The sequence below is a fragment of the Gordonia marina genome (assembly GCF_052036135.1).
GTDB lineage: Bacteria > Actinomycetota > Actinomycetes > Mycobacteriales > Mycobacteriaceae > Gordonia.
Genome location: NZ_JBPSDN010000032.1, coordinates 1 through 51,391 on the forward strand (window position 1 = coordinate 1; position 51,391 = coordinate 51,391).

General features: G+C 68.5%; 42 protein-coding genes, 3 tRNA genes and 5 pseudogenes. 24 read left to right on the forward strand and 26 right to left on the reverse strand.

The genetic code is table 11. The features are described from left to right. Nucleotides 1–3,713: 3,713 nt before the first annotated feature. The 5 genes and pseudogenes from ACSEEN_RS16855 to rpmH form a co-directional block, all read right to left on the reverse strand. On the reverse strand, nt 3,714–4,328 hold the full coding sequence (locus ACSEEN_RS16855; RefSeq protein ID WP_247865597.1) for a Jag family protein: 615 nt from the start codon (nt 4,326–4,328) through the stop codon (nt 3,714–3,716). A 1,116-nt stretch (nt 4,329–5,444) separates the two neighbouring features. Next, nucleotides 5,445–6,359 (reverse strand): annotated as a pseudogene (gene yidC / locus ACSEEN_RS16860) (membrane protein insertase YidC); the annotation flags it as partial. Between the two features lie 3 nt (nt 6,360–6,362). Continuing rightward, the gene (yidD, locus tag ACSEEN_RS16865; protein ID WP_247865598.1) at nt 6,363–6,701 is read right to left on the reverse strand and encodes a membrane protein insertion efficiency factor YidD; all 339 of its coding nucleotides are present in this window, start codon (nt 6,699–6,701) and stop codon (nt 6,363–6,365) included. Beyond that, the gene (rnpA, locus tag ACSEEN_RS16870) at nt 6,702–7,139 is read right to left on the reverse strand and encodes a ribonuclease P protein component (protein ID WP_247865599.1); all 438 of its coding nucleotides are present in this window, start codon (nt 7,137–7,139) and stop codon (nt 6,702–6,704) included. It abuts the gene before it with no gap. A 27-nt stretch (nt 7,140–7,166) separates the two neighbouring features. Next, nucleotides 7,167–7,310: a 50S ribosomal protein L34 gene (rpmH, locus tag ACSEEN_RS16875; RefSeq protein WP_246993135.1), complete on the reverse strand. Its 144-nt coding sequence runs from the start codon at nt 7,308–7,310 to the stop codon at nt 7,167–7,169. A 358-nt stretch (nt 7,311–7,668) separates the two neighbouring features. Here rpmH and dnaA point away from each other — a divergent pair, with 358 nt between their 5' ends. The 5 genes from dnaA to ACSEEN_RS16900 all read left to right on the forward strand — a co-directional run bounded on the left by dnaA (nt 7,669) and on the right by ACSEEN_RS16900 (nt 13,656). Continuing rightward, a complete protein-coding gene (gene dnaA, locus ACSEEN_RS16880; RefSeq protein WP_247865600.1) occupies nt 7,669–9,153 on the forward strand; it encodes a chromosomal replication initiator protein DnaA in 1,485 nt (494 codons plus the stop codon). 567 nt (nt 9,154–9,720) lie between these two features. After that, entirely contained in the window at nt 9,721–10,956 is a 1,236-nt protein-coding gene (dnaN, locus tag ACSEEN_RS16885; protein WP_247865601.1) for a DNA polymerase III subunit beta, read from the forward strand. A gap of 34 nt (nt 10,957–10,990) precedes the next feature. Beyond that, the gene (gnd, locus tag ACSEEN_RS16890) at nt 10,991–11,911 is read left to right on the forward strand and encodes a phosphogluconate dehydrogenase (NAD(+)-dependent, decarboxylating) (protein WP_371308154.1); all 921 of its coding nucleotides are present in this window, start codon (nt 10,991–10,993) and stop codon (nt 11,909–11,911) included. A 15-nt stretch (nt 11,912–11,926) separates the two neighbouring features. Next, nucleotides 11,927–13,114 carry a DNA replication/repair protein RecF gene (gene recF / locus ACSEEN_RS16895; RefSeq protein WP_371308155.1) on the forward strand — a complete coding sequence of 396 codons (1,188 nt, stop codon included), beginning with the start codon at nt 11,927–11,929 and terminating at the stop codon, nt 13,112–13,114. Then, nucleotides 13,111–13,656, forward strand: coding sequence for a DUF721 family protein (locus ACSEEN_RS16900; RefSeq protein WP_247865604.1), 546 nt, complete (start codon nt 13,111–13,113; stop codon nt 13,654–13,656). The genes recF and ACSEEN_RS16900 overlap by 4 nt, the downstream gene beginning before the upstream one ends. 7 nt (nt 13,657–13,663) lie before the next feature. On the opposite strand, the gene ACSEEN_RS16905 is transcribed toward ACSEEN_RS16900, so the two are convergent. Next, on the reverse strand, nt 13,664–14,161 hold the full coding sequence (locus ACSEEN_RS16905; protein ID WP_247865605.1) for a hypothetical protein: 498 nt from the start codon (nt 14,159–14,161) through the stop codon (nt 13,664–13,666). Between the two features lie 291 nt (nt 14,162–14,452). On the opposite strand from ACSEEN_RS16905, the gene gyrB reads away from it, so the two are divergent. The 5 genes from gyrB to ACSEEN_RS16930 all read left to right on the forward strand — a co-directional run bounded on the left by gyrB (nt 14,453) and on the right by ACSEEN_RS16930 (nt 20,833). Continuing rightward, nucleotides 14,453–16,495, forward strand: coding sequence for a DNA topoisomerase (ATP-hydrolyzing) subunit B (gene gyrB / locus ACSEEN_RS16910; protein ID WP_298442679.1), 2,043 nt, complete (start codon nt 14,453–14,455; stop codon nt 16,493–16,495). A 234-nt stretch (nt 16,496–16,729) separates the two neighbouring features. Further along, nucleotides 16,730–19,228 (forward strand): DNA gyrase subunit A, encoded by a 2,499-nt coding sequence (gene gyrA, locus ACSEEN_RS16915; protein WP_247865606.1) that lies wholly within the window; start codon nt 16,730–16,732, stop codon nt 19,226–19,228. Nucleotides 19,229–19,826: 598 nt separating this feature from the next. Further along, entirely contained in the window at nt 19,827–20,408 is a 582-nt protein-coding gene (locus ACSEEN_RS16920; protein WP_440713803.1) for a DUF3566 domain-containing protein, read from the forward strand. Nucleotides 20,409–20,657: 249 nt separating this feature from the next. Further along, nucleotides 20,658–20,734 (forward strand) — tRNA-Ile (locus ACSEEN_RS16925). A gap of 26 nt (nt 20,735–20,760) precedes the next feature. Further along, nucleotides 20,761–20,833 (forward strand) — tRNA-Ala (locus tag ACSEEN_RS16930). Between the two features lie 256 nt (nt 20,834–21,089). Here the strand turns inward: ACSEEN_RS16930 and ACSEEN_RS16935 are convergent. Then, complete coding sequence (locus ACSEEN_RS16935) at nt 21,090–23,291, reverse strand: MMPL family transporter (RefSeq protein WP_440713804.1); 2,202 nt, start codon at nt 23,289–23,291, stop codon at nt 21,090–21,092. Between the two features lie 173 nt (nt 23,292–23,464). Here ACSEEN_RS16935 and ACSEEN_RS16940 point away from each other — a divergent pair, with 173 nt between their 5' ends. Both ACSEEN_RS16940 and ACSEEN_RS16945 read left to right on the forward strand, forming a co-directional pair. Next, the gene (locus ACSEEN_RS16940) at nt 23,465–24,037 is read left to right on the forward strand and encodes a MarR family winged helix-turn-helix transcriptional regulator (RefSeq protein ID WP_440713805.1); all 573 of its coding nucleotides are present in this window, start codon (nt 23,465–23,467) and stop codon (nt 24,035–24,037) included. A 269-nt stretch (nt 24,038–24,306) separates the two neighbouring features. After that, on the forward strand, nt 24,307–24,903 hold the full coding sequence (locus ACSEEN_RS16945; protein ID WP_371308160.1) for a hypothetical protein: 597 nt from the start codon (nt 24,307–24,309) through the stop codon (nt 24,901–24,903). A 42-nt stretch (nt 24,904–24,945) separates the two neighbouring features. Here ACSEEN_RS16945 and ACSEEN_RS16950 read toward each other — a convergent pair whose 3' ends face one another. The 5 genes from ACSEEN_RS16950 to ACSEEN_RS16970 all read right to left on the reverse strand — a co-directional run bounded on the left by ACSEEN_RS16950 (nt 24,946) and on the right by ACSEEN_RS16970 (nt 29,267). Then, nucleotides 24,946–25,650, reverse strand: a complete 705-nt coding sequence (locus ACSEEN_RS16950) for a cutinase family protein (protein WP_298443395.1) — start codon at nt 25,648–25,650, stop codon at nt 24,946–24,948. Next, nucleotides 25,647–26,822, reverse strand: a complete 1,176-nt coding sequence (locus ACSEEN_RS16955) for an alpha/beta hydrolase (protein ID WP_247865612.1) — start codon at nt 26,820–26,822, stop codon at nt 25,647–25,649. The genes ACSEEN_RS16950 and ACSEEN_RS16955 overlap by 4 nt, the downstream gene beginning before the upstream one ends. A 60-nt stretch (nt 26,823–26,882) precedes the next feature. Continuing rightward, nucleotides 26,883–27,599, reverse strand: a complete 717-nt coding sequence (locus ACSEEN_RS16960; protein ID WP_247865613.1) for a cutinase family protein — start codon at nt 27,597–27,599, stop codon at nt 26,883–26,885. A gap of 37 nt (nt 27,600–27,636) precedes the next feature. Next, complete coding sequence (locus ACSEEN_RS16965; protein ID WP_440713806.1) at nt 27,637–28,068, reverse strand: DUF4190 domain-containing protein; 432 nt, start codon at nt 28,066–28,068, stop codon at nt 27,637–27,639. Nucleotides 28,069–29,132: 1,064 nt separating this feature from the next. After that, nucleotides 29,133–29,267, reverse strand: a complete 135-nt coding sequence (locus tag ACSEEN_RS16970; RefSeq protein ID WP_298443385.1) for a hypothetical protein — start codon at nt 29,265–29,267, stop codon at nt 29,133–29,135. Nucleotides 29,268–29,333: 66 nt separating this feature from the next. Here ACSEEN_RS16970 and ACSEEN_RS16975 point away from each other — a divergent pair, with 66 nt between their 5' ends. Together ACSEEN_RS16975 and ACSEEN_RS16980 are read left to right on the forward strand one after the other, a co-directional pair. Next, nucleotides 29,334–29,861 carry a peptidylprolyl isomerase gene (locus ACSEEN_RS16975; protein WP_247865615.1) on the forward strand — a complete coding sequence of 176 codons (528 nt, stop codon included), beginning with the start codon at nt 29,334–29,336 and terminating at the stop codon, nt 29,859–29,861. 128 nt (nt 29,862–29,989) lie between these two features. After that, nucleotides 29,990–30,748 (forward strand): rhomboid family intramembrane serine protease, encoded by a 759-nt coding sequence (locus ACSEEN_RS16980; protein WP_247865616.1) that lies wholly within the window; start codon nt 29,990–29,992, stop codon nt 30,746–30,748. Between the two features lie 4 nt (nt 30,749–30,752). Here the strand turns inward: ACSEEN_RS16980 and ACSEEN_RS16985 are convergent, their stop codons facing one another. Together ACSEEN_RS16985 and crgA are read right to left on the reverse strand one after the other, a co-directional pair. After that, nucleotides 30,753–31,238 (reverse strand): PH domain-containing protein, encoded by a 486-nt coding sequence (locus ACSEEN_RS16985; protein WP_440713807.1) that lies wholly within the window; start codon nt 31,236–31,238, stop codon nt 30,753–30,755. Between the two features lie 73 nt (nt 31,239–31,311). Next, on the reverse strand, nt 31,312–31,608 hold the full coding sequence (gene crgA / locus ACSEEN_RS16990) for a cell division protein CrgA (RefSeq protein ID WP_247865618.1): 297 nt from the start codon (nt 31,606–31,608) through the stop codon (nt 31,312–31,314). Nucleotides 31,609–31,662: 54 nt separating this feature from the next. Between crgA and ACSEEN_RS16995 the strand changes: the two genes are divergently transcribed. After that, nucleotides 31,663–32,319, forward strand: coding sequence for an aminodeoxychorismate/anthranilate synthase component II (locus tag ACSEEN_RS16995; RefSeq protein WP_298443373.1), 657 nt, complete (start codon nt 31,663–31,665; stop codon nt 32,317–32,319). Nucleotides 32,320–32,645: 326 nt separating this feature from the next. On the opposite strand, the gene pknB is transcribed toward ACSEEN_RS16995, so the two are convergent. The 7 genes from pknB to ACSEEN_RS17030 all read right to left on the reverse strand — a co-directional run bounded on the left by pknB (nt 32,646) and on the right by ACSEEN_RS17030 (nt 42,097). Next, on the reverse strand, nt 32,646–34,538 hold the full coding sequence (gene pknB, locus ACSEEN_RS17000; RefSeq protein WP_247865620.1) for a Stk1 family PASTA domain-containing Ser/Thr kinase: 1,893 nt from the start codon (nt 34,536–34,538) through the stop codon (nt 32,646–32,648). 3 nt (nt 34,539–34,541) lie between these two features. After that, the gene (locus tag ACSEEN_RS17005; protein ID WP_440713808.1) at nt 34,542–35,879 is read right to left on the reverse strand and encodes a serine/threonine-protein kinase; all 1,338 of its coding nucleotides are present in this window, start codon (nt 35,877–35,879) and stop codon (nt 34,542–34,544) included. Next, nucleotides 35,879–37,363: a penicillin-binding transpeptidase domain-containing protein gene (locus ACSEEN_RS17010; protein WP_247865622.1), complete on the reverse strand. Its 1,485-nt coding sequence runs from the start codon at nt 37,361–37,363 to the stop codon at nt 35,879–35,881. The genes ACSEEN_RS17005 and ACSEEN_RS17010 overlap by 1 nt, the downstream gene beginning before the upstream one ends. Further along, nucleotides 37,360–38,751: an FtsW/RodA/SpoVE family cell cycle protein gene (locus ACSEEN_RS17015; RefSeq protein WP_371308170.1), complete on the reverse strand. Its 1,392-nt coding sequence runs from the start codon at nt 38,749–38,751 to the stop codon at nt 37,360–37,362. The genes ACSEEN_RS17010 and ACSEEN_RS17015 overlap by 4 nt, the downstream gene beginning before the upstream one ends. Beyond that, on the reverse strand, nt 38,751–40,211 hold the full coding sequence (locus ACSEEN_RS17020; protein ID WP_440713809.1) for a PP2C family protein-serine/threonine phosphatase: 1,461 nt from the start codon (nt 40,209–40,211) through the stop codon (nt 38,751–38,753). The genes ACSEEN_RS17015 and ACSEEN_RS17020 overlap by 1 nt, the downstream gene beginning before the upstream one ends. Then, nucleotides 40,208–40,669: an FHA domain-containing protein FhaB/FipA gene (locus tag ACSEEN_RS17025; protein WP_247865625.1), complete on the reverse strand. Its 462-nt coding sequence runs from the start codon at nt 40,667–40,669 to the stop codon at nt 40,208–40,210. The genes ACSEEN_RS17020 and ACSEEN_RS17025 overlap by 4 nt, the downstream gene beginning before the upstream one ends. A 120-nt stretch (nt 40,670–40,789) precedes the next feature. Next, the gene (locus ACSEEN_RS17030) at nt 40,790–42,097 is read right to left on the reverse strand and encodes an FHA domain-containing protein (protein WP_440713810.1); all 1,308 of its coding nucleotides are present in this window, start codon (nt 42,095–42,097) and stop codon (nt 40,790–40,792) included. A gap of 258 nt (nt 42,098–42,355) precedes the next feature. On the opposite strand from ACSEEN_RS17030, the gene ACSEEN_RS17035 reads away from it, so the two are divergent. From ACSEEN_RS17035 to ACSEEN_RS17045, 3 genes are all read left to right on the forward strand, one after another. After that, nucleotides 42,356–42,441 (forward strand) — tRNA-Leu (locus tag ACSEEN_RS17035). A gap of 189 nt (nt 42,442–42,630) precedes the next feature. Further along, nucleotides 42,631–43,191 carry a TetR/AcrR family transcriptional regulator gene (locus tag ACSEEN_RS17040; RefSeq protein ID WP_371308172.1) on the forward strand — a complete coding sequence of 187 codons (561 nt, stop codon included), beginning with the start codon at nt 42,631–42,633 and terminating at the stop codon, nt 43,189–43,191. A 52-nt stretch (nt 43,192–43,243) separates the two neighbouring features. Beyond that, on the forward strand, nt 43,244–43,531 hold the full coding sequence (locus ACSEEN_RS17045) for a YciI family protein (RefSeq protein ID WP_371308173.1): 288 nt from the start codon (nt 43,244–43,246) through the stop codon (nt 43,529–43,531). Nucleotides 43,532–43,558: 27 nt separating this feature from the next. Here the strand turns inward: ACSEEN_RS17045 and ACSEEN_RS17050 are convergent, their stop codons facing one another. Continuing rightward, a complete protein-coding gene (locus tag ACSEEN_RS17050) occupies nt 43,559–44,332 on the reverse strand; it encodes a hypothetical protein (protein WP_440713811.1) in 774 nt (257 codons plus the stop codon). Nucleotides 44,333–44,341: 9 nt separating this feature from the next. Continuing rightward, nucleotides 44,342–44,914, reverse strand: a complete 573-nt coding sequence (locus tag ACSEEN_RS17055) for a TetR/AcrR family transcriptional regulator (protein WP_440713812.1) — start codon at nt 44,912–44,914, stop codon at nt 44,342–44,344. A 49-nt stretch (nt 44,915–44,963) separates the two neighbouring features. On the opposite strand from ACSEEN_RS17055, the gene ACSEEN_RS17060 reads away from it, so the two are divergent. From ACSEEN_RS17060 to ACSEEN_RS17085, 6 genes and pseudogenes are all read left to right on the forward strand, one after another. Beyond that, complete coding sequence (locus ACSEEN_RS17060) at nt 44,964–45,782, forward strand: acyl-CoA thioesterase (protein WP_440713813.1); 819 nt, start codon at nt 44,964–44,966, stop codon at nt 45,780–45,782. Between the two features lie 128 nt (nt 45,783–45,910). Next, a complete protein-coding gene (locus ACSEEN_RS17065) occupies nt 45,911–47,377 on the forward strand; it encodes a class I adenylate-forming enzyme family protein (protein WP_440713814.1) in 1,467 nt (488 codons plus the stop codon). A gap of 46 nt (nt 47,378–47,423) precedes the next feature. After that, nucleotides 47,424–47,780 (forward strand): annotated as a pseudogene (locus ACSEEN_RS17070) (DUF3556 domain-containing protein); the annotation flags it as partial. After that, a pseudogene (locus ACSEEN_RS17075) lies at nt 47,780–47,935 on the forward strand (FAD-dependent oxidoreductase); the annotation flags it as partial. The pseudogenes ACSEEN_RS17070 and ACSEEN_RS17075, both read left to right, overlap by 1 nt. Continuing rightward, entirely contained in the window at nt 47,932–49,200 is a 1,269-nt protein-coding gene (locus tag ACSEEN_RS17080; RefSeq protein WP_440713815.1) for a PucR family transcriptional regulator, read from the forward strand. The pseudogene ACSEEN_RS17075 and the gene ACSEEN_RS17080, both read left to right, overlap by 4 nt. A 56-nt stretch (nt 49,201–49,256) precedes the next feature. Further along, the gene (locus ACSEEN_RS17085) at nt 49,257–50,009 is read left to right on the forward strand and encodes a hypothetical protein (protein ID WP_440713816.1); all 753 of its coding nucleotides are present in this window, start codon (nt 49,257–49,259) and stop codon (nt 50,007–50,009) included. A 3-nt stretch (nt 50,010–50,012) separates the two neighbouring features. On the opposite strand, the gene ACSEEN_RS17090 is transcribed toward ACSEEN_RS17085, so the two are convergent. From ACSEEN_RS17090 to ACSEEN_RS17100, 3 genes and pseudogenes are all read right to left on the reverse strand, one after another. Continuing rightward, on the reverse strand, nt 50,013–50,861 hold the full coding sequence (locus tag ACSEEN_RS17090; protein ID WP_247865653.1) for a transglutaminase family protein: 849 nt from the start codon (nt 50,859–50,861) through the stop codon (nt 50,013–50,015). Continuing rightward, a pseudogene (locus ACSEEN_RS17095) lies at nt 50,858–51,262 on the reverse strand (alpha-E domain-containing protein); the annotation flags it as partial. The pseudogene ACSEEN_RS17095 and the gene ACSEEN_RS17090, both read right to left, overlap by 4 nt. Before the next feature lie 9 nt (nt 51,263–51,271). Continuing rightward, nucleotides 51,272–51,391 (reverse strand): annotated as a pseudogene (locus ACSEEN_RS17100) (IS30 family transposase); the annotation flags it as partial.

Consider the following 51,391-nt stretch of genomic DNA (forward strand, 5'->3'; position numbering starts at 1 on the left):
TGACCCTGACCACCGACACAAACACCGACTCGACGACGGAGGTGACCACCGATGACCTGATGCAAATACCAGCCTGACCACCACCGAAGGATCAACAACGAGTTACACCACTACTTGGGGCTTGACCCGACATCGAGACCCCACAACGACTCGAGCAGGGCTGGGTATCCCCCGTCGAGTCACCTGGAGTGATCCCACCACCACCGAACAGCTTCGAGACCGCGCGGCGGTACGAGCGGAGCGGTGCCCGTGAAGACACGGGCGACGTCGAGGCCCGCGGCAGCTGAGCGAATCCGAGACCGGGATAGCCGGTCAACCCCGACACCCGCAGCAACCCAGCGAAGTCCGGGTCCTTGACGGCCGAGCGAAGTCCGAACCTCACCACAGCCGAGCGAAGCGAACTGCTCGCGACGACAGGTCGGAGTCGGGCCACGCGTGAGTATCGAGCGCAGTCCGGACCCACGGCGGTCGGGCGACGCGGACTATCACGGACGGATCAGACTCTAGACACCGTGAGCACTACACAGAGTCCGGACCCACGATGGTCGAACGAAGCCGACTACTCATGTCGGTAGATCCGAACTGAGAGTCCGTGACCGTCGAGCGAAGTCGAAGCCCCGCGACCGTCAGGCGCTCTAGACCTCCCGACCATCGAGCGCTCGAGACCATCGACCGGAATCGAGACACACTACCTCGACGAGAATCGAAGGCCTGCGTCAGCCGATCGACGCCGCGACCCACGACGGTCGAGCGGAATTGAACTCCACAGCCGCTACCCAGAGTCGAAACTCCACGGCGCGGGAGCGGACTCGAGAGCAGCAACGCGTTCCACGTGAAACACGCGTGGACCCGTTGCAGATGAGTCACCGGGGAGCGAGGTGCCCTCCACCCTTCGACGCCATCCAAGACTCCGCCCAGTGGACCAGCACCCGGGTGGCCGTCATCGAGTAGCACGAAGGGAAGTAGGTCGACGACGAAACTCCTACCGACCGAGTCGAGGGCACCAGGCCCATCACACTCGACAGGCTCAGAGTTCCGAAGCTTGCCAGGGGTCGAGACGCCTCGACGACCTCATCGATCCGGGACCATCGACGGATCCGCGTTTCACGTGGAACGTAGAACGCCAACTCATCGAAGGACGGCCGAGCCAGGGGAGTGGTCTCGCCCCTCGACTCCGTTCGGGACTCCGCGCCGTGCAACCAACACCAGTCGGGCCTTCATCGAAGACGACAACGCGCACCAGTCGGACCGTCGCAGTCCATCGCGACCAGAGCGCCACCGTGTGCGACCGAAGATCGAGACATCATCACGAGCGAACGGAGCCGAGCCTCCGCAACACCGGTAACGATATGACGGGCGGCCGTCGCGGGACAGTCCTCACGGACACCGCCTCGAGCGAAGTCGAGTAAATCGGCAACACGCGAGTTCTACGTGAAACACACGCGGTCATCTCCAACCGGAGACGCAGACAGGAGTTCTGTCCGGACTCCTGAGTTCTGTCTCGATGAGTGACTTCCGGAGTCGGTAGTTCGTCTGCCGCAGGGGTGCGGCCCGCAGCCACACGAAGCCGCGAGAAAGGCTGCTTCAACTCAGCTCGGCTATCGCCTCGCCGGTGGTCCCTCAGCGAAGTCGAAAGACGCCACCGGCGGACACCGGAGTGCCTCCAGCACGCCGGCTCACCCTCGATCGCAAACGCCGGGACTCACTCATCTAGAGCGCGCCGCTCCGCTCGACCCACATACGGACGAACAGTAGCCGAGTGACCCGGAACTAGTTCGCGTAGACGAGTCGCCACCCCCTGACTCAACGGGGCACCGTCGCGACAGTCGCTCGACGGCCCGCCGGCCAAGGGCAGTGGCCTCGATCCTTCCGCTCCGGCGGACAACCGCTACCCGTCTCGATTGAACGAAGCCCCGGGGCGGTCGAGCGGAGTCGAGACCACCAATGAGACCCGGGATCCATGTGCACCGCAACCCGGCATCGAGCGAACAGCCCACCAGCTAAACGGGGAGTGCCGTCGACCCTCTGCACCGGCGGGCACCCATTAGCCATCCGGACTGACCAAGGCACCGTCATCGACGAAACCGAAGAGCGAACACTATGACGGTCGTGCGGAATCGAGATCACCAACGGCACCGGGTTCCGATGGAACGCGAACCGCTCATCAAGGGAGGGGCCACCAGTCGATGAGGGAGTGGTGGCGAACGTCCACTCAGAAGACAACCGCTACTCATCCCGAGCGAACGAAACACAGTCACCACGGGCACCGAAGATCGAACCCGCGACGGTCAAGCGAAGTCGAGACCACCGAGAGCACCGAAGTTCACGCCGACCGGGAACGGCACACCCAGGAGAAGCTGCCAGCCAAGCGGAGTGGTCTCGATCCTCGTACTCAGACAGACGACCGTCGCCATCCCGACCGAACAAAGCACGGTCATCGCGGAAGCCGAAGACCGAAACCCCATGGCGGCCGAACGGAGTCGAAGCCACCAAGAGCACCGAAGTTCACGCCGACCGGGAACGGCACACCCGGGAGACACTGACAGCCAAGGGGAGAGGTCCCGATCCTCTGCTCAGGCAGACGACCGTCGCCCATCCCGACTGAACGAAGCACGGTTATCGCAGACACGACGGACCAAACACGATGGCATTCGAGCGAAGGCGAGACAACAACGACACCCGGATTCCATGCGGACCGGGAACGGCGCATCGAAGAGAGACCGCCGGACAGGGGAACGCTCTCGAGCCTCTGCCCAGTCAAACAGCCGTCACCCAAGCCGACCGAACGAAGCACGGTCATCGCTCACACCACAGACCAGAACCCATGACGACCGAACGAAGTCGAATGCATCAACGACACCCACATTCCACACGGACCGAGAACGGTACATCCGGCAGGCCGCCAGCCAAGGGGGAGAGGTCTCGATCTTCCACTCAGGCAGACAGCCGTCGCCCACCCCGACTGAACGAAGCACGGTCGACGCGTACACCACAGACCAGGACCCATGACGGGCGAGCAAAGTCGAAACCATCGACGACACCCAGATTCCATGCGGACCGAGAGCGATACATCGAGAAGAGACCGCCAGCAAGGGGGAGTGGTCTCGATCCTCTACTCAGGCAGACGACCGTCGCCCACCCCGACTGAACGAAACACGGTCACCGCGGACACCACAGACCAAAACCCATGACGGCCGAGCAAAGTCGAGACAACAACGCCACCCGGATTCCATGCGGACCGGGAACGGCGTATCGAAGAGAGACCACCGGCCAAAGCGAACGGTCCCAAGCCTCCGCCCAGTCAGACAGCCGTCATCCATTCCGACCGAACGAAGCGCACACACCAACGAAGCCGAAGACCGAAGCCCCCATGGCGGCCGAACGGAGTCGAGACCGCCAACGACACCCAGGTTCCACATGGAACAGAACGGCACATCGCGGGAACGCCGCCGAGCCAGGGGGAGGGGAGTGGTGCCGAACCTTCGATCCCGCGCAGGACACCCCTCCGTCGGCCACAGTCGGCGAATCGAGATCGCCGGCCAGACTCGGTTCCACGTGAAACCAGGGACGCCGTTCACTACGCCGGCCACCAGACGCCGATCGCCGCGTCCGCATCACGAACTACATCGATGTGATTCACCACTGACAGATATCTGACAAACAAGGAGGGTCCCGGCCGAAGCCGGGACCCTCCTATCGTTTGAGACCGCGTGTCAGTCCTTGATCACCACGACGCGTCGCTTGGGCTCCGCGCCCTCGCTCTCGCTGTGGACACCATCCACCGCGGCGACCGCGTCGTGCACGATCTTCCGCTCGAACGGGGTCATCGGATCCAGTTCTTCACGACCACCGTTGTCGCGGACCCGCTCGGCGACCTCGGTACCGAGGGCCGCGAGCCGCTCTCGGCGGCCGGCGCGCCACCGTGCGACGTCGAGCATCAGGCGGCTGCGATCGCCGGTCGCCTGCTGCACCGCGAGACGGGTCAGCTCCTGCAACGCATCGAGCACCTCACCCTTACGGCCGACGAGCTGATCCAGATCGTCGCCGCCGTCGATGCTCACGACCGCGCGGTCGCCGTCGACGTCCAGATCGATGTCCCCATCGAAGTCGAGAACATCGAGCAGCTGCTCAAGGTAGTCACCGGCGATCTCGCCTTCCTCGACGAGACGGTCCTCTTCGTCATTGTCCTCACCGTCGGCGTCGTCGTCCGCGACCTCCGCGACGACGTCCCCGTCAGCGACCTCCTCGGCGGCGACCTCCTCGGCCGCGTCCACGGTGGGCTCCACGACCTCGTCGTCGAGATCGGGCTGCGTGGCTTGCTCAGTCATTTCGATACCTCACTTACTTCGTCAACGTCTGGGCCGGGGGCGCGCTCAGCGTCCGCCGCGGCGATTCCTCTTGCTCTTGGGACCGGACTTGCGCGGCTGCGCCTTGGTGCCGCGCGCCTCGGGACCACGATCGTCCTTCTTCTCACTTCCGGCCGACGACGACTGCGCCGAGGCCTTCGCCACCGGGGTTCGCCGCTCGGCCTCGGCCCGAGAGGTCGGACCGTGATCGGTCACCGTGAGCACGGAGTCGGTCAGCGCCTTCTTCGCTTCATCGACCGGACCGGACGAGGCGACCTTCTTCTCATGAGCCGCCTTGGCAGTCTCGTGCCAGCTGCTCGCGACGGCGCTGCGATCGTCGTCGACGTCAGCGGTCTCACCGATCAGGGCGACGCCCTCGCGACCCTCCAGTTCACGCGTCTTCTTCTCCGACGCCGCGACGGTGGCGTGCTTCCACGCGCTGTCCGACGGTGCCGCGGCGATGAGCTTCACCTGAGCCAGCTCGGCCTTGTACCCGGCCACGTCGACCCCCGAGGACTCACCGGCCTCGGTGGCCTGCTCGATGATCCGTTCATAGATGCCAGCCGCCTGGCGGGCGTAGATGCGGGCGTCGTCGTACTTGCCGCTGCGGAACATCGCGGTGGCGACCATCCGGGCCCAGTCCGCCTTGCGGTCGCGGCCGAGTTCACTGACCGGCGCGTCCTCGTTGGCTTTCTCCCACGCCTCCTCGTATGCGGTCAGGATCGCGTTGTCCTCCCGCATGACGGTGTTCAGCCGGGCGTCGTGACCCTCGTTGAGCCACGCGACCAGCTGCTGCCGCCGCAGGGTGAGATAGGCGTCGAGAGCGGCCAGATCGGCGTCCTCGGCCGTGGCGTCCTTGCGGGCGGCGTCGGTCCACGAGAAGGCCAGCGAAGCGCGCAGGTCGGCGTCGGGGGTCAACCGCACCAGTTCGTCCGCCGCCTGCACCAGTCCGTTGCGGCCCTTGTACAGCCAGTCCGCGTTGCGCTGACCGAAGCGGGTCACCTTGGTGAACTCGCTGATCGCATCCGAGGTACGACCCTCCGCGAGTGCAGCGAAGCCCCGGTTCATCGCCTTGCCCGGCTCGAAGTTTCCGGGCAGCGGGCGCTCACCCGGCCGGGGAGCGGAGGCCTTGCGCTTCTCCTCCTTGATCGCCTTGGCGTGATCCTCTTCCTTGGCGATGCGACCGAAGACGATGTGCTGCTGCACGTAGGTCCAGCCGTTGTTCGCGACCCAGTACAGCAGGATGGCGATGGGGAAGAACGGGCCGGTCGCGAGGATGCCGAGCGGGAACACCCACACCGACAGCTTGTTCATGATCCGCGTCTGCGGGTTCTCCAGCGCTTCCGGGCTCTGCCGGGCCACCGACGCGCGCGAGTTCATGTGCGTAGCGAACGACGCGATCAGCATCAGGGGGACCACCACGGCGCCGATCTGCCAGCGGGTGAAGTCGATCGCCGCGCCCTTTTCGACGAAGGCCTGAAACTGCGCGGTCGGCTCGGTCAGGAACGACGACAGCGGCACCCCGAAGAGACGCGCGTCCAGGAAGTTCCGCACCTGCTCGGCGCTGAAGGCGTAGTTGCCGTAGCTCCGGGTCTGCTCGGCCGTCATGCCGAGCTGGCCCATGCCGGTACCCATCCGGTTGAACGACCGCAGGACGTGGAACAGACCGATGAAGACCGGGATCTGCAGCAGCATCGGGAGGCAGCCGAGGAGCGGGTTGAAGCCGTGCTCCTTCTGGAGCTTCTGCATCTCCTCGGTCATCTTCACGCGATCCTTGGCGTACTTCTTCCGGATCGCCTGCATCTGCGGGTTGATTTCCTGCATCTTCTTCGTCGTGCGGATCTGCTTGACGAAGGGCTTGTACAGGATCGCGCGGAGAGTGAAGACCAGGAAGACCACCGAGAGGGCCCACGCCACACCGTTGCCACCGGGGCTGTTCGGTGTGATCAGGTCGAATACCCAGTGCCAGACCCACATGATCCAGGAGACCGGGTAGTAGATGAAGTTGAGCACGGCTCACTGACCCCTATCTGTCAGAGCTCGCTCGCCCTCGGAGGGCGAGTCACTACGGGAAGTCATCGGGTCCCGGTCACGCCGGCGGCGCCAGGCGCCCTTCTCCGGGACCGGGTCGTATCCGGGTTTGTGCCACGGCCCGCACTTGAGCAGCCGCCACGTCGAGAGCACCGAGCCCCACACGAAACCGTGCGTCTCCAGGGCCTCGACGGCGTACGTGCTGCAGGTCGGCTCGAAGCGGCAGGTCGGCATCCGGGTGGGGGAGACCCACGTCCGGTACAGCTCGATCACAAAGATCAGAGCTTTCCGGGGAAGGGTCACAAGCCACTGCACAACACTCACTCAGCTCACCGGGACATCGGCGGCGGCATCGCTCTGCGCCGCCGCATCGAAGGCCGCCGTCACCTTGCGCTGAGCGAATCCGCGACGCAGCTGGTCCGCCAGGTCGGTTGACGAGCAGCCGGCCGCGCCCGGCCGCGCCCGCACCACCACGAACGCTTCGGGGGACGGGAGGGCGTCGCGGCTGGCCGCGAACGCATGTCGCAGACGACGGGCGACGGCGTGCCGCGTCACGGCGTTACCGACCTTCTTGGAGACGATCAGCCCGAGCCGGGGGCCGCCGAAGACGGCCACATCCGGCCGCAGCCCGGCCGGATCCGGCCAGCGAGACGGCAACGGTGCCACCGTGATCAGCAGATCACGTGCCGAAACCCGCACGCCCTGATCGAACGTGCGGGTGAAGTCGGCACTGCGCTGTAAGCGCGTCGAGTCAGCGGACACCGATCGGGCCGACTGAACTCTGGCGTCTCAGGCGGTCAGCTTGGCGCGGCCCTTGCGACGACGACCGGTGACGATCGCACGGCCGGCGCGGGTCCGCATGCGCAGACGGAAGCCGTGCACGCGGGCACGACGACGGTTGTTGGGCTGGAAAGTGCGCTTCCCCTTAGCCATGGGAACTCCTCGGTCTTAGAACAACAGGCTTCTTACCGGCCCCGCATGGATTCCGGCGGTGTTCTCCGGCTTGAACCCGGACATGCCGGGTCCCGCAGCCCATGCTCGGGCGACCTGTCGAGACTACTCAGCCCGCGTGTCCAAATCAAACGACGGCCTTCCCGTCCGCTATTCTGCCTCGCCGTCGTGCTCGGCCGCAGCCCGGTCCACGACGCTGTGGACGACGCCTGCCTCATTCATCCACAAGTGTGAACAACATTGTGGACAACTGGCCCGATGGTGCATGTTCATGGCACCCTCGAGGATCGACGTCTGTGGACGTCCGCTGTGGATCGATGAGAGAAAGAGGTGAGTCGAGGTGGCCGACGACCACGGTTCGTTCGGTGAGGTCTGGAAGACCGTCGTCGCCGAACTCACCGACGATAAGGCCCCCGATGCCAATCCGCTCTCCCGGCAGCAGAAGGCCTGGCTGAGCCTGGCGAACCCGCTCGCGATCACCTCCGGATTCGCCCTGCTCACGGCGCCGAACGCCCTGGTCCAGGAGCAGATCGAACGGAATCTGCGCGATATCATCGGCGCCGCGCTCACCCGCCATCTCGGTGAACCCGTCGAGGTCGCGGTGCGTATCGCCGAGGCACCGGACGACGCTCCGCCGCGCCCGGATCCCGCACCCGCCGAGACCGCCCCGCCGGCGCCCGCGGACCCGCCGTCGGGCACCTACGAACGGCCCGCCGAGGTCCAGGCCGGCGGCACCCGGGACTGGGCCGCGTACTTCGATGACCGGCAGACCGCCATGCCCGCGGCCGACAGCACCACCCGCCTGCACCCGAAGTACACCTTCGACACCTTCGTCATCGGCACCTCGAACCGGTTCGCGCACGCCTCGGCTGTCGCCGTCGCCGAGGCCCCGGCGCGCGCCTACAACCCGCTCTTCATCTGGGGCGAGTCCGGGCTGGGCAAGACTCACCTGCTGCACGCCGCCGGCCACTACGCCCAGCGCCTGTTCCCCGGGATGAAGGTCAAGTACGTCTCGACCGAAGAGTTCACCAACGACTTCATCAACTCGCTGCGCGACGACCGCACCATGGCCTTCAAGAGCCGATACCGCGACGTCGACATGCTCCTCGTCGACGACATCCAGTTCCTCGAGGGCCGCGAGGGCATCCAGGAGGAGTTCTTCCACACCTTCAACGTGCTGCACAACAGCAACAAGCAGATCGTCATCTCCTCCGACCGGCCGCCGCGCAAACTCGCGACCCTGGAGGACCGGCTCCGCACCCGCTTCGAGTGGGGCCTCATCACCGACGTGCAGCCACCGGACCTGGAGACGCGCATCGCGATCCTCCGCAAGAAGGCGCAGATGGATCAGCTCGACGTGTCCGACGAGGTCCTCGAGCTGATCGCCTCCCGCATCGAGCGCAACATCCGTGAACTCGAGGGCGCGCTGATCCGCGTCACCGCCTTCGCTTCGCTGCAGAACGCCGAACTCGACCTCGGTCTCGCCGAGGTGGTGCTCAAGCAGCTGATGCCCGACTCCACCAATCCCGACATCAGCGCCGCCGGCATCATCACCATCACCGCGGACTACTTCGACATCTCGATCGACGATCTCCGCGGCCCCAGCAAGGTCCGCCCCGTCGTCCGCGCACGCCAGATCTCCATGTACTTGTGCCGCGAGCTGACCGACCTGTCGCTTCCGCGCATCGGCGAGGCCTTCGACCGCGATCACACCACCGTGATGCATGCCGAGCGTCGCATCAAGGAACTGATGCGCACCAGTTCGGACGTCTACAACGACGTCCAGCAACTCACCGCACTCATCCGTCAGCGCGCCCGCGGCTGACGGCGGGGGCTCGCGGATCCCGGGCCGCGACCGGCCTCCCGCCCCCGAGTCTCAACCTCAGCGCAAGACTTGCCGCTCGCCACCGATCCCGGCGGCGGGCGGCGTTCCGGCATCGTCGTCGACGGACAAACCCCAGGTGAGTGCATCGCGAATCCCTGTGGACAGCATGGTGACAACCGGCCCCTCAGATGTGGACGGAGCCGGGACGGACGGTGGATCACCGATCGTGTCCACAGGCCCGCGAAGTTGTGCACGTGGTTAGTCCACCGAGCCTGTCGATGACGACACTCGACGCCACCTGCACCGATGCCCAGTTGTGCACAGCGTGCACAGGACTTATTACTAAGAAGTATTTCTCTTTAAAGATCTTCTTTTAGAAGTAAGCGTGTGGATACACAGTGCTCGGGCCGTTCCCGGAAGCCGGACCGGTCCCGTCGTGCACCCGGATCAGCGCCCGGGCCACACGACCACGTCCTCGGGCTCTACAGTGGGATTCGGCGATCATCCATCGCCGGGTCGGTGCGCGGGCTGCACCGGCCGGTACGTCGAGAAGGGCAATCACAGCAGATGAAGTTTCGTGTCGTGCGCGACGAGTTCTCCGAAGCCGTCGCCTGGGTCGCCCGCAGCCTCCCGTCTCGTCCGCCGGTGCCGGTCCTCGGCTGCGTGGTGCTGACCGCGACGGACGCCGGCCTGCAGGTCGCCGGCTTCGACTACGAGGTGTCGGCCACCGAGACCATCTCCGCCGAGATCGCCGAGCCCGGGACCGTGCTGGTCTCCGGCCGCCTGCTCGCCGACATCACCAAGGCCCTGCCGAACAAGCCGGTCGAGGTCACGATCGACGGCGCGCGGCTCGCGATCGCCTGCGGCAGCTCCAAGTTCTCGCTGCCGACCATGCCGGTCGAGGATTACCCCGAGCTTCCCGAGGTCCCCGAGCAGACCGGCACCGTGCCCGGCGGCCTGTTCGCCGAGGCCGTCTCGCAGGTCGCCGTCGCCGCCGGACGCGACGACACCCTGCCCATGCTCACCGGTGTGCGCGTCGAGATCGACGGCAACCGCATCGTGCTCGCCGCGACCGACCGGTTCCGCCTCGCGGTCCGGGAGATCGCCTGGGAGCCGCGCGACCCCAACGCCACCGGTGCCGCGCTCGTGCCGGCCAAGACCCTCTCCGAGGCCGCGAAGTCGGCCGGCGCCGATCACGCCGGCAGCGTCGCCCTCGCCTTCGGCTCGGGACAGGCCATCGGCGCCGAGGGCATTCTCGGCGTCACCACCGGAGCCGGTGACGACGGCTCGTCGACGCTGGTCGGCGCCAAGAAGACCACCACGCGCCTGCTCGACGCCGAGTTCCCCAAGTTCCGTCAGCTGTTCCCGGCCAGCCACACCTCGGTCGCCTCGGTCGACAGCGCCTCGCTGATCGAGGCCATCAAGCGTGTGTCCCTGGTCGCCGAGCGCGGCGCGCAGATCCGGATGGACTTCTCCGGCGACTCGGTGCTGCTCACCGCCGGTGGCGACGAGGCCGGCAAGGCCGAGGAATCGCTCGACGTCCAGTTCTACGGCGAGCCGATCCTGATCGCCTTCAACCCGAACTACCTGCTCGACGGCCTCGCCGCGATCGGTGCGAAGACGGTGCAGTTCGGCTTCACCAACCCCGAGCCGGACGGCTCGGGCGAACGCCGTGCCGCGATCCGGCCCGCCGTGCTGCGTCCCGCGTCCGAGGAAGAGCCGGTCGCCGACGAATCCGGAAGCTACCTGGCGCCCGCCAGTGAGTTCAGCTACCTGCTGATGCCGGTTCGGCTGCCGGGCTGAGCCGGCCGTCGCCCCTGTCGAGAGGAATCCGCACATGCAACTGGGACTTGTCGGTCTGGGAAAGATGGGTGCCAACATGCGCACCCGGATCAAGGCCGCCGGACACGAGGTGATCGGCTACGACCCGCGCCCGGAGGTCAGCGACGTCGCGAGCCTCGCCGAGCTGGTGGACCGTCTCGACGGTCCGCGGGTGGTCTGGCTGATGGTGCCGCACGGGGAGATCACCCGGAACGCGGTGGCCGAGCTGGCCGGTCTGCTCTCTCCGGGCGACGTCGTCGTCGACGGCGGCAATTCCCGATTCACCGACGACCAGCCGAACGCTGATCTGTTGGGCGCCAAGGGAATCGGCTACCTCGACTGCGGTGTCTCCGGTGGCGTCTGGGGTCTGGAGAACGGCTACGCGCTGATGGTCGGCGGCTCCGCGGACGACGTCGCGAAGGTCCAGCCGATCTTCGATGCGCTGCGTCCTGCCGGTCCCCGCGAGAACGGCTTCGTCCACGTCGGACCCGTCGGCGCCGGGCACTACGCGAAGATGGTGCACAACGGCATCGAGTACGGCCTGATGCAGGCCTACGCCGAGGGCTATGAGCTGCTGCAGGCCGAGCCGCTGATCGAGAACGTCACCGGCACGCTCAAGGCGTGGACCCAGGGGACGGTCGTGCGGTCGTGGCTGCTCGACCTGCTGGTCCGGGCGCTCGAGGAGGATCCCGGGCTGACCGAGATCTCCGACTACACCACCGATTCCGGTGAGGGCCGCTGGACCGTCGAGGAAGGTGTGCGCCACGCCGTTCCGCTGAACGTGATCTCGGCGGCGCTTTTCGCGCGCTTCGCCTCCCGGCAGGAGAGCTCGCCCGCGCTGAAGGCCGTGTCCGCGCTGCGGAACCAGTTCGGTGGTCACGCGATGGTCGACCAGCAGGGCCGCAGCGTCGGCGAAACCGCGACCCCGGCGGAATGATGTCGTGAGTGCCGGATGTTCGTTCGCGAACTCGCACTGAGGGACTACCGGTCGTGGGAGCACGTCGAACTCGAGTTGCAGCCCGAGCCGACGATCTTCGTGGGCCGCAACGGTTTCGGTAAGACCAACCTGCTCGAGTCCCTCTTCTACGTGGCTACTCTGCGCTCGCATCGAGTCTCCTCGGATGCGCCGCTGGTCCGCAGCGGCGCCTCGGCCGCGCGGATCGGGGCCACCGTGCAGAACGACGGCCGCGAGCTGTCGGTGGAGCTCACCGTGGTGGAGAAGGGCGCTAACAAGGCGACGGTGAACACCGCGCCGGTCCGGCGCACGCGCGAGATCCTGGGAATCCTGCGCACGGTGCTGTTCGCACCGGAAGACCTGGCGCTGGTCCGCGGCGAGCCGGGGGAGCGGCGCCGGTTCCTCGACGAGATCGTCGTGCAACTGCGGCCGATCGCCGCCGGCGCGCGGGCCGACTACGACAGGGTGTTGCGGCAGCGGTCGGCGCTGCTGAAGACCGCGGGAGCGGCGATCCGTCGTTCGTCGGCGGAGGCGGACTCGGTGATGAGCACGCTCGACGTGTGGGACGGGCAGCTCGCGCAATTCGGTGCGGAGGTCACGGCCGAGCGGCTGAGCGTCGTACGGCAGTTGAATCCTCTTGTCGCGCAGGCATATTCGTCGATTGCTCCGCATTCACGACCGGCGCAGATCGCTTACCGGTCGGCGGCGGGGCCGGACGTCGATCAGAGCCCGGGCGGCGATGAGTCCATCGCCGGAATCCGCGAGGTGCTGGCGCAGCGGCTGACCGAGGTGCGCGGCAAGGAGATCGATCGCGGACTGTGCTTGATCGGTCCGCACCGGGACGACCTGCTGCTGAATCTGGGCGAGGAACCCGCGAAGGGTTTCGCGAGCCACGGTGAGTCGTGGTCGCTGGCGCTGGCCCTGCGCCTGGCGTGCGTCGATCTGCTGCGGGCCGACGGCGTCGAACCGGTCATCATGCTCGACGACGTCTTCGCCGAACTGGACGCGGCCCGGCGCAGCAAACTGGCCGAGTTCACCGCGTCGGCCGAGCAGCTGCTGTTGACCGCCGCGGTCGGCGAGGACATCCCCGCCGCGCTGCGCGGCAGGCGGATCGCTGTCGGAGTCACCGAGGAAGATGGTCAGCGACGCTCGCAGATCATCGGTGACGAAAGGGCGGAGCAGTGACGAACGATGCGGCCGACGGCCACAGCGAAGGGTACGAACTGGCTCGCCGGGCGCTCGAGCAGGCGCGGGCGGAGGCCCGCGCGGCGGGCAAGAACGTCGGCCACGGCCGGTCCGGACCGGTCCGCTCGACCGCCCGGAAGAGTGGGGATCGTCGTCGTAAGCGCTGGTCGGGAGCGGGTCCGGACAGTCGTGACCCGCAGCCCTTCGGACGTCTGACCGGAGCCGTCGCCCGTTCTCGGGGCTGGTCGGCCAAGATCAGCGAGGGCACGGTGATCGGGCAGTGGCCGTCGATCGTCGGCGAGGAGATCTCCGCGCACGCCGAGCCGACTCACCTGTCCGAAGGTGTGCTGCACGTGCGCGCCGATTCCACCGCCTGGGCCACGCAGCTGCGTTACCTGTCGGCCCAGATCGTCGCCAAGATCTCCGCGGTGGCCGGCGACGGTGTGGTCAAGAGCCTTCGGATCAGCGGCCCGTCCGCGCCGTCGTGGCGGAAAGGCCCGCTGCACGTCTCCGGTCGCGGCCCGCGCGACACCTATGGCTGACCGGCCGTCACCACCACCAGGACCGGTTCGCCGATGACGGTGAGCTCGACGGGCGCGCCGGCTGTGGCTTGCGGGAGACTGCGATCTCGAAGGTCCCCCCGCGGTAGCCGTCCCGCCCGGTGAAATACAGCGTCTCGGTGGACTTGTCCCAGCGCACGGGGACACTGAACGCGTCGTCGTCGGAGTACTTCCAGTCGATCACCGTGTCCTTGACCTGGGCGGGGACGTTGGAGGCGACGGCGAACGCACCGCTGCCGGTGGTACTCGCCGACGGCTCGTCGCTGAATATCTGGATGCGGCCGTCGACGAACTCCCATCGTCCGCTGTGCGGGTAGACGTTGGTGACGAAGTTGCCGCCCGCCGACACGGTGACGAAATTGTCGGTGCCGTTCGAGTAGGGACCGTCGCCGAAGAACCAGGTGCCCGCGACGAATTTCCGCAGTGCCATGTTGTCCGTCGACTCGCCGCCGCAGGCCGCGACGACCGCCGCCGCCCCGCCGAGCACGGCGAATTTCTCCGATCTCCCGGCGGCTGAATCCGATGGCGCGGGCGGTGCGGACGTTATCGCTGATCACTCGTGGAAGGTAGCAATCTTCGTACTCGCGCATCCGGATTTGCCGCAGCTGGCCTCATCGGCCCGAGAGGGCGCGGAACCGGTTCCGGACACAATCTGAGGCGGATGCACCGTGATTCGCCGATCTGGGGCGCCTTCAGGCCGTGCCAAACTGTGGTTCTGCGTGACTTCGAAGTACACTGGCCGGTAACTGTTCTCTATGAGAAGGAGCGGACGCGTCTCGTGGCCGACACCAGTAAGTCTGAATCGAAGAAGCCGGCCAAGGGTAAGTCCGGGGAGTACGGCGCCGATTCCATCAGCATCCTGGAGGGCCTGGAGGCCGTCCGCAAGCGCCCGGGCATGTATATCGGTTCGACCGGTGAGCGCGGCCTGCACCATCTGATCTGGGAGGTCGTCGACAACTCCGTCGACGAGGCGATGGCCGGTTACGCGACCCGCGTCGACGTGACGATCCTGGCCGACGGCGGTATCCAGGTGGTCGACGACGGCCGCGGTATGCCGGTCGGCATGCACGCGACCGGTGTGCCCGCGGTCGAGGTCATCATGACCCAGCTGCACGCCGGCGGAAAGTTCGACTCCGATTCGTACGCGGTGTCGGGCGGTCTGCACGGTGTCGGCATCTCCGTGGTGAACGCGCTCTCGACCAAGGTCGAACTGGAGATCCAGCGCGACGGCGGGCATTTCGAGCAGGCGTACGACTACGCCAAGCCGACCCCGCTCAACCGGATCGGCGATTCGGCGAAGACCGGCACCACCGTCCGATTCTGGGCGGATCCGGAGATCTTCGAGACCACCACGTACAGCGCCGAGACCATCGCGCGGCGCCTGCAGGAGATGGCCTTCCTCAACAAGGGCCTGACCATCACCCTCACCGACGAGCGGGTCTCCGAGGCCGAGGCGGAGGTGGACGTCGAGGACGACGACGCCAGCATCAAGTCCGACGAGGAGAAGGCGACCGTCATCGCCAGGGTCCGCTCGCGGGTGTACCACTACCCCGAGGGCCTGGTCGACTTCGTCCGCCACCTCAACCGCACCAAGCACCCGATCCACAACACCGTCATCGACTTCTCCGCCAAGGGCGAGGGCCATGAGGTGGAGATCGCGATGCAGTGGAACAACGGCTACTCCGAGTCGGTCCACACCTTCGCCAACACCATCAACACCCACGAGGGCGGTACCCACGAAGAGGGCTTCCGCGCGGCGCTGACGAGCACCGTCAACAAGTACGCGCTCGACAAGAAGCTGGTGAAGGAGAAGGACGGCAAGCTCACCGGCGACGACATCCGCGAGGGTCTGGCCGCCGTCATCTCCGTCAAGGTCGCCGACCCGCAGTTCGAGGGCCAGACCAAGACCAAGCTCGGTAATACCGAGGTCAAGGGCTTCGTCCAGCGCACCTGTAACGAGGCGCTCGGTCACTGGTTCGAGGCGAACCCGGCCGAGGCCAAGATCATCATTCGCAAGGCCGCCGATTCCGCGCAGGCCCGGATGGCCGCACGACGCGCCCGCGAACTCGTCCGCCGCAAGACCGCCACCGACATCGGCGGTCTCCCCGGCAAGCTCGCCGACTGCCGCAGCAAGGACCCGCGCCTGTGCGAGGTCTACATCGTGGAGGGCGACTCGGCCGGTGGTTCGGCCAAGTCCGGCCGCGACTCGATGTACCAGGCGATCCTGCCGATCCGCGGCAAGATCATCAACGTCGAGAAGGCCCGCATCGACCGCGTTCTGAAGAACGCCGAGGTCCAGTCGATCATCACCGCGTTCGGTACGGGCATCCACGACGAGTTCGATCTCGCCAAGCTGCGCTACCACAAGATCGTGCTGATGGCCGACGCCGACGTCGACGGCCAGCACATCGCGACGCTGCTGCTCACCCTGCTGTTCCGCTTCATGCGGCCGCTGATCGAGCATGGCCACGTCTTCCTGGCGCAGCCGCCGCTTTACAAGCTGAAGTGGCAGAAGGGCGCCGAGCCGGAGTTCGCGTACAGCGACCGCGAGCGCGACGTGATGCTCGCCGCCGGCCTGGCCGCGGGCAAGAAGATCAACAAGGACGACGGCATCCAGCGCTACAAGGGCCTCGGCGAGATGAACGCCAGCGAGCTGTGGGAGACCACCATGGATCCCGCCGTGCGCATCCTCAAGCAGGTCACGCTCGACGACGCCGCCGCGGCCGACGAACTGTTCTCCATCCTGATGGGGGAGGACGTCGTCGCCCGTCGTGGTTTCATCGCGCGCAACGCCAAGGACGTCCGCTTCCTCGACGTCTGATTCGCCGGTTGAGACATGACCAGCGAGCCGGCCGAGACGCTTAGCCAGCCGGGTGAGACATGACCAGCCGGTTGAGCCAAGACCAGCCGGTTGAGCCACGACCAGCCGGTTGAGCTTGTCGAAACCCCCGACCAACGCCGCCACCTCGATGACTCGCCCGCCACGCCGTTCCCGGCCGGATAGAGAACTCTTTCCGCCGGCCGAGCCCGTCGAGAACCCCCAGAAAGTGATCCCATGAGCGACGAAACCAACGTGCCCGACGACGGGGCCGCCGTCACCCACGACCGCATCGAGCCGGTCGATCTCGGCCAGGAGATGCAGAACAGCTACATCGACTACGCGATGAGCGTGATCGTGGGCCGTGCGCTGCCCGAGGTCCGCGACGGTCTCAAGCCGGTGCATCGTCGTCTGCTGTACGCGTCGTTCGACGCCGGCTTCCGCCCGGACCGCGGCTACGTCAAGTCCGCGCGCCCGGTCTCGGAGACCATGGGTAACTACCACCCGCACGGCGACAGCTCCATCTACGACGCCCTGGTGCGGCTCGCGCAGCCATGGTCGATGCGCTACCCGCTGATCGACGGTCAAGGCAACTTCGGTTCCCGCGGCAACGACGGCGCCGCCGCCATGCGATACACCGAGGCCCGGCTCACCCCGCTGGCCATGGAGATGCTCCGCGACATCACCGAGGAGACCGTCGATTTCGTCCCGAACTACGACGGCAAGACCGATGAGCCGACGGTGCTGCCGTCACGCATCCCGAATCTGCTGATCAACGGCTCGGGCGGCATCGCGGTCGGCATGGCCACCAACATCCCGCCGCACAACCTGAACGAGGTGGCCGAGGCCGTCTTCTGGGCACTGGAGCATCCGGATGCCGGTGACGAGGAGACGCTCGCCGCGTGCATGGAGGTCGTCAAGGGTCCGGACTTCCCGACCGCCGCGCTGATCGTCGGCAGCCAGGGCATCAAGGACGCGTACATGACCGGCCGCGGCAGCATCCGCATGCGGTCGGTGGTCGACATCGAGGAGAACAAGGGCACCACCACGCTGGTGGTCACAGAACTCCCGTACCAGGTGAACCCCGACAACCTGATCCAGTCGATCGCCGAGCAGGTGGGCGACGGCAAGCTCAAGGGCATCAGCAAGATCGACGACGAGTCGTCGGACCGCGCAGGCATGCGCATCGTCATCACGCTGCGCCGCGACGCCGTCGCCCGCGTGGTGCTGAACAACCTGTACAAGCACAGCCAGCTGCAGACCAACTTCGGCGCCAACATGCTGTCGATCGTCGACGGTGTGCCGCGCACCCTGCGCCTGGACCAGATGATCCGGCTCTACGTGGCGCATCAGATCGACGTGATCGTGCGCCGGACCCGCTACCGGCTGCGCAAGGCCGAGGAGCGCGCGCACATCCTGCGCGGCCTGGTCAAGGCGCTCGACGCACTCGACGAAGTGATCGCCCTGATCCGGGCGTCGGCGACGGTCGACATCGCGCGCAGCGGCCTGATGGACCTGCTCGACGTCGACGAGATCCAGGCCGACGCGATCCTCGCGATGCAGCTGCGCCGCCTGGCCGCCCTGGAACGCCAGAAGATCATCGACGAGCTGGCCGAGATCGAGCGCGAGATCGCCGATCTGAAGGACATCCTGGAGCGCCCCGAACGGCAGCGTGCCATCGTGCGCGACGAGCTCAAGGAGGTCGTCGACAAGTACGGCGACGAGCGTCGTACCCGGATCATCGCCGCCGAGGGCGACGTGGCCGACGAGGATCTGATCGCCCGCGAGGACGTCGTCGTGACGATCACCGAGACCGGCTACGCCAAGCGCACCAAGACCGACCTCTACCGCAGCCAGAAGCGCGGCGGCAAGGGTGTTCAGGGCGCCGGGCTCAAGCAGGACGACATCGTCGCCCACTTCTTCGTCACCAGCACGCACGACTGGCTGCTGTTCTTCACCACCAAGGGCCGCGTGTACCGGGCCAAGGCCTACGAGCTGCCCGAGGCCAACCGCACCGCGCGCGGCCAGCACGTCGCCAACCTGCTGGCCTTCCAGCCGGAGGAGAAGATCGCCCAGGTGATCCGGATCAGCGGATACGACGACGCGCCGTACCTGGTGCTCGCCACCCGCAACGGTCTGGTGAAGAAGTCGGCGCTCGACGCCTTCGACTCCAACCGTTCCGGCGGCATTGCCGCGATCAACCTGCGCGGCGACGACGAACTGGTCGGCGCGCAGCTCTGCGGCCCGGACGACGACCTGCTGTTGGTCTCCAAGAAGGGCCAGTCGATCCGTTTCCACGCCGACGACGAGACGCTGCGCCCGATGGGCCGGCAGACCTCCGGCGTGCAGGGCATGCGGTTCAACACCGACGACGAGCTGCTCTCCCTCAACGTCGTGCAGGACGATACGTTCCTGCTGGTGGCTACCTCGGGCGGCTACGCCAAGCGCACCGACATCGAGGAGTACACCGCGCAGGGACGCGGCGGTAAGGGCGTGCTCACCATCCAGTACGACCCCAAGCGCGGCGAACTGGTGGGCGCGATCATCGTCGATCTCGACAGCGAGGTTTACGCGATCACCTCGGGTGGCGGCGTGATCCGCACGATGGCCAAGCAGGTCCGCAAGGCCGGTCGCCAGACCAAGGGTGTGCGCCTGATGAACCTGGGCGACGGTGACAGCCTTCTGGCGATTGCCCGGAATGCGGACGAGCCGGACCCCGACGACGCCGAGGCGTAAGCCGGGGAAACGTGGCCGCACCGATTAGGGTTGTAGCAACCCGTCCAGTGAGGATCTGTCAGTGAGCAAAGCCAACGAGCCCGAGGAAACCGCACCCGAGCGCGGCACCATGCCGACGCCCTGGCAGCGGGGCGAGACCACCTCGAATACGGGACTCACCGCGGGAGACGTGGCGAAAGCGGCGCAGCAGCTCACCGGGGACGCCACAGTCGGTCCGCCGGCGCCCGGTGTGCCCGGTGACGGCTCGTCGGGAGCGCCCACGCGGGCGGTTCCGGTGCAGAGTGGCCCCGGGGTGAAGGGGCCGTCGGGGCAGACTCCTCCGGCTCCTCCCGCTCCTCCTGTGAAGGCTCCTCCGACGCAGGCCGTTCCGGTTCCCGGTGGCGGTGCCGGTGGCCCGGGAGGCGGCAAACCGGCTCCCGGAACCGCCGGTGCGGCGGCCGCGGCCGTGAAGAGCCCGCCCGGTCCGGCTCAGGGCCCGGGTGGGCCCGGTCCGCGCCCCGGGGGACCCGGACAGCCGGGTGCGCCCGGCCCGCATGGTCCGGGGCCCGGTGGTCCGAAGGGCGGTTCCGGTCTCGGGAAGCTCGTCACCGGTACCGCGGTGACCGGTCCGGGGCCGCGCCCGGGCGTCGCCGATCCCGACTTGTCGGCTGAGCGGAGCCGAGATCACTCCGCTCCGACGGCGGCGACCACCAAGACCCCGGTCGCGCCGCCGGCGGGACCCAAGCCCGATCTGGACGCCATCCACAAGACGGGAGCCAAGGCGGACGGTGACCGTGCCGCGGTGCGGCGCATCCCGGCGTCGTCGACCATCGGCACCCCTCTCCGCGCAGCCGTGCAGGTGCGCCGGGTGGATCCGTGGTCGATCTTCAAGGTCAGCGGCGTCCTGGCGATCGCCGGCTTCCTGATCTGGATGATCGCGATCGCGGTGCTCTACGGCGTGCTCGCCGGGATGGGGGTCTGGGACCAGATCAACAGTTCCTTCGGCACCCTGGTGAGCGCCGACGGCAGCAGCAGCGGCGGCGACCTGATCAGCACCGGCCAGGTCTTCGGCTTCTCGGCGCTGTTCGGTGTCTTCGCCGCGATCGTGCTGACCGCGCTCGCGACCATCCTGGCGTACATCTACAACGTGTGCGCCGACGTGGTCGGCGGCGTCGAGGTGACCCTCGCCGATCTGGACTGACCGGCCGGGCTCGTCGAGCCCCGGCGAGGTGGCCCGTCGAGCGCCGTCTGTCTGCTCGTCGGGTCTCGTCTCTCCGCTGGTCAGGTCTCGACTGTCCGCTCGTTCAGCCCTCGCCCGTCGGCTCGTTCAGCTTCGTCTGGCTGCTCGGTGAGCCCCGTCCAGCCGCCCGTTGAGCCCCGTCGAAACGTGTCTTGACCAGTCGTTTTGTCAGTTCGCGGTGGTGTCGGGTAATGTTCCATCTCGGTTCACGGGCCTATAGCTCAGGCGGTTAGAGCGCTTCGCTGATAACGAAGAGGTCGGAGGTTCAAGTCCTCCTAGGCCCACCACGATTCCCTCCGGTTCCCGCCGGTCCGGGGCCTTAGCTCAGTTGGTAGAGCGCCGCCTTTGCAAGGCGGATGTCAGGAGTTCGAATCTCCTAGGCTCCACAACGTATGTGAACAAGCTCCCGCGACGAGTCAAGAGATGTCGTCGGTCGAGTCGGTCGGCCGCTCGGTACGTTCGAGTTCCACCGGTGTCGTCTGGTCCCGGGGCGTCGCTGCTGCCGCGGCGGGTCTGCTGTCGCTTCCCGTGGCCGACGGGGATGTCGGCGACTCAGGACAACGAACAGCCCAACCCTGCCGCGGTCGGCCTCGACGGTATGCGCAAGACCGTGACCGAAGGAGTCCACGCCTTCATGCGGGCCTATGGCGCGCGCCGAGGCTCGGTACTCAGCTTCGACGGCCACCAGATGGTGCGGCCGATGTCGTAGAAGAGGGCGGGCACCAGCAGCGCTCGTACCAGGAAGGTGTCGAGAAGCACGCCGAATGCGACGATGAACGCGATCTGCAGAAGGAACAGAATCGGGATCACCGCGAGCGCGGCGAAGGTGGCGGCGAGCACCAGACCCGCGGAGGTGATGACCCCTCCGGTCACGGCCAGCCCGCGGATCACCCCGTCACGTGTCCCGTGCACGCGTGCCTCCTCACGGATCCGGGTGGCGAGGAAGATGTTGTAGTCGATCCCGAGGGCGACGAGGAACACGAAACCGTAGAGCGGCACGGCCGGGTCCGCCCCAGGGAGATGCAGGACGTAGTCGAACACGAAGGCGGAGACGCCGAGCGCGGTCGCGAAGGAGAGCACGGTAGTGAGGACCAGGAGCACCGGCGCGACGACCGCACGCAGCAGGATCATCAAGATGAGGAGAATCACGACGAGCACGATCGGGATGATGAGGGTGCGGTCGTGTATCGAGGCATCGTTGGTGTCGACGGCGGTCGCGGTCACCCCTCCGACGAGCGCGTCGCTCCCGGTGTCCGCGAGACGTGCGCGCAGATCTCGAACCGTGTGTTCGGCCGCATCCGAATCGGCGGCGTCGGCCAGCGTGCCTTGCAGCAGCACCTGCCCGCCGACCACCGTCGGTGCCGGAGCGGAGACTCCGGGCGGTCCGATCGGGACGATTCCGTTCCTCGTGACCGCTGCGGATCCGGAGAACGAGTCCTTGCTGGCCACGGTCACATCGTCGATTCCGGGAGTGTCCAGGAGTGTGTCGGCGGTCTGCTGAAGTGTGCTCACCGTCGTCAGCACATACACCGGACTCCCTGAGCCGCCGGGAAAGTGCTTGCCGAGGGCGTCTTGGCCCGCGCGGGCCTCGGAGGCGGTCAGCACGAGATCGGACTGCGGGACACCCTCGGCGTGGAGTTGGGTCACGCCCAACGCGCCGGCGATCAGCACGAGCGATGTGCATGCCCATATCGCGCGGGGATGGCGGCGGATGAGGCGGCCGACCCTGGGCCAGATTCCCCGGGCGGGGATCCCGTCCTCGTCCGCGACGGCCTGCGGCTCGAACCGGGGGCGCTTCGGCCAGAACGCCGCGCGTCCGAAGGCGAAGAGGATCGCGGGCAGCAGCGTCAGCGCGGACAACATGGCGAAGACGATGCCGATGGACGCGACCGGGCCGAGTGTGCTGTTGGACTTCAGATCACTGAGGAGCAGGCACAGCAAGCCGACGATGACCGTCCCACCCGAGGCGAGAATCGGCTCGAACGAACCGCGCAGTGCGGCCTTGCTGGCGACCCACTTGTCCTGCTGGACGCGAAGGGCCTCGCGGTAGCGGGAGACGTAGAGCAGCGAGTAGTCGGTCGCGGCACCGATGACGAGGATGAACAGGATGCCCTGGGTCTGGCCGCTCAGCAGGATCACGCCGGCCTTGGCCAGCCACCAGACAACGAGGAGGGCGACGGTGAGCGCGAAGAGGCTCGTCGAGAGGACGGCGATCGGCAGCAGCAGCGAACGGTAGACCAGGACGAGGATGATGAATACCGCGAGGAGTGCGACGCCGAGGAGGATCCCGTCGATCCCGGAGAATGCGTCGATGAGGTCTGCGGTGAAGCCGGCCGGGCCGGTCACGTAGACGGCCGTTCCGGGGGGAGCGGTCGCATGGAGGTGCTCGCCGATCGAGCCGACCACCTCCCCGACGTCCGCATCCGCGTCGATGGGCACGATCGCCTCGAACGCACGGCCGTCTTCTGCGGGAATCAGTGGCGACAGCCCCGGCGCCACCCCGGTGAGATCGGACAGTCCGGCGATGGAACTCCGCAGTGCGGCGACCTGATCTTCGGTCGGTCTGTCGTCGCGGACCAGCACGATGATCGCCGGAATGGCATCCGAGTCGCGGAAATCGGCCAGGCGTTTCTGGACGAGTGTCGCGTCCGCGGAGGCGGGCAGGTATGCCGTCTGGTCATTCGAGGAGACCTCATCGACCCTGCCGAAATACGGGCCGCCGATCGCCGCTCCCACCAACCACGCCACGATGATGAGGGCGGGCAGGACTACCCGTACCCATCGTGAGCGGGGTCCTCCGGCGGACGAGGAGGGCGTCTCCGAGGGACGGCGATGTCCCTTCATGCCGTGACGATCCAGGGGTGGATCACGGGCGATCCGGTGGCAGAACTCTCAGTCGTCATCGGTGCCTCCCGTGCTCGATCCAGTTGATCATACGATACTGTCTCTCGAGAGATATAGTAACCCGAAGTTGATTATCTACCGATCTCCGACTGATTGGCCTTACGATGAGCCCCATGGAGGAGCGGGGCTCTCGGTCGACTCACGACCCGATCGCAGCGAGCCTGTACGACCTAGACACCGGGAATCCCATCCGCGGCGTCGTCGACGGCCTCGACCTCACGGCCGCCGACCTCGCCCAGATCACCGATCTCATGAGGGCGCTCGGCGCGCTGCGAGAAACCGAGCGGGCGATCACGGAGGCGTCCGAGAAGTACATGAAGCTCAGCGCACAGGACATGCGGGCGCTTCACTACCTGATCGTCGCGAAGGATCGCGGCGAGGTCGTGACGCCCGGCATGCTCGCCGGGTTCCTGTCGATCTCTCCGGCCTCCACCACCAAGCTGCTGAACCGCCTGGAACGCGGCGGTCATGTGGTGCGCCGCCTGCATCCCACGGATCGCCGTGCGTTCGCCATCGAGATCACGCCCGGGTCGGAACTGTCCGCCAAGAGGACCGTGGGACGGCAGCACGCGAAGCGCTTGAACGCCGCCGCCCGCTTGACGAGTGACGAGCGGGACACCGTGATCCGGTTTCTGCGTGACATGGCCCGCGAGATCTCGATCACCACTGCCGACTGGGCTGAATGACCGGCACGCACCCGGGATCGCTCCGCTGCGACCTGCCCACCGGCCACTGGCGGTGTTCTCGCGGCGCGACGACCTCGGCGACGTCATCACCCGCGAGACGGATCGTGCTTCGTTCGAGGCGCTCCCTTGCGACGCCATGTTTCATCCGATCGCAGCTTAGGCGGCGACGGCGGATCTGTCCGGGCGCGTCGAACTTCCCGGTCCGCCGAATCCCGGTGCGACATAGTGACACCTAGACACGGCGGATCGGCGAGCGCAGAGGAGAGGCCATGGGACGGGAGGCCATCGGGACGGCGACGTGGCGAGGTGCGACGGCGGAAGTGAAGGTCCTGCTCGAATCCCAGGATCTGATCCTCCGGGGCGGAATCCGGGCCCGCCTCCCCCGGGCGGGGATCAGCGACGTCGTCGCCGACGGAGAGCGCGTCCGCGTTCGGGTGAACGGTGAGCCGCTCGTTCTGATCCTGGGTGAACCGGAGGCCGGCCGGTGGGCGGAGGCGCTGCTCAAGGCGCCGCCCACCCTCGCTGAGAAGCTCGGCATCTCGGCGGCGACGCCGGCCCTGGTGCTCGGCGTCGCCGACGACGCGCTGCGGGCGGCACTCGCCGGCGCCGAGACGGAAATGGTGGGCGAGGCGTCCGCCCTCGTGGCGGTGCTGCATGACGCCACCGATCTCGATGCTGCGGTGGCCGTCGCCGAAACGGTTCCGGATCTCCCGGTGTGGTTCGTGTACCCGAAGGGCACGAGTGGCCCGATCGGCGGCGAGACGGTCCGGGCGCGTCTTCGGGAGCGGGGGTACATCGACTCCAAGACCAGCGCGGTCTCGGATCGCTTCACTGCGACGCGCTACCGGCGCCGCACTATCGGATAACCGGAACCGCGCCGCGTCGACTCGTGCACCAGCGGCGAGCCGTCAGTGGATCCGGCGGGCGACGAAGTTCGCGGCCGCGTCAGTCATGCCGTTCGTCGCGTACAGGCCGTGCACCGTGTTCGGGCGGTCGACGGGGCCGCCGTCGCAGATGTTGTCGCCCGGGATGCAGTACTCCCGCGTCTTGGCCGTGTAGAGCGCCCCCACACGCATCGGGGGAACGCCGACCTCGCGGAACCAGCGGTCGGCCGGAGCGCCGAAGGTGACGACACCGGCGACGTGCGGCGCGATCGTCGGCGACAGCACGTTCGGCACCTCGGCCAGCACGGGCGCGATCATCGCGATCTGGTCGCTCACGGCATATGTGACCACCACGGCGCCCTGGGAGTACCCGCCGAGCACGATGCGCGTCTTCGGGCAGGTGTCGGCGATGAACCGCATCTGGTTCTGCGCGCTGCGCACACCGGCGGCCACCGACTTCAGGAACACGGTGCCCTTCTGGAACTGATCGCTGGCCTGGTAGTGCACCGGCGAGACCCGCACGTCCTTACCGGGGAACCGGGCTTGCAGCGAGCGATACATCGCCTGGCCGGTGGTACCGACCGGTGCACCCGCCTCGGCGGTGCCGCGGGCGAACAGCAGCTGAACGTCGGCGCAATCACGAGCCTGTGCCGCTCCCGCACCCATCGGCACGGCGAGGCCGAGCAGCAGTGCGAACGCGGAGAAGACGAGGAGCAGTCGTGCGGTCATGGCTGAATGGTAGGCGACGCAGCCGTCACCGTCGCATCGTGCGGGATGGCCGGGAGTTCTCCGGTGCCGGACGTGTCCGACTCCGCCTGCGCCTCCACGGTCTCCGTCCGGGCGAGCTCGGCGATCTGCTGGAAGACGCGCTTGGCGGCCTCCGACCACGGCATCACGATGGGGAAGACGTGGAACATGCCCGGCTCCTCCATCGCCATCAGCCGCACGCCGCCCTCGCGCAACTCCTCGACGAACACGCGGATCGCGTCGCGGAACATCTCGTCCTCGCCCCAGCACACGAAAGTCGGCGGGAACCACTCCGGGCGCGGCTTGGAGTACACGACCGAGACCCGGCCGTCGTTCGGCTGCACACCGCGGAGGTAGAAGGTGACCGGGATGTTCCAGGGCAGGATGTCCTTGTCGGCGTTGTCCATCACCGAATCCTGCGCGAGATCCAGGTCGACCTCGGGCGAGAACAGCGCGATCGCCTGCGGCTTGGGCATGTTCTGTTCGTGCAGGTGCACGATCAGCGAGGTGGTGAGGCCGCCGCCGCCCGAGTCACCGGCGACGATCAGCTTGTCGGGCGTGATGCCGCGGTCGATCAGGCCCTGGTAGGCGTCGGCGGCATCGTACACGGCCGCGGGGAACGGGAACTCCGGGGCCATCCGGTAGTCGGGGATGAACACCTGGCAGCCGGTGATGCGGACCAGCGCCGCGGCGAACATGAGATACATGTTCGGCGTGGTGCCGAAGTAGCCGCCGCCGTGCAGGTAGAGGATGGTCCGGTCGTGGGCCTTGTGCTCGTCGTCGTTCGCGGCCACGGAGGCCTTCTCCCGGCACCAGATGCCCTGCTGACCACCGATGACGTCCGTCTCGATCTCGACGCCGCCGAAGTGGCCGACGACCGGCGGCAGGATGGCGCCGCAGATGGTGTCGAGGATCTTCTCCATCGAGCGGAAGTCCTCGATCGGCAGGCTCACCGAATAGCCGAGGAACGAGCGGATGGTCGCCCGGGTCACCGCCTGGCCGATGTTGTCGAGCAGGCCGCCGGGACCGGTGAGCGGGTGGTTGAACGGGACCCGTGCGAGCCCGTTGAGCATGTTGTCGGCCAGCCCGATCACCGTCAGCACGGTATCGGGGCCCGACGCGGTCTTGACGCCTTCGCGATCTGCCATCACCATCCGTCCAGCGTAAGGCACCGCGGAGGGGGTCCGAGCCCAGCGGCTCGGGGACGGCACAGATCAGCGGGTGTGGCGTGCGGTGAAGTCCGCGGCCTGCCCCGTCATCCCGTTGACCGAGTAGAGGACGTGTAGTCCGTTCGGCTGTCCGACGCGGGCGCCGTCGCAGACCACGTCACCGGGAATGCAGTAGGTGGCGGTCGCCCCGCGCAGCGAGGTGGCCACCTTCATCGGCGGGGCGCCCAGTTCGCGGATCCAGGTGGCCGACGGCGGCGCGAACAGCACCACCGCCGAGACGTGCTTCAGGACGTCGGCGGGCAGGGGCGCCGGCGCCTGCGAGCGGTACTGCGCATACTTGGCCGGGATGTCGATGCGGTCGGTCACCGAGTAGGTCGCGACCGCGCCGCCCTGCGAGTAGCCGCCGACGACGATGTCGGTGGCCGGGCACCGGCGGGCCGTGGCGCGGATCTGCGCCTGGGCGTTGTCGATGCCGCGGACGACGTTCCGGACGAAGCTCACCCGGTCGTTGAAATTGCTGCTCGCCGGATAGTCGACGGCGCTGACCCGGATGTCCTTGCGCGGCAGCCGGTTGCGCAGCGCGTTCTCGTACGACAACCCGGTGATCCCGACGGGCGCCCCGGTCTCGGCGGTCCCGCGCGCGAAGATCACCGCGATGTCCGGGCAGCCCGGTGCCGCGACGGCGGGGGCGGCGGTGCCGATCGCCACACCCGCGACGGCGGTGACGGTCGTGACCAGTACCAGGAGCATTCGCTTCAGCATGAAGCGAATGGTACGCCCCGAGGGGCCGTGGCCTGCGTCAGAGGAGGATCCAGAGGTAGGCGATCAATGCCAGGATCCAGAAGATCACCCAGGCCCACCCGAGGTAGATCGCGGCCGCGGCGAAGGTCCGGCCCTCGCGGCTGCCCGCGGTGGTCTCGCGACGTCCGCGGTAGCCGAGCCACAGACCGAAAGGCACGGTGATCAGCAAGAACCCGAGGCCCGAGCAGACGAAGCCGACGATCGCCGAGATGCTGAGCGGTCGCCTCTGGCCGGTCTGCGTGGTGGACGAGCCGGAACGGGGCGCCGATGTCGGTGCGGGTCGTGCCGGAGCGGGTGGGTTCACGGGTGCGGTCCTTCCTGCTGCTGCGGGCGGCGCCGCCGGGGCGATCGGTGCGGCGGCCTTGGCGGAGTCGGGTACCGCGGAATAGGCCAGCGGTGCGGCGTTGCGGGGCTCGGCGGCCGCGTCCACGCTCCCGAGCATGGCGGTGGGTTTGTCGGAGCCGGCGTGGGCGGGCGGTCGTTCCGAGCCGGGTGCGCCGGATGGCGTCGGTCCCGAGGGTGTCGGTCCCGAGGGTGTCGGGCCAGACGGCGTCGATGCCGAGGGTGCTGGGCCTGACGGCGCCGGACCTGGCGAGGCCGGTCCCGAGGGGGTCGGTCCTGACGGCGTCGATCCGGATGGTGCCGGACCCGATCGTGCCGGTCCCGCGGGTGCCGGACCTGCCGGTGCCGGTCCCGAGGGGACCGGTCCTGACGGCGTCGATCCGGACGGTGCCGGGCCTGACCGCGCAGGTCCGGACGGCGCCGAATTGGAAGGTGCAGGCCCGGACGGTGCCGGACTGGAAGACAGCGGACCGGAGGGTGCCGGAACGGGCCGGGGCGGGCCACTCTGCGGCGGCTGTCCGCCGGGGGCGGCCGGGCGCGGGGCACCAGCGGGACCGCCGGGCGGAGGACCGGGGACCGGAGCCCCGGCGGGACGCGGCGGTGCGGGCGTCGAGGGCGGCACCGGGCCGCTTCGGGGAGCGGAAGGCGGGCCGGCCTGCGGCGCGGGACGAGTCGGGGCACCTGCGGTGGGACCGGCCGGCGCGCTCGGTGCGGGACCGGATGCGGGCTGCGGCGCGGGCCGGACGGTGGTGGCCGCCGGATCGGCGACGGGAGTGGGCCCGGACACCGGCGCCGTATTCGGCTGGGGCCGGGGCGCCGCGTGTGCCGCTCGGTTCGGTCCGGAGGCCGGACCCGACGACGACTTCGCGGGCGCGTCGGTCACCTCCGGCATACCGCTGGCCGCGGGTGCCGGTCCGGGACGCTCCCACGGTGCGGGAACCGGGCCGTTGCCGCCCTCCGGAACCGGGAGCGGGGACGGCGGCGGAGTCGTCGCGCCGGCGTCGCCGGGTACCGGATCAGCGGAGGTGTCGCGGGATTCGTCGGGAGCCACGTATACAAACTACCCGCTGGCACCGCCTGGTCAGTGTTACGGAAGTCCCTTCGTCACCATCGGATCCACCGAAACCGCGCAGAAGACTTCCCCGATGCCGCCTAGAGGTCCTCGATGCGAGGCACCGACGCGGCGGCCGGGGGATGCTCGGTGCGGGCCCGGCGCAGGACCACCGCGACGGTGGCGAACAGGGCGAGCACGGCGGAGGCGGCGATTCCCGCGGCTTTGTACGACATGCCTCCACCCTGCCAGGCGGAATCTCCCGTCGCTAGCGGGACCCCGGAGGCCGCGCTCATGGTTGTATGGAGACCGTGAGTGACAAGAAGACCGCAACCCTGCACACCAACCGTGGCGACATCGTCGTCGAGCTGTTCGAGTTCCAGGCACCCAAGACGGTGGCCAACTTCGTCGGCCTGGCCGACGGCACCAAGGACTACAGCACCGCCAACGCCCAGGGTGGCGACAGCGGGCCGTTCTACGACGGCTCGGTGTTCCACCGCGTGATCGACGGCTTCATGATCCAGGGCGGCGACCCGACCGGCACCGGTCGCGGCGGCCCGGGCTACAAGTTCGAGGACGAGTTCCACCCCGAGCTGCAGTTCGACCGTCCGTACCTGCTCGCGATGGCCAACGCCGGGCCGGGCACCAACGGCTCGCAGTTCTTCATCACCGTCGGCCCCACCCCGCACCTCAACCGCCGGCACACCATCTTCGGTGAGGTCGTCGACGCGGACTCCCGCGCCGTCGTCGATGCGATCGCGACCACCGCGACCGATCGCCAGGACCGCCCGCTCGACGAGGTCGTGATCGAGAGCGTCGAGATCAACTGACACCGGTGCAGCACGTCTGCTACCGACACCCCGACCGCCCCACCGCACTTTCCTGCACGCGGTGCGGGCGGTCGGCGTGTGCGGAGTGTCTACGGCCGGCCCCGGTCGGCCAGCACTGCGTCGACTGCGTGGCGCAGGACCGGGCCTCGGTTCGCGTCGATCCGGTGGCGCCGGTCAAGGACGCGACGGCCACGCCGTACGTCACCTACGGGCTGATCGCGGTCAACACGGTGGTGTTCCTGGCCTGCATCGCGCAGGCCGGCGCAGGCGCCCTGAGCGACCGGAGCGAGATGTGGCGCTCGTGGCTGATGCGCGAGGGCGTCCTGATCACCGGGTACGACGGCCACTGGAACGACGAGTACTGGCGCCTGCTCACCTCCGGCTTTTTGCACTGGTCGGTGATCCACATCGCCGTCAACATGCTGTCGCTGTATGTCGTCGGCCGCGACCTCGAGCGGTTCTTCGGCGGGGCGCGCTATCTGATGCTCTACGTGACGAGCCTGCTCGGCGGCAGCGCGGTGGTCACCGCGGTCCAGCACAGCGACTCACTCACCGCGGGCGCGTCGGGAGCGATCTACGGTCTGCTGGGGGCGCTGCTGGTGGTGGTCCTGCGGCTGAAGCTGCCGGTCGGCACGGTAGCCGGGGTGATCGTCCTGAACGTGGTGATCTCCTGGAGTCTGCCCGGGATCTCGCTCTGGGCCCACCTGGGTGGGCTGCTTTTCGGCGCGCTCGGCGCCGTGGCGATGATCTGGCTGCCCGTCGCGGTGCTGCCGGCGGGCCAGCGGACCGAGGCGAAGGTCAGCCGGGTCGGCTGGGCCGCGCTGATCGCGCTGTTCGTGGTCGCCGCGGCGATCGGCGTCGGTACCGGTGCTGTCCTGAGCGGCTGAAACGTCAGGCGTCGTCGACCGGCGGGGCGGTTCGACGGCGCGGCGCCGACCGATCGTCGAGCGTGAAGCCCGCCTCGGCGAGTTCGGCGGCGACGGTCCGCGGGCTGGTGCCCAGATCCCACTGACCGAAGACCAGCAGGCCGCCGTCGTGCAGCTCGATGAGCAGCTGCACCGAGCGGAACGCGAGGCGGTGGGTGCCCAGCAGCTCGAGCGATTCGACCTGGGCGGGGGTCACCTCGCGCGTCCCGCGCAGGGTGCGCACCGTCAGCACCGGACCCGGTGCGAGGGTCAGGCGCGGACGGCGGATCAGTGCGACGGTCCCGGTAATGATGACCCCCAGCGCGGCGACCGCGAGGAGAACCAGCGCCGGCGGCTCCTGGTACGACGCGATCGCGGCGATCACCAGAGCTGTCCCCAGCCCGAGGAGGGCGATTCCCGCGGGCAGCGGCGTCGACCAGGTGCGATGGTGGACGGACGCGGAGTTATCCACAGGAGTTACCCACAGTGGGGATGAGTTACACACATGTGATTTCCACAGTGTGGATGAATGACACACATGTCATTCAGCGCCAGCCCATCGTCATCAACAGGCCGATGACACCGAGGCCGAAGCCGATCAGCAGGTTCCACTGACCGAGGTTGAACATCCAGTGCAGCCAGCCGCCGGGCTGAGCGACGGACCGGCTGTCGTTCGAGGCGGCCAGGTAGAACACCAGCAGCCAGACCAGACCTGCGAGCATGAAACCGAACATGAGGGCCTGGTAGGCGATGCCCGACGGGCCGGCCTTGACCTTCACCGGCGTGCGGCTCGCCGGGTTGATGGTGTAGTCGGTCTTCTTCCGCACCTTTGACTTAGGCATGTCTCTACGGTAACCCACGCGGAAAGAGGTGGCCGCAACCGATAACCTGGCTGCGTGCGCATTCTCGTCATCGACAACTACGACAGCTTCGTCTACAACCTGGTCCAGTACCTGGGTCAGCTGGGTGTCGACGCGGAGGTCTGGCGTAACGATGACGATCGGCTCGATCACGATCGCCTGCCGGCCGTCGTCGACGCCTACGACGGCATCCTGCTCTCGCCCGGTCCGGGCACCCCGCAGCGGGCCGGCGCGACGATGCCGATCATCCCGGTGGCCGCGGCCGCCGGCACCCCGCTGCTCGGGGTCTGCCTCGGTCACCAGGCCATCGGCGCGGCGTTCGGTGCCACCGTCGACCGGGCGCCGGAGCTGCTGCACGGTAAGACCTCGCTGGTCACGCACGACGGCCGCGGTGTCCTCACCGGACTGCCCGACCCGTTCGTCGCGACGCGCTACCACTCGCTGACGGTGCTGCCGGAGACGATTCCGGACGAGCTGGTGGTGACCGGGACCACCGATTCGGGGATCGTGATGGCCATGATGCATCGCGAGCTGCCGATTCACGGGGTGCAGTTCCATCCGGAGAGCGTGCTGACCCAGGGCGGGCATCGGATGCTCGCGAACTGGCTGCGGGTGTGCGGGCTCGAGGTTCCGGAGCAGCGCGTGGCCGTGCTCGAGGCCGAGGTGGCCGGGGCGCTGTCGCCGGGGTCGTAGTCCTGGTCGGGGGGTCGTTTCGACACGGTCTCGCCTGGCGGTTCGTCCGGCTCAACGGGCGAGGTCGGCGTCCGGTTCAACGGGCGAGGTGGGGGTCGTTTCGACACGGTCTCGCCTAGCGGCTCGTCCGGCTCAACGAGCGATGTAGGTGTCCGGCTCAACGGGCGGCGTAGGTGCCCGGCTCAGCGAGCGCGACATAGCGCCCGACTATCGGGCGGCGTAGGTGCTCAGGGCAACGGGCGCCGTCGGTAGCAGCCCGTTGAGCCGCCGCCGAGCCCGCAAGGGCGAGGCGGGGTGTCGAAACGACCCCTGTCCGGGGAACGCTGTCAGTTCGGAAGCAGGCTCGCGCGGCCGACGGTCACCGAGATCGCGTCGTCCTTGCGCCAGCGAGCACCGGCGGGCGGGTCCTGCGACATGATCTTGCCGTCCTGGTTGGAAGCCAGGCCCACCGAGCGCGGCGTGGCGGTGACGGTCCCGCCGGTCCAGCCGGCGGCGGCCAGCGCCGCACGCGCCTGATCGAGCGTCTTGCCCTTCAGATCCGGCACCACGAACTGATTGCCGCGCGAGATGGTCACCTGCACCACGCTGCCGACCTTCACCGTCTGACCGGCGTTCGGTGAGGTGGACACCACCTGGCCGACGGGACGCTCGGAGTCGCCCTGCACGATGGACGGTTCCAGCCCGAGCTGCGCGAGCGTCGATTCGGCCTGCGCCTGCGTCTGGCCGACCAGATCCGGCACCGTCACCTCCTTCGGACCGGTGCCGATGTAGACGACGACGGTGGAGTTGATCGCGGTCTCGCTGCCGCTGCCCGGCTGGGTGCGCACCACCTTGTCCTTCAGGGCCGCGGTGGAGTCGGTCTTCTCGTCCTTGACCTCGGTGAAACCGAGTGCGGCGAGTGCGTCCTTGGCCTGCTTCAGCGTCTTGCCGCGCAGGTCGGGGATGGGATGCTTCTCCGGTCCGGACGACACGTACAGCGTCACCTCCGAGCCCTTGCGGGTCGGCACGTTGCTGCCCGGGGCGGTCCGGGTGGCGCTGCCCTCGGGGATGGTGGAGCTCGCCTCTTTCAGCTCCTTGACTCCGAAGCCGGCGTTCTCCAGATTGGTGCGGGCGGCGTGCGCGTCGAGGTTCTCCACGGTCGGCACCGGCACCAGCGGCGCCGACGACTTCCACGGGGCCCAGGTGAACAGCGTGATGCCCAGAATCAGCACGAGCACGACGGCGACCACCGCCTTCGCCCGGCGCCGCCGATAGAACGGCAGATCGTCGTCGAAGTCGTCGTCGCGGCGGTTCTCGTCGCGACGACGCCGGCCGGCGACCGCCAGGGTCGGGAAGTCGTCGTCGTCCGGCGCGTCGAGCAGCATCGGGGCCGACGGCTTACCGCCGGCCAGCACCTTGATCAGGTCGGAGCGGAACTCGGCCGAGGTCTGGTAGCGGTTGGCCGGATTCTTGCTCATCGCCTTCATGACGACCGAGTCGAGTTCCGGGGTGATGTCCGGGTTCACCTGTGACGGCCGGCGCGGATCCTCGTGGACGTGCTGGTGGGCGACGGCGATCGGGGAGTCGCCGGTGAACGGGGGCTCGCCGGTGATGAGCTCGAACAGCACGCAGCCCATCGAATAGATGTCGCTGCGCGGATCGACCTTGATGCCCCGGGCCTGCTCGGGCGACAGGTATTGCGCGGTACCCATCACCGCCGAGGTCTGGGTCATGGTGGCGCCGGTGTCGTCCATGGCGCGGGCGATACCGAAGTCCATCACCTTGACCGCACCGTGATGGTCGATCATCACGTTGGCCGGCTTCATGTCGCGGTGCACGATCCCGGCCCGATGCGAGAAGTCCATCGCCGCCGCGACGTCGGCCATCCACGTCATCGCCTGACGCTGGGCCACCGGCCCGTTGTTACGCAGCACGTCGCGCAGCGTCTCGCCGTCCACGTACTCCATCACGATGAACGGCAGCGGGCCGTCCGGGGTATCCGCCTCGCCGGTGTCGAAGACCTGCACGATGGTCGGATGGTTCAGCTTCGCGGCGTTCTGGGCCTCGCGCCGGAAGCGCAGGTAGAACATCGGATCCCGGGCCAAGTCTGGGCGCAGGATCTTGATCGCGACGTCGCGGTGCAGCAGCAGGTCGCGCGCGAACTGGACCTCGGACATACCGCCGAAGCCCAGGGCCTCACCCAGCTGATACCGGTCGGACAGCAGCTCGTCGTCGTTCATCGGCTATCCGCCGCCGAAGATGGGGGGCAGGGTCGGGAGCGGAATGCCCGGTCCGGGCTGGGCCGGACTGCTGGTGGTGGTCGGCTCCTGCGGCGTCGTCGTCTCGGTGGGCGTCGAGGTGTCGGTGTCCGTCGGCGTCGACGTGGTGGTCGTCGTGGTGGTCGTCGGCGACGGTGAACGCGTCGTCGTCCGGCGGGTGGGCGTCTCGGTCTCGGTCTCGGTCGAGATGGACGGCCGCACGGTGTTCTCGTTCCGGGTGGTGACACCCGGCGAGTCGATCACCCACTTCGCGAACAGGGCGATCGCGGCGATCAGCAGGACCGCGGCGACGCCAGCGAGCACCTTCTGGCCGGTGCTCCACCTGTCATCGGCCACCGGAGCGGGGCCCGGCGCGGTCGGGCGGGGCCGCACCGGCGGGGCCGGGGGCGCCACGACCGGCGTGGAGACCGGACGGGTGGACGGTCGCGGACCGGCCGGGACGCCCCCGCGCGGGGCGGGCGGCCGGTGACCGGCGCGGACCGCGGCGACCGCCTCGGCGAACTCGCCGCCGGTGGCGTACCGCTGCTGCGGGTCCTTGGCGAGGGTGATCATGATCAGCTCACGCACCGGCCCGGGCACCGAATCCGGCAGCGGCGGCGGCGGATCCTGGATGTGCTTCATCGCGACGGTGAGCGCACCGTCGCCGGTGAACGGCCGGATGCCGGTCAGCGCCTCATAGCCAACGACGCCCAGCGAGTACACGTCCGACGCGGCCGTGGCCTCACCGCCGGTCGCCTGCTCGGGCGAGATGTACTGGGCGGTGCCCATCACCATGCCGGTCTGCGTCACCGGCGCGGCGTCGACCGCCTTGGCGATGCCGAAATCGGTGATCTTGACCTGGCCGGTCGGCGTGATGAGGATGTTGCCGGGCTTCACGTCCCGGTGCACCAGGCCCTGCGTGTGCGCGGCCTGCAGCGCCCAGCCGGTCTGCTCGAGCATGTCGAGCGTGTGGGCCAGCGAGAGCTGGCCGAGGCGGCTGATCACCGAGTTCAGCGGCTCACCGTCCACCAGCTCCATCACCAGATAGGCGAGCGGGTCGCCGCCGTTGCGGTCGGGTGTCTCGCCGTAGTCGAAGACGTTCGCGATGCCGGGGTCGTTGAGACGCGCGGTGGTCTGGGCCTCGGTCCGGAACCGCTGCAGGAACGTCGGATCGTTGGAGTACTCGGCCTTGAGGACCTTGACCGCGACGCGCCGGCCGAGCCGGGTGTCGAGGGCTTCCCACACCTGGCCCATGCCGCCGGTGGCGATCAGCCGGACCAATCGGTACCGGTCGGCGATGATGGTGCCGTTCTGCAGGCTCATCAGTGACCTCCCGTATAAGCATTCAACACTGCACGTCCAATCGGGGCGGCGATCAGGCCGCCGTAGGCGTCGGCACCGCCGGTACCGTTCTCCACCATCACTGCGACGGCGATATCGGATCCGGGCTTGAATCCGATGTACCAGGCGAAGGCGCTACCGGTCTCATTCGGATCGGTGGTGCCGGTCTTGCTGGCGATCCCCGCCTGAGCATTCCTGGTGTGCTGCTCGGACAGGACCATCATGTTGGTCAGTGTGGCAGCTTCTTCGGCGCTGAGCGGCCGACTGATCTGCGACGGCCGGGTGGCCGAGACGGTGCCGAGGTCGGCGGTCTGCAGCTTGTCGACCAGATACGGCCGCATCCGGATGCCGCCGTTGGCGACCACCGCCGCGTTCACCGCGTTCTGCAGCACGGTCAGTTTCACGTCGCGCTCACCGATCGACGACTGCGCCAGCGCCGCCTTGTCGTGGCCGATGTCGCCGATGGTCGACTTGGCGACCGACAGCGGGATGCCGGCCGGGCTCTCGCCGACGCCGAACTTGAGCGCGGTGTCGCTGAACTGGCTGAACGGGTCGCCCGGCAGCTTGTCGAGGATCAGATCGCCGAACGCGGCGTTGCACGAGTACTCGAACGCCTGCGTCAGCGTCACCGTGCGGGCCGAGGTGCCGCCGCAGCGGGTCGGCGGGTTGCCGTCGTTCGGGAGGACCGCGGACGATCCGGGCAGCGGGAACGACGGGCTCGCGGTGAGCGCGACGTCCGGCTTCAGCCCGGCGTTCAGGGCCGTCGCGGTGGTGATCACCTTGAACGTCGAACCCGGCCGGTACAGCTCGGCGATCGCCCGGTTGCGCAGCGGGGACGGCTCGGCCTGCAGCTGGTCCCACGACGCCTTGGCGGCCGTGTAGTCCTGGGTGGCCATCAGGTTCGGGTCGTAGCTGGGCGTCGACGCCATCGCGAGGATCTTGCCGCTGCTGGGTTGCAGGGCGACGACCGCGCCGATGCACTTGCCGTTGCACGAGCCCTCGACCAGCGAGCGGTACGCGGTGACCTGCAGTTTGGGCTCGATCGTCGTCTGGACGTTGCCGCCGCGCGGGTCGCGGCCGGAGAACATGTCCATGAAGTTCTGGGTGAACAGCCGGTCGTCAGTGCCGTCGAGGAAGTCGTTCTCGGCGTCCTCGAGCCCGTAGCCGGCCCCGAAATAGGGTCCGTAGAAGCCGGTGACCGGCGCGAACGCCTGCACCGGCTTGGCCGGGTAGCGGCGCTGATACTTGTACTGGCCGTCGGACCGCACGGTCTCGGCCAGGACGTTGCCGTCCGCGTCGAGGATCAGCCCGCGCTGGCGCGAGTAGGCGTCGATCATGCTCCGCTTGTTGGCGCTGTTCGCGCGCAGCGACGGTGCGTGGATCACCTGAACCCACGTCAGGTTCGCGATCAGCGCCAGGATCATCACGACGACCGCGATGCCGACGCGCTGGATGGGTCGGTTCATCGGCGCGGCACCACCTGGGTGGGCATGGCGCCCACCGGTGCGGCCTGCTTCTTCGGGGCGTCGGGTTCGCGCGCGGCGTTGGAGACCCGGATCAGCAGGGCGATCAGGATGTAGTTGGCGAGCAGCGACGACCCGCCGTACGAGAGGAACGGCGAGGTGAGACCGGTCATCGGGATGAGCTTGGAGATGCCGCCGAGCACCACGAAGAGCTGGATGGCGATGGTGAAGGCCAGCCCGGACGCGAGCAGTTTGCCGAAGCTGTCACGCACGCTGATCGCGGTCCGCAGGCCGCGCATCACGATGAACAGGTACAGCATGACGATCGCGGTCAGCCCGACCAGGCCCAGCTCCTCGCCGAAGGCGGCGAGGATGAAGTCGTTGTGGACCTCGGGGACCTCGTTCGGGTGTCCGGAACCGAGCCCGGTGCCGAACAGGCCGCCGGCGGCCAGCGAGAACAGGCTCGCCAGGATCTGCATGCCCTTGCCGGTGGGATCGGCGAACGGGTCGAGCCAGATGGACACGCGGACCTGCAGGTGAGCGAACAGGAAGTAGGCCGCGACGGCGCCCGCGACGAACAGCGCGAGGCCCGCCATCAGCCAGCTGACCCGCTCGGTCGCGATGTACAGCATGGCCAGCATGGTCGCGAAGATCAGCAGCGAGCTGCCGAGGTCCGTCTCCAGCACCAGCACGCCGATGGCGATCACCCAGGCCGCGAGCAGCGGTCCGAGATCGCGGGCGCGCGGGAAATCGATCCCGGCGAAGTGCTTGCCGACGGTGGTGAACAGATCGCGCCGCGACACCAGGAACGAGGCGGTGAAGATGATGATCAGGACCTTCGCGAACTCACCCGGCTGAATCGAGAAGAACGGCGTGGAGATCCACAGGTTGGAGCCGCCGCGCTCGGAATTGGGCAGCACGATCGGCAGGATCAGCAGGATCAGGCCGAGCAGACCGAGGGTGTACGAGTAGCGCGAGAGCGTGCGGTGATCCCGGATCAGGAACAGCGTCGCGGCGAACACGACGATGCCGACACCGAGCCACATCGCCTGCGAGCTCGCGTACGACGTCGGATCGCCGTCCCGCGGGGTGAGGTCGAGCCGGTGGATCATCACCAGGCCGAGCCCGTTCAGCAGGGCGACGGCGGGCAGCAGCAGCGGGTCCGCGTACGGGGCCAGCCACCGGATCATGGAGTGCGCGAAGCCGTAGAGGCAGGCGAACGCCAGGACGTACCAGAACAGGCCCCAGTCGAAGGCGTCGTCCTGGGACGCCTCGACGATCAGCAGCGCGACGGTCACCAGCACCAGGGCACCGATCAGCAGCACCACCTCGGTGGTGCGGGCACGGCGGCTGGCGGCCGCGGCGGGTGCCTGAGCTACGGGCGCGGCCATCAGGACTCCCGGCAGTTCCGGTGACCCTCGGGGTCGGTCGTGACCGGCGTTGTGGCGGTGGGCGCGGGGGAGACGGTCGCCGGCGAACCCGCGGGAGCGGGGGTGGCGGCCGGATGCGTCGGCTCGGACCCGCCGGTCGGGGCGGGGGACGGCTCGCCGGACGGCGGCCCGGCGGGCACGTCGCCGGTGGGGCACAGCGGCAGGAACTCCAGGCCGCGGACCCGGTCCTGCACCTCGCGCAGGCCGAGGCTCTTGATGCTCGCCGAGACGACGGTGGTCTGGCCCACCTGGGTGAGGTCGTCGACCTTGACCTGCGTGCACGACGCGCCATGATCCTTGAAGACCACCTGCGGTTCGTCGGTGTTCAGGTCCTCGGCGCAGACCTGCTGGGCCGGCTTGGAGAAGTCGATGAAGAGGAATCCGTCGGGGGTGCCCTGCCTGATCACCACCGCGCCGTTGTCGGCGGCCACGTAGTAGTTGGCCATCGCCTTGGAGCGGACCACGAAGTAGCCGACGACGAGGGCGGCGATCACCGCGAGGACGACGATGATCGCCAGCGGCAGCCGCCAGCGGCTGCGGGGGGCGGGCACCGGATCCTGGTGCACGGTGGGTCGCTGCGTCGGCGCGGGCGGCGGGCGCAGCGCCGCGGCACGACCGGCCGCGGTCGCCGGGTTCGGCACGTATCCGGCCTGGTCGTCGCTGCCGGCGGCGCCGCCGAGGATGGGGCGCGACTCGCCGTATTCGGTGTCGACGACGTCGGCGACGACGACGGTGACGTTGTCGGGTGCGCCGCTGCGCAGGGCGAGCTCGATCAGCCGGTCCGCCGCCTCGGCGTGGTCCGCGATGGTCGCCAGCGTCTCGGCGATGGTCTCCTCGCTGACCACGTCCGAAAGTCCGTCGCTGCACAGCAGGTAGCGGTCGCCGGCGCGCGCCTCCCGGATGGTCAGCGTGGGCTCCACCTCCTGGCCGGTGAGCGCCTTCATGATCAGCGACCGTTGCGGGTGACTGTGCGCCTGCTCGGCGGTGATGCGGCCCTCGTCGACCAGGCTCTGGACGAAGGTGTCGTCGCGGGTGATCTGCGTCAGCTGGCCGTCGCGCAGCAGATAGCCGCGCGAGTCACCGACATGGCACAGGCCGATACGGGTGCCGGCGAACAGGATGGCGGTGAGCGTGGTGCCCATGCCTTCCAGCTCGGGATTGCGCTCCACCTGCGCGGCGATCGCCTCGTTGCCGGCGCGGGTGGCCGCGTTCAGGGCGTCGAGCAGGTCGCCGCCGGGCTCGTCGTCGTCGAGCGTGCGGAGCGACTGGATCACCAGCTGGCTGGCGACCTCGCCGGCCGCGTGGCCGCCCATGCCGTCGGCGAGGGCGAGCAGGCGGGCGCCGGCGTAGACGGAGTCTTCGTTGTTGGACCGGACCAGGCCGCGGTCACTTCGCGCGATGTAGCGCAGTACGAGGGTCACGAGCGCAACTCGATCACGGTCTTGCCGATGCGGATCGGCGTGTTCATGGGGGCCCGGACGGCGGTGGTCACCTTGCCGCGGTCCAGGTAGGTGCCGTTGGTGGAGCCGAGGTCTTCGACGTACCAGTCGTCACCGCGCTTGGAGAGGCGGGCGTGCCGCTCCGAGGCGTAGTCGTCGGAGAGGACCAGCGTCGAGTCGTCGGCGCGGCCGATCAGCACCGGCTGGTCACCGAGGGTGATGCGGGTGTTGGCGAGCGCCCCGGCCGTCACGACCAGATAGCGGGCGCCGCCGCGGGGCGCCGACGAGCGGCGACGGTCGCGGAAACCCGATCCGCTGGGGCGCCGGGTCCCGGCCGCGGAGGCGAGATCACCGCGCATCGCGCGGACGAGTGCCCACACGAACAGCCACAGCAGGATCAAGAACCCGAAGCGGGTGAACTGCAGAACGAGTCCCTGCATGCGCGCTTCACCTCCTGAGTCGGTCTGGTTGGTGCCGGCGGGAGCCGGCCGGGTGCATCGGCGATGCACGTAGCGGTCGGGGCTCCCGATGGCCCCGACCGCATTCTATGTGCACGACCGCTACTGGAACCGAACGGTGATGTCCGAATGACCCAGCCGGATCCGGTCACCGTCGGCCAGATTCCAGTTGCTGACGGTGAGTCCGTTGACCGTCGTGCCGTTGGTGGAGTTCAGGTCCTGCAGCATCGCGTTCTGGCCGTCCCAGCGGATCTCGACGTGCCGGCGGGAGACGCCGGTGTCGGGGAGACGGAACTGCGCGTCCTGACCGCGGCCGATCACGTTGGAGCCGGGGCGCAGCGAGTAGGTGCGGTTGCTGCCGTCCTCGAGGACCAGGGTGATCGCGGCCGGGGCCGGGGCTCCGTAACCCGGCTGCGCGTACGCGGTCTGGTCGTAGGCGGCCTGCTGCGGGTAGCCCTGGTCGTAGCCCTGCTGGCCGTAGCCCTGGTCGTACGCGGGCTGTTGGCCGTAGGGGTCGGCGGCGGGCTGTGCGTAGCCCTGCTGGTCGTATCCGGGCTGTTGGCCGTAGGGGTCGGCGGCCGGTTGTGCGTAGCCCTGCTGGTCGTAGCCGGGCTGTTGGCCGTAGGGGTCGGCGGCGGGCTGTGCGTAGCCCTGCTGGTCGTAGCCGGGCTGCTGGCCGTAAGGATCGGCGGCGGGCTGTGCGTAGCCCTGCTGGCCGTAGCCCTGGTCGTACGCGGGCTGCTGGCCGTACGCCTGCTGGTTCGGGTCGTAGGCGGGCTGCTGACCGTACTGGTCGTGGGCCGGCGGCTGACCGTATGCCTGCTGGTTCGGGTCGTAGCCCTGCTGGTTGGGATCGTAGCCCTGCGGCTGGCCGTACTGGTCGTAGCCGGGCTGCTGCCCGTAGCCCTGGTCGTAGCCGCCCTGGCCGTAACCCTGGCCGGGGTACTCGGGGGGATTCGTCATGTCGGGGGCTCCTTGGTCGGGGCTATCGGGAAGTCGGGACGGGTCGGACCGGTCGGGTACCGCGCGCGGCCGGACGTCGGGATCGACGGTGCCACGGGTGCGGAACTGACCGGTGTGCAGTGACGGCACCTGGTCGAACTCTACGACGACCGGGCCGTAGGTCTGCCACCCATTGTCTCCGATGAAGTCTTCGAGGTGGCGCGAAAAGATCTTCCGGTTCAGTTCGTACTCTTCGCTGACGTGCTTCAGATCGGAGTCGCTCAGGGTGACGACGTAGCTGTTGGCGACGAGTGACGCGCCGTCTCCGAGGTCCTCCGCCGACGCCTCTGCCTCGCGCTGGAGACTCTGCTCGATCTCCTGCGGTGCCACCTTGCCGCCGAAGACGCGCGCGAAGCCACCGTCGACGGCGGACTCGAGCTTGCGCTCGATACGGTCGAGTAGACCCACTCCCGGCCCCCTTCTGCGTTCGCTGGCGTGTCGGCGTGCATGCGTCGTCGTTCGATGTTACCGGTCCGCGGCGCCGATGCGCCCGTCAGCTACTCACTCGTACCCCGGCCGTCACTTCTGTACCGCCTCGGTGCGCCGTCGCGGGGCGTCGTTCGCGCAGGTCAGGACGGAGGGGGAGGGCCGATTTTTACTCCGCCGCGCATCCGTGTAATCTCGGTCAAGTCCGCATGCGGACAGTGTCGAGAAATCGGCAGCCACGGGCGAGTGGCGGAATGGCAGACGCGCTGGCTTCAGGTGCCAGTGTCCTTCGGGACGTGGGGGTTCAAGTCCCCCTTCGCCCACCATGGGACGAGAGCCGCGACATCTTCTTCGGGAAGGTGTCGCGGCTCTCGTCGTTCGTGCGGTCAGGCCAGCGCTGCCACGGGCGGACCGGATCACCCCGGCAGCGGCCCCTGCATCTCTAGGACGAGTGTCCTGATCCCCGGCTCGGGAACGTCTAGGACAGATGACCTAGAGAGACGGAGGGAGCAGGAGTGAGCACTCGAGAGGCGATCGTCGAGGCCGCGGACCGGCTGTTCTACCAGCAGGGGTACGAGGCGACGTCGTTCGCGTCGATCGCGCAGGCGGTACAGATCTCCCGCGGCAACTTCTACTACCACTTCAAGACCAAGGACGAGATCCTCGACGCCGTGATCGACGCACGACTGGCCGCCACCCGCGCCATGCTCGCCGAGTGGGAGGCGTCGTCGTCCGATCCGCTGGAGCGCGTGCGGCGATTCGTCGACATCGTGATCACCAACGAGGCGGACATCGAACTGCACGGCTGCCCCGTCGGCACCTTGAGCAGTGAGCTGGCCAAGCTCGACCATCCCGCGCGCTTGCAGGCGGTGGCGCTGTTCGAGACGTTCCGCGCGTGGTTGCGCGATCAGTTCGGCCTGCTCGGACGGGACGACGCCGACGAGCTGGCGCTGCACGTGCTCATGTTCAGCCAGGGCGTGGCGACGCTGTCCAGCGCGTTCCGCGACCGCGACTGGGTGCGCCGCGAGGTCACCCGATTCTGGCGACAACTCACCGACGACCCGACGGCGGCATAGACGCCGCCGGCCACTTCCACGGCCGTTCCGAATCCCCGAACAGGAGTCCACGATGTTCCTCGTCCTACTTCGCTTCGGCGACAACAAAGCCGCGGCCCCGGACCACATGGCCGGCCATCAAGACTGGATTCAGCAGGGCATCCGGGACGGCGTGTTCCTTCTCGTCGGCAGCCTCAAGCCCGGCCTGGGCGGTGCGGTCCTCGCCGCCGGGACGGACCGTGACCAGCTCGGGCAGCGGGTCGCCGGCGACCCGTTCGTGGTGCACGACGTCGTCACCGCGGAGATCGTCGAGATCGAACCGAACTTCACCGACCCGCGCCTGTCGTTCCTCGCCGGCTGACCGCCGACGCGCCGGGAACCGACCCGCTTACGGCCCGAAGAGCACCCGGCCGGTGGGATTCATCAGCTCCATGACCGACGACCACGGCAGTGTGACCGCGACGTAGTCGCCCAGCACGTGCGGCACCGGGACGTACAGGTGCAGGCCGTCGTCGAGCGCGATCCACTGGTTCAACTCGGCGGCGCTGACGGTGAAGCCGGCGAGGCGGCCGGACGTGTCCGCGCCGACGGCGAGCGTGGCGAGCTGCTGCCGGCCGGCGGCGGGGTCGGCCAGGATCGAGTCGAGCCCGAGCACCGCGCCGGAACCGGCGTCGACCACCACGGTGTCGACTTCCACCGTCGGATGGGCGGCGCCGGCCGCGTACGGCATCACGATGATCACGCCGGACAGCGTGGAGGTGGCCTTCACCGCGCGCGGATGGTCGGCCTCGCCGAGGTCGGCGTCGTCGATCGTGATCTTGGCGGCCGCGGCCGGACCGGTCAGTGCGCGGGCGTCGTCGTTCATCGCGTTGTTGAACGCGTGCCGGACGGTACTGTCGCCGCCGTCGATCTGCGGGACGGTGAAGCGCCAGGTGGAGCCGTTCTCCGGGGATCCCGATTCGGTGCGCCTGCCGGTGGTGAAACCGTCGGTCGACGGCGCCAGCCGGACCGAGGTGGTGGTCACCGAGCGCGCCGTGGTGGTCGGATCGGCCACCGAGGTCGATGACGCCGCCGATCCGGACAGTGTCGCGTGGTCGTTCGACGAGCAGCCGGTCAGCAGCAGGGCGGCGGCCGCCGTCACGGCGGCCATCGAACGATTCATGCGCTGAGTTTACGGCGAGGACGACAGAAAGTGACGCGCGTGCGCGACCAGATCGTCGAGCGGAGCCACCGATTTCAGGCTCCGGGAGGTGATGATGGCGCCCTCGATTCCGCTGACCAGCACGCTGGCCGTGCGGGCGGCCTCGTCGGCGGGCATCCCGTCTCGGACGAAGGCGGCGGCGATCCTGTCCCGGAACGACGTGAAAGCGCGCGCCGCGGCGGCAGCGGCGCCGGGGTAGTCCTGCGCACTCTGCCCGGCCGCCACGAGTGGGCAGCCGAGCCGGAAGTCGCTGCCGGTCAGTGCCCGTTTCCACTGCTCGACCCAGGCGGCGAGGGCGTCGACCGGTGGCAGCTCCGCGAGGACGGCGTCGAGTTCGGCGCCGATACGCGCGCCGGCCTCGGTGGCGGCGGTCTCCAGCAGTTGCGCCTTGCCGCGCGGGAAGTGCTGGTACATCGACCGCCGGGCGACGCCGCTGTCGTGCAGCAGCTCGCTCATCCCGAAACCGTCGGCGCCGCGGCTGCGCAGCAGCGTGATCGCCGACCGGACCAGCCGGCTGCGCACGCTGGTCTGGGGACTGGTCACGACGCCCAGTCTAGCGAAGTAGACCGATCGTTCTGTAGAGTCCGGAAGCATGAGCCACGTATTCGACGACGCCATCGCGGTCACCGCTCTCGACGACGGCGCCTTCCGTGCGCACGCCCACCCCGCGTACGCCAACATGGTCGGGCCGTTCGGCGGCATCACCGCGGCGACGGTGGTCCACGCGCTGCAATCCCGCCCCGATGTCCTCGGCCATCCGCTCGCCCTCACCCTCAACTACGCGGCGCCGATCGGCGACGGGGACTGGGAACTGCATCCGAGCGTGATCCGCACCAACCGCACCAACCAGCACTGGGTGTTCCACCTGGTGCAGAACGGCCAGACGGTCTCGACCGGCAGCGCGGTCTTCGGCCTGCATCGCCCCACCTGGGAGAGCACCGAATCGGTGCCGCCGGCGGTTCCCGCCGCCGACGAGGTCGGCGCCGTGGACTTTCCGGATTTCATCGCGTGGGCCGCGAACTACGACAAGCGTTTCGTCACCGGCGCGCTCGCGGCCGGCCCGGACGGCAAGAGCGACGACTCCACGTCGACCCTGTGGATCCGCGACGCCCCCGAGCGGCCGCTCGACTATCCGTCGCTCACGTCGATCACCGACAACTTCTACCCGCGCGTCTTCCTGCGGCACGGCACCTACATGCCGGCCGGGACCATCACGCTGACCACGTACTTCCACGCCACGCCCGACGAGCTCGCCGCCCAGGGCGACCGGCACGTCCTCGCCACCGTGCGCGCGGCCCGCTTCGGCAACGGTCACTTCGACGCCGACGGCCAGATCTGGTCGGGCACCGGGGACGACGCCGTGCTGCTGGCGACCACGCACCAACTGGTGTACTTCAAGGACCCCGGGTAGCCGCCGCCGCGGTGATATTTGTGCTCCGGGGACAACAACCGGGGCGGATTTCGTATCTCTAGGCCGTTTCGTCGTCCCCCTCAACTCAATAGTGTCAAGCATCACATTGAAGTTGAAGGGTGATGACTGTGACACAAGCGGGAACGTACTTCGCGTGGGAACTGGCGTCCCGGGGAGCGGCACCGTGTATCCGTGACGATCGGCTGGAACTGAGCTACCGGGAGTTCGCCGAGCGCGTCGACGCCGTGGCCGAGCAACTCGCCGGTCTCGGAATCGGACCGGGTGACGTGGTGGCGACGTTCCTGCCGAATCGCGTCGAACTGGTCATCACCCTGATGGCCGCGTGGCGGTTGCGGGCGATCGGCACCCCGGTGAATCCGGGCTTCACCGATTCCGAGGCCGAATACCAGCTGGGCGATTCGGCAGCCGAGGTGGTGGTGGGGCAGGCGCCGATCGGTGACCGCGACGCCCGCATCTTCCTCGACGTGGACCGGCTCGCCGAGCGGCCCAGCGACGGATGGGTGCCGCCCGCGCCGCCCACCGCCGCGGACGACGCGCTGCTGATCTACACCTCGGGCTCCACCGGTCGTCCCAAGGGCGTCCGGCTCGGGCACGACAATCTGCGGTTCTTCACCGAGAGTTCGATCGAGTTCTTCGAGCACGACAGCTCGACGCACGGTCTGCTGATCCTGCCGCTCTTCCACGTGAACGCCATCTGCGTCACGGTCCTGACCTCGATCGCCGTCGGCGGCCAGGTGAGCATCACCGGCCACTTCTCGGTCGGCCGGTTCTTCGACGACGTCGCCCGTCTGCGGCCGACCTTCTTCTCGGCCGTGCCCACCATCTACGCGATGCTGGTGTCCAAGGGCGACGTCCCGGCGGGCGCGCTCGACTCGCTCCGCTTCGCGATCTGCGGTGCGGCGCCGATCTCCAAGGAACTGCTCGACAAGACCGAGCAGCTGTTCGGGGTGCCGATCGTCGAAGGCTACGGCCTGACCGAGGGCACCTGTGCGTCGTGCTGCAACCCGATCCACGGCCCGCGCAAGCTGGGCACCGTCGGTCCGGTGCTCCCCGGCCAGACCGTCCGCACCGTCGACCCGCAGGGCGACGAGGTCCCGGTCGGTGAGCGCGGCGAGGTGGTGATCGCCGGACCCGCCGTGATGCGCGGCTACCTGAACCGCCCGGAGGCCACCGCGGAGACCATCGTCGACGGCTGGCTGCACACCGGCGACATCGGCGTCTTCGACGAAGACGGCTACCTGCGCATCGTCGACCGGATCAAGGACATGATCATCCGCGGCGGCGAGAACATCTACCCCAAGGAGATCGAGGTCGCGCTCGCCGGGCACGAGGCGGTCCTCGAATGCGCGGTGGTCGGTGCGCCGGACCCGATGTTCGGCGAGGTGCCCGTCGCGTATGTCGTGACCTACCCCGACGCCGCGGTGACGGCGGAGGAACTCGCCGCCTTCCTCGAGCCGCTGCTCACCCGTGTGAAGCAGCCCAAGGACATCCATCTCGTCGAGGCGCTGCCCCGCAACCCCGTCGGCAAGATCGACAAGCCCGGACTCCGCCTGCGCCTGCGCGCGCAGGCCTGAACATCCATCCATCCCCACCGAACCAGCACGAAGGAGCTAGAGAACCATGGGATTCAAAGAAGGTGACTTCCCGCCGGTGAACCCGCCGGAATTCCTGAAAGAACCACTGCGAGACCGAGTCCGCACCCTCGCCACCCACTGGGCGGAGTACGGCTTCGGCACCCCGAAGATGGTGCACACGATCTACCTGCTCAAGGTGGGCATCCTGTACATCGTCGTCGGCTGGTGCCTCGCCGCACTGACCTCGCACCTCAACCCGGTGCACATCGGCGAGATCTGGAACCAGCCGATCATGTACCAGAAGCTGGTCCTCTGGACGGTCCTCCTCGAGACGCTCGGCCTCGCAGGCTCGTGGGGGCCGCTGGCCGGCAAGTTCTCCCCGATGACCGGCGGCGTGCTCTTCTGCGGCCGCGGCCGGCGATCAACCCCTACGCCACCGGCGTGGACGGCGTGTACATCTGCTCGCAGTCCGCTCCGCCGGGTGCGGGAGTGCACGGTCTGTGCGGCTTCCACGCGGCGAACTCGGCGCTGCGCAAGGCCGGCGTCGAGCTCCGATGACGACGGCGACGGGGCCGGTGGACGCCCAGGTGCGGGCGGCCATCGGCATCGTCGCCACTCGTTTCCGGGCGATGGAGCAGCAGATCATCGACGGGATGACCGCCGGCATGCTGGAGATCGACCATCTGGACGGCGATCCCGTCCTGGTCGATCTGCTCCGCGCCAGCGTCGAAGGCAACATCACCACCATCAACCACGTCCTCGCCAACGACATCCCCATCGCTCATCTGCAACCCACCACCGCCGCGGTCGAGTACGCGCTGCGGCTGGCGCAGCGTCAGGTGCCGTCGAATTCGCTGATGCGCGCCTACCGGATCGGCGAGTACGAGTACAACCGCCTGGGCCTGGAATTCCTGAAGGAGCTCCAGCTCTCCGAGGAGGTCGTGATCCGCGCCGCGAGCGAGCTCGCCAGGATCGTGTTCGAGTACATCGACTGGATCAGCCAGTACGTCTTTCAGGCGTACGAGGGCGAACGGCGCCGCTGGATCGGCGCCGAGGGCAACGTCCTCTCGTCCACGGTGAACCAGCTGCTCGACGGCGACGACGAGCCCGGTTCGTACGAGATCGAGTCGTTCGAGACGGAGACCGGGTACCGGCTCGACCGGACCCATCTCGCGCTGATCCTGTGGTCGTCGGATCCCGGCGTGCTGCTCACCGAGATCGACCGCGCCGCCCGCTCGCTGGTGGTCGCCCTGCACTCCGGCGCCGCGCCCATCATCACCGCGGTGGACCGCAGCACGGTGTGGGCGTGGGTCCCCTTCGGCAAGCGGGTGCCGTCGGTGGACTCGGCGACCGTCGCCGGGCAGGTCCGGCTACCGGCCGGATTGCGGTTGGCCCTCGGACTGCCGGGTGCCGGGGTGGCCGGCTTCCGCCGCTCGCATCAGCAGGCCCGCGCCGCGTACGACGTCGCCACCGTGGTGCCGCGCACCGAGCCGGTGGTGGTCGGCTACGGCGACCGCGGCATCGCGGTGGTGTCGGTGATGGCCCGCGACCTGCCGTCGACGCGCGCGTGGATCCGGGACATGCTCGGCCCCCTGGCCGCGGACACTCCCGGTGCCGAGGTGCTGCGCGCGACGCTGTCGGTGTTCCTCGCATGCGGCGAGAGCCACGTCCGTACCGCGGAGCGGATGACCCTGCACCGCAACACCGTCAAGTACCGGATCAGCAAGGCGATGGAAGCGCTGCCCCGGCCCGGCGACCGGATGGACCTGGCGCTGGCGCTGACGGTCTGCGATCACCTCGGGTCGGAGGTCTTGACACCGTGACCGGTTACCGCACGGTACATTCGGCGTGCGAACTCTCCCATTCTAAGGATTTTCTCATGACGGTGACCAGGATCGGACTGACCCGGCGGATCGGCGGCGCGGTGCTCGCCGGCGGCGCGGTGCTCGCGCTCGCGGGCTGCTCCAGCGACGGCGGATCGTCGTCGGACAAGGCCGCGTCGAGCACGACGGCGTCGAGGACGACCGCGCGCAAGGACCTCCCGGTCCAGCAGCTGGTGCTCCCGGCCGACCAGTTCCCGGCCGGATTCCAGGTGCAGGAGATCCCCGAGTCGCAGCTGCAGCAGATGACCGACCAGATCCTGGCGAGCACCAAGGGCGCCAAGGTGAGCCCGGCGTCGTGCGCGCAGCTGAACCTGGTGCCGGATCACTTCGATGTCAGCAAGGTGGGTCTCGCGGTGGCCACCAAGGGCACCGAGACCCTCGGCACGTCCGTCGTCGCCGGCCCGCAGACCACCATGGCGCAGCAGCGTGCCTCGGCGACGGGCAAGTGCCAGCACCTCACCATGGAGTTCGCCTCCGGCCCGGCGCAGGGCGCGAAGGGCGAGGTGAACCAGAAGGTCGTGAAGGCCCCGAAGACCAAGGCCGACGACGCGATGGTCGTCGAGCAGACCACGGTGATCTCCGTCGCGGGCAAGACCCAGACGATGAAGAGCCGCGTGGGCCTGGCCCTGGTCGACGGCTACCAGGTGTCGGTTCAGGGGTCGTCGATGACCGGTCAGGCGGTCGACGAGGCGACCTTCGACGATGTCTTCGCCAAGGCCGTGAACCGGGTCGCCGAGAAGGCCGGATAGGGCTCAGGCCAGCCGGGTGATCCGCACGCTCACGTCGAGTTCCGAGGTGCCGCCGCCGGTGTAGATGCCCTTGATCGGCGGCACGTCCGCGTAGTCGCGCCCGGTGCCGATCAGGATGTGGTGGCCGTCGACCGGGGTGGCGTTGGTGGGATCGATGCCCCACCAGCCCCCGGTCCACACCTCGACCCACGCGTGGCTCTCACCCGCGACGGTCTCGCCGATCGCGGCCGACGCCTTCGGGTGCAGGTAGCCGGAGACGTAGCGGGCCGGGATGCCTAGACTGCGGAGCATCGCGAGAGTGATGTGCGCGTAGTCCTGGCAGACCCCGGAGCGTCGTTCCCAGGCGTCGGCGGCGGTCGTATGGACCTCGGTGGTGCCCGGCAGGTAGCGCATCTCGGCGTTCACCCGGGCGACCACCGCCTCCGCGGCGGCCGCCGGAGCGAGGTCGCCGGCGGCCTCGCGGGCGTGCGCCGCCAGCTCGTCGGTGTGCGGCGTGTAGGGCGTGGGGCACAGCATCTCGTCGCAGGCGTCGACCACCTCCGCCGACCGCAGTCGTTTCCAGTCCGCGGCGACCGCCTCCGGCGGGCGGACCTCGTCCTCGGTCTCGACCACCGCGCTGCTGATCACCTCGAGTCGGTCGTGCGGGACGTGCAGGTCGAAGGTGATCACCTGCGTTCCCCAGTAGTCGGTGTACCGGTATTGCCGGGCGGTCGGGGCGGTGTCCACGTGCTCGGCCACCACCACCTGCCTGCTGTCGCCGCGCGGTGTGATCCGGGTTTCGTTGAAGCTGGTCGCGACCGGCGCCGAGTAGCTGAAACCGGTGGTGTGCACCACGCGCAGGCGGGTGGTCATCGAGTCCCCTCTCCGTCGAATCCGGTCGCCAGACCGGTGTCGGTCCACGACACGTACGGGGCGACGTGGAAGTGCTCGGCCACCACCGACTCGCTCACCCCGCGGCAGGTCTGCTGGATCCCGCGCAGATAGCCGGGCAGATCGCTGACCAGCTCGTGCGGATCGATGAATTCCAGCGTGCTGCGAGCCCGGCCGAGGAGCAGCAGCGCCTCCGACTGCCCGCCCACCCGGTCCGGCCGCTTGTCGAGTTCGGCCAGGTACTGCTCGGCGACGCGGAGCGTGTGGAAGACCGATCGCGGAAACAGCCGGTCGACCAGCATGAACTCGACCACGTTCGCCGCCTCCACGGCGCCGCGGTAGGCGCGGACGTACGTGTCCTGGCCGCCGGCGGCGGTCAGCACACGGCGGTGTCAACTCGTGGAAGCAACGTTGTCCTTCAGTAGGCGTTCGAAGACTTCCCGTGGAGTGTAGAAGCCCAGGCACTGCCGTGGCCGCTCGTTGAGCTCGCGGGCGATCGCTTCGAGGTACAG

What these genes read in the sequence shown, in the direction of transcription:
- ACSEEN_RS16940 (WP_440713805.1), top strand. Translation starts at nt 23,465, where the DNA reads ATGGAGGAGCGGGGCTCTCGGTCGACTCACGACCCGATCGCAGCGAGC.
- ACSEEN_RS17090 (WP_247865653.1), bottom strand. Translation starts at nt 50,861, where the DNA reads ATGACCACCCGCCTGCGCGTGGTGCACACCACCGGTTTCAGCTACTCG.
- ACSEEN_RS17005 (WP_440713808.1), bottom strand. Translation starts at nt 35,879, where the DNA reads ATGAGCCTGCAGAACGGCACCATCATCGCCGACCGGTACCGATTGGTC.
- ACSEEN_RS17025 (WP_247865625.1), bottom strand. Translation starts at nt 40,669, where the DNA reads ATGCAGGGACTCGTTCTGCAGTTCACCCGCTTCGGGTTCTTGATCCTG.
- dnaN (WP_247865601.1), top strand. Translation starts at nt 9,721, where the DNA reads ATGAAGTTTCGTGTCGTGCGCGACGAGTTCTCCGAAGCCGTCGCCTGG.
- pknB (WP_247865620.1), bottom strand. Translation starts at nt 34,538, where the DNA reads ATGAACGACGACGAGCTGCTGTCCGACCGGTATCAGCTGGGTGAGGCC.
- ACSEEN_RS17010 (WP_247865622.1), bottom strand. Translation starts at nt 37,363, where the DNA reads ATGAACCGACCCATCCAGCGCGTCGGCATCGCGGTCGTCGTGATGATC.
- ACSEEN_RS16970 (WP_298443385.1), bottom strand. Translation starts at nt 29,267, where the DNA reads ATGTCGTACAAAGCCGCGGGAATCGCCGCCTCCGCCGTGCTCGCCCTG.
- ACSEEN_RS17015 (WP_371308170.1), bottom strand. Translation starts at nt 38,751, where the DNA reads ATGGCCGCGCCCGTAGCTCAGGCACCCGCCGCGGCCGCCAGCCGCCGT.
- ACSEEN_RS16975 (WP_247865615.1), top strand. Translation starts at nt 29,334, where the DNA reads ATGGAGACCGTGAGTGACAAGAAGACCGCAACCCTGCACACCAACCGT.
- ACSEEN_RS16960 (WP_247865613.1), bottom strand. Translation starts at nt 27,599, where the DNA reads ATGCTGAAGCGAATGCTCCTGGTACTGGTCACGACCGTCACCGCCGTC.
- crgA (WP_247865618.1), bottom strand. Translation starts at nt 31,608, where the DNA reads ATGCCTAAGTCAAAGGTGCGGAAGAAGACCGACTACACCATCAACCCG.
- ACSEEN_RS16955 (WP_247865612.1), bottom strand. Translation starts at nt 26,822, where the DNA reads ATGGTGATGGCAGATCGCGAAGGCGTCAAGACCGCGTCGGGCCCCGAT.
- ACSEEN_RS17080 (WP_440713815.1), top strand. Translation starts at nt 47,932, where the DNA reads ATGACGACGGCGACGGGGCCGGTGGACGCCCAGGTGCGGGCGGCCATC.
- gyrA (WP_247865606.1), top strand. Translation starts at nt 16,730, where the DNA reads ATGAGCGACGAAACCAACGTGCCCGACGACGGGGCCGCCGTCACCCAC.
- ACSEEN_RS17050 (WP_440713811.1), bottom strand. Translation starts at nt 44,332, where the DNA reads ATGAATCGTTCGATGGCCGCCGTGACGGCGGCCGCCGCCCTGCTGCTG.
- ACSEEN_RS16950 (WP_298443395.1), bottom strand. Translation starts at nt 25,650, where the DNA reads ATGACCGCACGACTGCTCCTCGTCTTCTCCGCGTTCGCACTGCTGCTC.
- ACSEEN_RS17060 (WP_440713813.1), top strand. Translation starts at nt 44,964, where the DNA reads ATGAGCCACGTATTCGACGACGCCATCGCGGTCACCGCTCTCGACGAC.
- recF (WP_371308155.1), top strand. Translation starts at nt 11,927, where the DNA reads ATGTTCGTTCGCGAACTCGCACTGAGGGACTACCGGTCGTGGGAGCAC.
- ACSEEN_RS16855 (WP_247865597.1), bottom strand. Translation starts at nt 4,328, where the DNA reads ATGACTGAGCAAGCCACGCAGCCCGATCTCGACGACGAGGTCGTGGAG.
- ACSEEN_RS17045 (WP_371308173.1), top strand. Translation starts at nt 43,244, where the DNA reads ATGTTCCTCGTCCTACTTCGCTTCGGCGACAACAAAGCCGCGGCCCCG.
- ACSEEN_RS16935 (WP_440713804.1), bottom strand. Translation starts at nt 23,291, where the DNA reads ATGAAGGGACATCGCCGTCCCTCGGAGACGCCCTCCTCGTCCGCCGGA.
- ACSEEN_RS16945 (WP_371308160.1), top strand. Translation starts at nt 24,307, where the DNA reads ATGGGACGGGAGGCCATCGGGACGGCGACGTGGCGAGGTGCGACGGCG.
- rpmH (WP_246993135.1), bottom strand. Translation starts at nt 7,310, where the DNA reads ATGGCTAAGGGGAAGCGCACTTTCCAGCCCAACAACCGTCGTCGTGCC.
- gnd (WP_371308154.1), top strand. Translation starts at nt 10,991, where the DNA reads ATGCAACTGGGACTTGTCGGTCTGGGAAAGATGGGTGCCAACATGCGC.
- ACSEEN_RS17085 (WP_440713816.1), top strand. Translation starts at nt 49,257, where the DNA reads ATGACGGTGACCAGGATCGGACTGACCCGGCGGATCGGCGGCGCGGTG.